Source organism: Pseudomonas sp. JV414 (assembly GCF_032424305.1).
Taxonomy (GTDB): domain Bacteria; phylum Pseudomonadota; class Gammaproteobacteria; order Pseudomonadales; family Pseudomonadaceae; genus Aquipseudomonas; species Aquipseudomonas lini.
Window position 1 is genome coordinate 1 of the sequence record NZ_VYKC01000020.1, and the last position, 57671, is coordinate 57671.

At 59.3% G+C, this 57671-nt stretch carries 52 protein-coding genes and 1 other RNA gene (1 of these 53 running past the window's edge); 35 read left to right on the top strand and 18 right to left on the bottom strand.

Translation table 11 applies throughout. The annotated features are described in order from the left end of the window. A partial coding sequence (locus tag F6R97_RS19730) for a M10 family metallopeptidase (protein ID WP_315866964.1) occupies positions 1-3260 on the bottom strand: 3260 nt, incomplete at its 3' end. A gap of 215 nt (positions 3261-3475) precedes the next feature. On the opposite strand from F6R97_RS19730, the gene F6R97_RS19735 reads away from it, so the two are divergent. Together F6R97_RS19735 and F6R97_RS19740 are read left to right on the top strand one after the other, a co-directional pair. After that, positions 3476-4120 carry an MBL fold metallo-hydrolase gene (locus tag F6R97_RS19735; RefSeq protein ID WP_315866965.1) on the top strand — a complete coding sequence of 215 codons (645 nt, stop codon included), beginning with the start codon at positions 3476-3478 and terminating at the stop codon, positions 4118-4120. A 116-nt stretch (positions 4121-4236) separates the two neighbouring features. Continuing rightward, complete coding sequence (locus tag F6R97_RS19740) at positions 4237-4962, top strand: OmpA family protein (protein WP_038981614.1); 726 nt, start codon at positions 4237-4239, stop codon at positions 4960-4962. 268 nt (positions 4963-5230) lie between these two features. On the opposite strand, the gene F6R97_RS19745 is transcribed toward F6R97_RS19740, so the two are convergent. After that, complete coding sequence (locus F6R97_RS19745; protein WP_038981615.1) at positions 5231-5665, bottom strand: YhcB family protein; 435 nt, start codon at positions 5663-5665, stop codon at positions 5231-5233. A 144-nt stretch (positions 5666-5809) separates the two neighbouring features. Between F6R97_RS19745 and F6R97_RS19750 the strand changes: the two genes are divergently transcribed. The 3 genes from F6R97_RS19750 to zapE all read left to right on the top strand — a co-directional run bounded on the left by F6R97_RS19750 (position 5810) and on the right by zapE (position 9019). Beyond that, positions 5810-6454 carry an alpha/beta hydrolase gene (locus tag F6R97_RS19750; protein ID WP_038981616.1) on the top strand — a complete coding sequence of 215 codons (645 nt, stop codon included), beginning with the start codon at positions 5810-5812 and terminating at the stop codon, positions 6452-6454. Between the two features lie 24 nt (positions 6455-6478). Then, entirely contained in the window at positions 6479-7834 is a 1356-nt protein-coding gene (locus tag F6R97_RS19755; protein WP_315866966.1) for a tryptophan--tRNA ligase, read from the top strand. Positions 7835-7924: 90 nt separating this feature from the next. Next, complete coding sequence (gene zapE / locus F6R97_RS19760) at positions 7925-9019, top strand: cell division protein ZapE (RefSeq protein ID WP_038981618.1); 1095 nt, start codon at positions 7925-7927, stop codon at positions 9017-9019. A gap of 174 nt (positions 9020-9193) precedes the next feature. On the opposite strand, the gene F6R97_RS19765 is transcribed toward zapE, so the two are convergent. Further along, positions 9194-10090 carry a GlxA family transcriptional regulator gene (locus tag F6R97_RS19765; RefSeq protein ID WP_173667540.1) on the bottom strand — a complete coding sequence of 299 codons (897 nt, stop codon included), beginning with the start codon at positions 10088-10090 and terminating at the stop codon, positions 9194-9196. A 244-nt stretch (positions 10091-10334) separates the two neighbouring features. On the opposite strand from F6R97_RS19765, the gene F6R97_RS19770 reads away from it, so the two are divergent. Continuing rightward, positions 10335-11471: an acyl-CoA dehydrogenase family protein gene (locus F6R97_RS19770; RefSeq protein WP_038981619.1), complete on the top strand. Its 1137-nt coding sequence runs from the start codon at positions 10335-10337 to the stop codon at positions 11469-11471. A gap of 103 nt (positions 11472-11574) precedes the next feature. Here F6R97_RS19770 and F6R97_RS19775 read toward each other — a convergent pair whose 3' ends face one another. Then, positions 11575-12615, bottom strand: a complete 1041-nt coding sequence (locus F6R97_RS19775; protein ID WP_315866967.1) for an NADP(H)-dependent aldo-keto reductase — start codon at positions 12613-12615, stop codon at positions 11575-11577. A 245-nt stretch (positions 12616-12860) separates the two neighbouring features. Between F6R97_RS19775 and rplM the strand changes: the two genes are divergently transcribed. The 7 genes from rplM to F6R97_RS19810 all read left to right on the top strand — a co-directional run bounded on the left by rplM (position 12861) and on the right by F6R97_RS19810 (position 17748). Further along, positions 12861-13289, top strand: a complete 429-nt coding sequence (rplM, locus tag F6R97_RS19780) for a 50S ribosomal protein L13 (RefSeq protein WP_007905295.1) — start codon at positions 12861-12863, stop codon at positions 13287-13289. Between the two features lie 14 nt (positions 13290-13303). Then, complete coding sequence (gene rpsI / locus F6R97_RS19785) at positions 13304-13696, top strand: 30S ribosomal protein S9 (protein ID WP_002555064.1); 393 nt, start codon at positions 13304-13306, stop codon at positions 13694-13696. A 267-nt stretch (positions 13697-13963) separates the two neighbouring features. Continuing rightward, positions 13964-14557 carry a ubiquinol-cytochrome c reductase iron-sulfur subunit gene (gene petA, locus F6R97_RS19790; protein WP_038981621.1) on the top strand — a complete coding sequence of 198 codons (594 nt, stop codon included), beginning with the start codon at positions 13964-13966 and terminating at the stop codon, positions 14555-14557. Continuing rightward, on the top strand, positions 14557-15768 hold the full coding sequence (locus tag F6R97_RS19795) for a cytochrome b (RefSeq protein WP_038981622.1): 1212 nt from the start codon (positions 14557-14559) through the stop codon (positions 15766-15768). The genes petA and F6R97_RS19795 overlap by 1 nt, the downstream gene beginning before the upstream one ends. Continuing rightward, positions 15768-16550 carry a cytochrome c1 gene (locus F6R97_RS19800; RefSeq protein WP_038981623.1) on the top strand — a complete coding sequence of 261 codons (783 nt, stop codon included), beginning with the start codon at positions 15768-15770 and terminating at the stop codon, positions 16548-16550. Before F6R97_RS19795 ends, F6R97_RS19800 begins: the two co-directional genes overlap by 1 nt. A gap of 150 nt (positions 16551-16700) precedes the next feature. Next, positions 16701-17318 carry a glutathione S-transferase N-terminal domain-containing protein gene (locus tag F6R97_RS19805; RefSeq protein ID WP_007905304.1) on the top strand — a complete coding sequence of 206 codons (618 nt, stop codon included), beginning with the start codon at positions 16701-16703 and terminating at the stop codon, positions 17316-17318. Positions 17319-17334: 16 nt separating this feature from the next. Then, positions 17335-17748 (top strand): ClpXP protease specificity-enhancing factor, encoded by a 414-nt coding sequence (locus tag F6R97_RS19810; protein WP_008004998.1) that lies wholly within the window; start codon positions 17335-17337, stop codon positions 17746-17748. Positions 17749-17926: 178 nt separating this feature from the next. Here F6R97_RS19810 and F6R97_RS19815 read toward each other — a convergent pair whose 3' ends face one another. The 4 genes from F6R97_RS19815 to F6R97_RS19830 all read right to left on the bottom strand — a co-directional run bounded on the left by F6R97_RS19815 (position 17927) and on the right by F6R97_RS19830 (position 21373). Beyond that, complete coding sequence (locus F6R97_RS19815; RefSeq protein WP_030129808.1) at positions 17927-18505, bottom strand: BON domain-containing protein; 579 nt, start codon at positions 18503-18505, stop codon at positions 17927-17929. Next, the gene (locus F6R97_RS19820) at positions 18502-19095 is read right to left on the bottom strand and encodes a phosphoheptose isomerase (RefSeq protein WP_007904374.1); all 594 of its coding nucleotides are present in this window, start codon (positions 19093-19095) and stop codon (positions 18502-18504) included. Before F6R97_RS19820 ends, F6R97_RS19815 begins: the two co-directional genes overlap by 4 nt. A 104-nt stretch (positions 19096-19199) precedes the next feature. Further along, positions 19200-19562: a YraN family protein gene (locus F6R97_RS19825; protein WP_007904371.1), complete on the bottom strand. Its 363-nt coding sequence runs from the start codon at positions 19560-19562 to the stop codon at positions 19200-19202. After that, on the bottom strand, positions 19562-21373 hold the full coding sequence (locus F6R97_RS19830) for a penicillin-binding protein activator (RefSeq protein ID WP_038981625.1): 1812 nt from the start codon (positions 21371-21373) through the stop codon (positions 19562-19564). The genes F6R97_RS19825 and F6R97_RS19830 overlap by 1 nt, the downstream gene beginning before the upstream one ends. A 177-nt stretch (positions 21374-21550) precedes the next feature. On the opposite strand from F6R97_RS19830, the gene rsmI reads away from it, so the two are divergent. From rsmI to lpxC, 18 genes are all read left to right on the top strand, one after another. Then, on the top strand, positions 21551-22456 hold the full coding sequence (gene rsmI, locus F6R97_RS19835; protein WP_161794736.1) for a 16S rRNA (cytidine(1402)-2'-O)-methyltransferase: 906 nt from the start codon (positions 21551-21553) through the stop codon (positions 22454-22456). 73 nt (positions 22457-22529) lie between these two features. Beyond that, positions 22530-22883: RNase P RNA component class A (gene rnpB / locus F6R97_RS19840), an RNA gene on the top strand. Between the two features lie 353 nt (positions 22884-23236). Continuing rightward, on the top strand, positions 23237-23692 hold the full coding sequence (gene mraZ, locus F6R97_RS19845; protein ID WP_003205355.1) for a division/cell wall cluster transcriptional repressor MraZ: 456 nt from the start codon (positions 23237-23239) through the stop codon (positions 23690-23692). After that, positions 23689-24636, top strand: coding sequence for a 16S rRNA (cytosine(1402)-N(4))-methyltransferase RsmH (gene rsmH, locus F6R97_RS19850; protein ID WP_038981627.1), 948 nt, complete (start codon positions 23689-23691; stop codon positions 24634-24636). The genes mraZ and rsmH overlap by 4 nt, the downstream gene beginning before the upstream one ends. Then, on the top strand, positions 24633-24926 hold the full coding sequence (gene ftsL, locus F6R97_RS19855; protein ID WP_038981628.1) for a cell division protein FtsL: 294 nt from the start codon (positions 24633-24635) through the stop codon (positions 24924-24926). The genes rsmH and ftsL overlap by 4 nt, the downstream gene beginning before the upstream one ends. Next, entirely contained in the window at positions 24926-26665 is a 1740-nt protein-coding gene (locus F6R97_RS19860) for a peptidoglycan D,D-transpeptidase FtsI family protein (protein WP_173667541.1), read from the top strand. Before ftsL ends, F6R97_RS19860 begins: the two co-directional genes overlap by 1 nt. Further along, the gene (locus F6R97_RS19865; protein WP_315866968.1) at positions 26665-28128 is read left to right on the top strand and encodes a UDP-N-acetylmuramoyl-L-alanyl-D-glutamate--2,6-diaminopimelate ligase; all 1464 of its coding nucleotides are present in this window, start codon (positions 26665-26667) and stop codon (positions 28126-28128) included. The genes F6R97_RS19860 and F6R97_RS19865 overlap by 1 nt, the downstream gene beginning before the upstream one ends. Further along, a complete protein-coding gene (gene murF / locus F6R97_RS19870; RefSeq protein WP_315866969.1) occupies positions 28121-29488 on the top strand; it encodes a UDP-N-acetylmuramoyl-tripeptide--D-alanyl-D-alanine ligase in 1368 nt (455 codons plus the stop codon). Before F6R97_RS19865 ends, murF begins: the two co-directional genes overlap by 8 nt. Further along, positions 29488-30570 carry a phospho-N-acetylmuramoyl-pentapeptide-transferase gene (gene mraY, locus F6R97_RS19875; RefSeq protein ID WP_007904350.1) on the top strand — a complete coding sequence of 361 codons (1083 nt, stop codon included), beginning with the start codon at positions 29488-29490 and terminating at the stop codon, positions 30568-30570. The genes murF and mraY overlap by 1 nt, the downstream gene beginning before the upstream one ends. A gap of 5 nt (positions 30571-30575) precedes the next feature. After that, positions 30576-31922 carry a UDP-N-acetylmuramoyl-L-alanine--D-glutamate ligase gene (gene murD / locus F6R97_RS19880; protein WP_315866970.1) on the top strand — a complete coding sequence of 449 codons (1347 nt, stop codon included), beginning with the start codon at positions 30576-30578 and terminating at the stop codon, positions 31920-31922. Continuing rightward, the gene (gene ftsW / locus F6R97_RS19885) at positions 31919-33136 is read left to right on the top strand and encodes a putative lipid II flippase FtsW (protein ID WP_038981633.1); all 1218 of its coding nucleotides are present in this window, start codon (positions 31919-31921) and stop codon (positions 33134-33136) included. The genes murD and ftsW overlap by 4 nt, the downstream gene beginning before the upstream one ends. Beyond that, positions 33126-34196, top strand: a complete 1071-nt coding sequence (gene murG, locus F6R97_RS19890) for an undecaprenyldiphospho-muramoylpentapeptide beta-N-acetylglucosaminyltransferase (RefSeq protein WP_038981634.1) — start codon at positions 33126-33128, stop codon at positions 34194-34196. Before ftsW ends, murG begins: the two co-directional genes overlap by 11 nt. Continuing rightward, positions 34189-35649, top strand: coding sequence for a UDP-N-acetylmuramate--L-alanine ligase (gene murC, locus F6R97_RS19895; protein WP_123719473.1), 1461 nt, complete (start codon positions 34189-34191; stop codon positions 35647-35649). The genes murG and murC overlap by 8 nt, the downstream gene beginning before the upstream one ends. After that, on the top strand, positions 35646-36605 hold the full coding sequence (locus F6R97_RS19900) for a D-alanine--D-alanine ligase (protein WP_038981636.1): 960 nt from the start codon (positions 35646-35648) through the stop codon (positions 36603-36605). Before murC ends, F6R97_RS19900 begins: the two co-directional genes overlap by 4 nt. Positions 36606-36609: 4 nt before the next feature. Then, complete coding sequence (locus F6R97_RS19905; protein ID WP_038981637.1) at positions 36610-37476, top strand: cell division protein FtsQ/DivIB; 867 nt, start codon at positions 36610-36612, stop codon at positions 37474-37476. A 15-nt stretch (positions 37477-37491) separates the two neighbouring features. Further along, positions 37492-38751: a cell division protein FtsA gene (gene ftsA, locus F6R97_RS19910; RefSeq protein WP_007904319.1), complete on the top strand. Its 1260-nt coding sequence runs from the start codon at positions 37492-37494 to the stop codon at positions 38749-38751. Positions 38752-38818: 67 nt separating this feature from the next. Beyond that, on the top strand, positions 38819-40012 hold the full coding sequence (gene ftsZ / locus F6R97_RS19915; protein ID WP_007904318.1) for a cell division protein FtsZ: 1194 nt from the start codon (positions 38819-38821) through the stop codon (positions 40010-40012). 112 nt (positions 40013-40124) lie between these two features. After that, on the top strand, positions 40125-41036 hold the full coding sequence (lpxC, locus tag F6R97_RS19920) for a UDP-3-O-acyl-N-acetylglucosamine deacetylase (RefSeq protein ID WP_007939852.1): 912 nt from the start codon (positions 40125-40127) through the stop codon (positions 41034-41036). A 157-nt stretch (positions 41037-41193) separates the two neighbouring features. Here the strand turns inward: lpxC and F6R97_RS19925 are convergent, their stop codons facing one another. The 5 genes from F6R97_RS19925 to F6R97_RS19945 all read right to left on the bottom strand — a co-directional run bounded on the left by F6R97_RS19925 (position 41194) and on the right by F6R97_RS19945 (position 49294). Beyond that, entirely contained in the window at positions 41194-42690 is a 1497-nt protein-coding gene (locus F6R97_RS19925; protein WP_050681761.1) for a sensor domain-containing diguanylate cyclase, read from the bottom strand. Between the two features lie 298 nt (positions 42691-42988). Then, positions 42989-44353 carry a heavy metal sensor histidine kinase gene (locus F6R97_RS19930; protein WP_038981639.1) on the bottom strand — a complete coding sequence of 455 codons (1365 nt, stop codon included), beginning with the start codon at positions 44351-44353 and terminating at the stop codon, positions 42989-42991. Continuing rightward, complete coding sequence (locus F6R97_RS19935) at positions 44343-45020, bottom strand: heavy metal response regulator transcription factor (protein WP_038981640.1); 678 nt, start codon at positions 45018-45020, stop codon at positions 44343-44345. Before F6R97_RS19935 ends, F6R97_RS19930 begins: the two co-directional genes overlap by 11 nt. A 9-nt stretch (positions 45021-45029) precedes the next feature. Beyond that, on the bottom strand, positions 45030-48137 hold the full coding sequence (locus F6R97_RS19940; RefSeq protein WP_038981641.1) for a multidrug efflux RND transporter permease subunit: 3108 nt from the start codon (positions 48135-48137) through the stop codon (positions 45030-45032). Continuing rightward, complete coding sequence (locus tag F6R97_RS19945; RefSeq protein WP_315866971.1) at positions 48134-49294, bottom strand: efflux RND transporter periplasmic adaptor subunit; 1161 nt, start codon at positions 49292-49294, stop codon at positions 48134-48136. The genes F6R97_RS19940 and F6R97_RS19945 overlap by 4 nt, the downstream gene beginning before the upstream one ends. A gap of 662 nt (positions 49295-49956) precedes the next feature. On the opposite strand from F6R97_RS19945, the gene F6R97_RS19950 reads away from it, so the two are divergent. Both F6R97_RS19950 and F6R97_RS19955 read left to right on the top strand, forming a co-directional pair. Then, positions 49957-50325, top strand: coding sequence for a DUF6124 family protein (locus F6R97_RS19950; RefSeq protein WP_038981643.1), 369 nt, complete (start codon positions 49957-49959; stop codon positions 50323-50325). 366 nt (positions 50326-50691) lie between these two features. Next, the gene (locus F6R97_RS19955; RefSeq protein ID WP_007905458.1) at positions 50692-50949 is read left to right on the top strand and encodes a hypothetical protein; all 258 of its coding nucleotides are present in this window, start codon (positions 50692-50694) and stop codon (positions 50947-50949) included. A gap of 156 nt (positions 50950-51105) precedes the next feature. Here the strand turns inward: F6R97_RS19955 and F6R97_RS19960 are convergent, their stop codons facing one another. The 5 genes from F6R97_RS19960 to norR all read right to left on the bottom strand — a co-directional run bounded on the left by F6R97_RS19960 (position 51106) and on the right by norR (position 55557). Further along, positions 51106-51855 carry a YkgJ family cysteine cluster protein gene (locus F6R97_RS19960; protein WP_315866972.1) on the bottom strand — a complete coding sequence of 250 codons (750 nt, stop codon included), beginning with the start codon at positions 51853-51855 and terminating at the stop codon, positions 51106-51108. Positions 51856-51938: 83 nt separating this feature from the next. Further along, the gene (locus F6R97_RS19965; protein WP_315866973.1) at positions 51939-52265 is read right to left on the bottom strand and encodes a hypothetical protein; all 327 of its coding nucleotides are present in this window, start codon (positions 52263-52265) and stop codon (positions 51939-51941) included. Between the two features lie 147 nt (positions 52266-52412). Further along, positions 52413-52871: a GNAT family N-acetyltransferase gene (locus F6R97_RS19970; protein WP_315866974.1), complete on the bottom strand. Its 459-nt coding sequence runs from the start codon at positions 52869-52871 to the stop codon at positions 52413-52415. Positions 52872-52898: 27 nt separating this feature from the next. Then, positions 52899-53801: a chemotaxis protein CheV gene (locus F6R97_RS19975; RefSeq protein WP_007905472.1), complete on the bottom strand. Its 903-nt coding sequence runs from the start codon at positions 53799-53801 to the stop codon at positions 52899-52901. 202 nt (positions 53802-54003) lie between these two features. After that, positions 54004-55557, bottom strand: a complete 1554-nt coding sequence (norR, locus tag F6R97_RS19980; RefSeq protein ID WP_315866975.1) for a nitric oxide reductase transcriptional regulator NorR — start codon at positions 55555-55557, stop codon at positions 54004-54006. A gap of 147 nt (positions 55558-55704) precedes the next feature. On the opposite strand from norR, the gene hmpA reads away from it, so the two are divergent. Both hmpA and F6R97_RS19990 read left to right on the top strand, forming a co-directional pair. After that, positions 55705-56886, top strand: a complete 1182-nt coding sequence (gene hmpA, locus F6R97_RS19985) for an NO-inducible flavohemoprotein (RefSeq protein ID WP_038981648.1) — start codon at positions 55705-55707, stop codon at positions 56884-56886. Between the two features lie 238 nt (positions 56887-57124). Continuing rightward, positions 57125-57671, top strand: partial view of an ABC transporter substrate-binding protein gene (locus F6R97_RS19990; protein WP_315866976.1) — the 5' portion only. The gene runs 230 nt beyond the window's last position; 547 of the gene's 777 nt are visible here — the first part of the coding sequence; its start codon is at positions 57125-57127; its stop codon lies off the right edge, out of view.

A 57671-nucleotide genomic window follows, 5' to 3' on the forward strand; every position in this document is an offset into this window, starting at 1 on the left:
ATGTTGTTTAGGGCGTTGCCGGTGCCATTGAGGTTGGCGGCGCCCACCATGGTCAGGTTGTCGAGGTTACTGCTCAGGGTGTAGTCGATGGACGAAAGGACGGTGTCGATCTCGCCGGTCAGGGTGCTGGTTTCGCTGATCACATCGCCGATGTTGTCGACGGTGTAGGTGTCATTGCCGGTGCCGCCGATCAGGATGTCCGCACCGAGTCCGCCATCGAGGACGTTGTCGGCAGTGTTGCCGGTGAGGGTGTTGTTGAGGTTGTTGCCCAATGCGGTAAAGGCTCCGGCACCGAGCAACAGCACGTTCTCGACGTTCTGCAGGTTGCTCAGGCTCAGGTCGACGGTGTTGGTTTGCGCCGTGGCGGCGTAAGTGACAAACAGGGTGTCGGTGCCTTCGTTGGCATTTTCCTGGACCAGGGCCAGCTCGCCGGCCTGATCGAGGCCGTAGTCGTCGTTGCCCTTGCCGCCGATCAGGGTATCCAGGCCCGCGCCGCCATTAAGCTGGTTGTTGCCATCGTTGCCGGTGATCACGTTGTTTGAGGCGTTGCCGATGCCATTGAGGTTGGCCGCGCTGGTCAGCGTGAGGTTCTCCAGGTTGGCGCTCAGGGTGTAGGTCACCGAAGAGCGCACGGTGTCGATCTCGCCGGTCAGGGTGCTGGTTTCTCTGATCACATCGCCGATGTTGTCGACGATGTAGGTGTCGTTGCCGGTGCCGCCGATCAGGATGTCCGCACCGAGGCCGCCATCGAGGACGTTGTCGGCAGTATTGCCGGTGAGGGTGTTGTTGAGGTTGTTGCCCAACGCGGTAAAGGCGCCGCTTCCGAGCAGCAGCACGTTCTCGACGTTCTGCAGGTTGCTCAGGTTCAGGTCGATGGTGGTTTGCGCCGTGGCGGCGTAAGTGACAAACAGGGTGTCGGTGCCTTCGTTGGCATTTTCCTGGACCAGGGCCAGCTCGCCGGCCTGATCGAGGCCATAGTCGTCGTTGCCCTTGCCGCCGATCAGGGTATCCAGGCCCGCGCCGCCGTTAAGCTGGTTGTTGCCATCGTTGCCGGTGATCACGTTGTTCAGGGCATTGCCGACGCCATTGATGTTAGCCGTGCCGGTCAGTTCCAGGTTTTCCAGGTTGGCGCTCAGGACGAAGCTCGCCGAGGCGCGCACGGTGTCGATCTCGCCGGCCAAGGTGCTGGTTTCGCTGATCACATCGCCGATGTTGTCGACGATGTAGGTGTCGTTGCCGGTGCCGCCCAGCAGGTAGTCAGTCCCAATGCCGCCGTCCAGAATGTTGTCGCCGGCGTTGCCGGTGATCATGTTGTTCAGGGTGTTGCCGGTGCCGTTGAGGTTGGCGCCGCCCACCAGGGTCAGGTTGTCGAGGTTACTGCCCAGGGTGTAGTCGATGGACGAAAGGACTGTGTCAAATTCGCCGGCCAGGGTGCTGGTTTCGCTGATCACATCGCCGATGTTATCGACGACGTAGGTGTCATTGCCGGCGCCGCCGATCAGGGTGTCGGTACCGAGGCCGCCATCGAGGACGTTGTCGGCAGTGTTGCCGGTGAGGGTGTTGTTGAGGTTGTTGCCCAACGCGGTAAAGGCTCCGGCACCGAGCAACAGCACGTTCTCGACGTTCTGCAGGTTGCTCAGGCTCAGGTCGACGGTGTTGGTTTGCGCCGTGGCGGCGTAAGTGACAAACAGGGTGTCGGTGCCTTCGTTGGCATTTTCCTGGACCAGGGCCAGCTCGCTGGCCTGATCGAGGCCATAGTCGTCGTTGCCCTTGCCACCGATCAGGGTATCCAGGCCCGCGCCGCCATTAAGCTGGTTGTTGCCATCGTTGCCGGTGATCACGTTGTTTGAGGCATTGCCGATGCCGTTGAGGTTGGCCGTGCCGGTCAGTTCCAGGTTTTCCAGGTTGGCGCTCAGGACGAAGCTCGCCGAGGCGCGTACGGTGTCGATCTCGCTAGCCAGGGTGCTGGTTTCGCTGATCACATCGCTGCTGTTGTCGACGATGTAGGTGTCGTTGCCGGTGTCGCCGCTCATGACGTCCGCACCGATACCGCCGTCCAGGAGGTTGTTGCCGAAGTTGCCGGTCAGTACGTTATTCAAGGCGTTGCCGGTGCCGTTGAGGTTGGCCGCGCCCACCAGCATCAGGCTCTCGACGTTACTGCCCAGGGTGTAATCGATGTAGGAGTAGACCGTATCGAGTTCCGTGAGCGATGAGCCACGTTCGATGACCGCATCGCCGATGTTGTCGACGACGTAGGCGTCATTACCGGCACCGCCATCCATGGTGTCCGCGCCAGACATGCCATTGAGCAAGTTACCCAGTGCGTTGCCGATCAGCGAGTCGTCAAACGCCGAGCCATAGGCGTTTTCGATCTTCGCGCCAAAGGCAATCGCCAGCCCTTCATTGAAAGCATCGCCATTCTGGTCGGTGAACGCTTGGCCGATCTGGCTGAACTGACCTTCATTGAGGTTGATGCGCACGGCAGCCAACTGGTTGCTGGCGTCGATGCTATCGTTTCCGCCGGCATCCCAGATGGTTTCGAACACCGACTGGGTGGGCGCCCAGGAATAAACGTTGTTGCCCGTCATCCACAGATTGTTGACGCCATACAGACTCTGGATGGCCAGAATATCGAGCAGCATCGGTGTCGTGGGTTGGTAGGAGTACGAGTTGTTGTAACTCATGACGGTCAATGAGACGTCATCCAGCGCCGGATCGAGCGTGATTGTGTTTGAACCCCCTGGCGAGAACGGGTGCTTGAGGCCTACCGCATGACCGATTTCATGAATAAACGTCATGAAGTCGTAGCTGCCTTTGTCGGGTGTAGCATCGTTGGTATTTGGTCCGATCCAGACGTCGCCACCGTTTGGGTCGTCGGAGGGGAAATACGCCCATGCCGCTGCGGTGTTGTCCATCTGCGTATAACCACCAAAACGCAAATCGCCCACGTTGGTTGCATTGTCGGTGGTCAGTCGGAAGGTAATGTTGGCAACCGCACTCCAGGAGGCGAGCGCGCCGGTAATCGCAGTTTGTTGCGCCGCGGTCAATGCGTACATGTTCTTGTACTCATTGTCGGCACTGTAGTTGGTCGCGAAGTAAGCCATGCCTGGCGTTATGAAACTGTACGTCAGATTGGTCACAGCCCCAGGCATCCACCACTTGGAGCTTTCCCATTGGAAGCCGGAGATTAAGCTGTCGACGGCTTTAAAGCCTGTCAGCGAAGAAGACAAGCTATCGGTATAACCAGTGGGACGTGGCATGTGAAATTCCTGGGGTAGGCTGCGACCCTTCCTGGATGTGGCCGCTACAATCTGCAATTCTGCATGATAAATAGCGCCATTGACATCATATGGCCACTATTTTTTTGAGATGAGACCGACGTATGGCGGCTCCAGTTTTGTATCGGCCACGGCCGTTTAATCCTGAGGGCCTCAACTTATCTGCACAAGACTGCCTTGCTCTTCCAGGACTCTTTATGAACGCTGTAAAACCCGCCCTCATCCGCGAAACCTTCCCCGTCGGCCCGTTGCAGTGCAACTGCACGATCATCGGCGATCCGATCACGAAAAAAGCCATCGTCGTCGACCCGGGCGGTAATCACGAACTGATCCTCGCGCGCCTCGACGCCTTGGGCCTGAAGGTGGTCAGCATCATCCACACCCACGCGCACCTCGATCACTTCCTGGCTTCCGGGCAGCTCAAGGAGAAAACCGGCGCGACGCTGCATTTGCATAAAGAAGATCAATTCCTCTGGGACAACCTGGAGATGCAGTGTCAGATGTTTGGTGTGCCTTATACCCCCGTGCCATCGCCAGATCGCTGGATGGCCGACGATGAAGAGCTGGCTTGCGGGTGTGGCGTGGCGTTGCACACGCCGGGTCATACACCAGGTTCCATGAGTTTTTGGTTTTCAGAGGCTAAGCTGCTGATTGCCGGTGATACGCTGTTCAAGCGTGGGGTAGGGCGCACGGATTTATGGGGAGGCGATCAGGCGACTCTCGTGCGTTCGATCAAACAACGGTTGTATACCCTCGACGAAGAGGCGACGGTGGTGACCGGTCATGGTCCGGATACTCGCCTGGGCGATGAAATGCGCGGTAACCCCTTTGTACGAGCCTGAAGATGCAGTTGTGAAAGGCACGACGGAATTTTTGGCGTTGGCCATGATCCAACGCCCGCAAAGGTTCATTGCTTAAGTCCGCTGCACCACAGAATGCAAAAAAGTAGGAGCTCTCCATGTTCACCTCGCGTCGTTTGATTATTGTCGCTACTGCTGTGGCTTTGTTGTCCGGTTGCGCAACGCAGAACCCTTATGACAATCAGGGTCAGGCTGATAGCGGCTCCACGGGCATGAGCAAAACCGCCAAATACGGTGGCCTCGGCGCCTTGGCCGGTGCACTGGCCGGTGCTGCCATCAGTCACGATAACCGTGGCAAGGGCGCGCTGATTGGCGCCGCCGTGGTGGGGGCTTCTGCCGCCGGTTACGGTTACTACGCCGACCAGCAGGAGAAAAAACTGCGGGCCAGCATGGCCAACACTGGGGTTGAAGTGCAGCGCCAAGGCGATCAGATCAAGCTGATCATGCCGGGCAACATCACATTCGCAACCGATTCGGCGAACATCGCGTCGGGCTTCTACCAGCCGCTGAACAATCTGGCGGGCTCGCTCAAGGAGTTCAACCAGAACCAGATCGAGATCGTCGGCTACACCGACAGCACCGGCAGCCGTCAGCACAACATGGACCTGTCCCAGCGTCGTGCCCAGAGCGTGGCGACTTACCTGACCTCCCAGGGTGTCAGCGGCGCCAACCTGTCGGCGCGTGGTGCCGGGCCGGATAACCCGATTGCCAGCAATGGTGATGTGAATGGCCGTGCTCAGAACCGTCGCGTCGAGGTCAACCTGAAGCCGATTCCTGGTCAGGAATATCAGCAGCAGGGCCAGCCTGTTCAGCAGTATCAGTAACACCTGCCCATAAAAACTGTGGGAGCGGGCTTGCTCGCGAAAGCGGTGTGCCAGGCGACATTAATCTCGACTGACACGGCCTCTTCGCGGGCAAGCCCGCTCCCACAGTGTTCCTCGTCGATCACAAGATAGTGGTCAACCACAAATCCTGTGGGAGCGGGCTTGCCCGCGAAGAGGCCCTGCCAGGCACCCGAGATATCGGATCAGAAACAAAAAAGCCCTCGAACAATCGCTTGTCCGAGGGCTTTTTGTATCGCGCGAAACCTGATTACTTCTTCAGGCCGTAATGCTCATCGAGCATGCCTGGCGCGTTCGGCATTTTTGGGGCGTAGTCGCGAGGTGGTTCCTGATCGCGCGGTGGCGTCAGGCGTTCCCGTGGAGCCTGTGCCGCGTCGGCGTGCAGGGCAGCCAGCAAGCGTTGGCGAGTCTGCTCGTCCAGGGCCAGACGGTTGGCGCCCTCGGCGAGATGATCCTGCACTTCCTGATAGCTCGCAGTCAGTTTCTTGACCAGGGTGGCAGTGCTGTTGAAGTGGGTGACCACTTCGTTCTGATAACTGTCAAAACGTTCCTGAATGTCATCCAGCTGACGTTGCGTGCGGTTAGGCGCGGCATTCGGCACCAGGCGAGCGATCAGGAATCCAATGGCGACACCCACAACCAGGGCAAGAGTCGGCAACAACCAAACTAAGAGCGAGTGTTCCACGAGTCCTTCCTCTATAAACGGCTTTGCTTTACGTTAACGGCTCGAACCTGCGCTGTATACCGCGATTCACTCGCAATAGATTGGCACAGACAATTGGCTAGACGAGTCGACCCGATTCGAGGTCACGGAGTTCCTTCCTTGCTTATGCGCGAAACCCCTGTAGTGATTGATGGCCCGGTCGGCCAACTGGAAGCCCTGTACTTAAATAGCGAGGGGCCGGATAACGAGCAACCCCGCGGCCTGGCGTTGATCTGCCACCCGAACCCGGTGCAGGGCGGCACCATGCTCAACAAAGTCGTCTCGACCTTGCAGCGCACCGCGCGCGACGCCGGTTTGATTACTTTGCGTTTCAACTACCGTGGCGTCGGTGCCAGTGAAGGCACGCACGACATGGGTACTGGCGAAGTCGACGATGCCCAGGCGGCGGCCGAGTGGTTGCGGGCCAAGCATCCTGACTTGCCCCTGACCCTGTTCGGTTTCTCCTTCGGCGGATTTGTTGCAGCAAGTCTCGGCGGACGCCTGGAAGCCAAGGGCGAGCAGCTCAAGCATTTGTTCATGGTCGCGCCCGCCGTCATGCGCTTGGGCGATCAGGATCAACTGCCGCAACAAGGTACATTGACCCTGATCCAGCCGGAAACCGACGAAGTCATCGATCCACAGCTCGTTTACGACTGGTCCGACGCACTCGATCGCCCCCATGAGCTGCTGAAAGTGGCAGAATGCGGACACTTTTTTCATGGCAAGCTGACCGATCTCAAGGATCTGATCCTGCCGCGTCTTTCGAATTGATTGCAGTCTGACAAGCGATTACCCATGACGACTCGTACCCGTATCCTCACCGGCATCACCACCACCGGCACGCCGCACCTGGGCAACTACGCCGGCGCTATCCGCCCGGCGATCGTCGCCAGTCGTGACAGCAATGCCGATTCGTTCTACTTCCTGGCCGACTACCACGCCCTGATCAAATGCGATGACCCGCTGCGCATTCAGCGCTCGCGTCTGGAAATCGCCGCGACCTGGCTGGCCGGTGGCCTGGACGTAGATCGCGTGACGTTCTATCGCCAGTCCGACATCCCGGAAATCCCTGAACTGACCTGGCTGCTGACCTGCGTGGCCGCCAAGGGCCTGCTCAACCGCGCCCATGCCTACAAGGCCTCGGTGGACAAGAACATCGAGACCGGCGAAGACCCGGACGCCGGCATCACCATGGGCTTGTACAGCTATCCGGTGCTGATGGCCGCAGACATTCTGATGTTCAACGCCCACAAGGTGCCGGTCGGTCGTGACCAGATCCAGCACGTGGAAATGGCCCGTGACATCGGTCAGCGCTTCAATCACTTGTTCGGCCAGGGCAAAGAGTTCTTCACCATGCCCGAAGCGCTGATTGAGGAGAGCGTCGCCACCTTGCCGGGCCTCGACGGTCGCAAGATGTCGAAGAGCTACGACAACACCATTCCGTTGTTCAGCAGCGCCAAAGAGATGAAAGACGCGATTTCGCGGATCGTTACCGACTCCCGTGCCCCGGGCGAAGCCAAGGATCCGGACAACTCGCACCTGTTCACCTTGTTCCAGGCCTTCGCTACGCCGGCACAATCCGACGAATTCCGCAGCGAATTGCTCCAGGGCCTGGGTTGGGGCGAGGCGAAGAATCGTCTGTTCCAACTGCTCGACAGCGAATTGGGCGAATCCCGCGAGCGTTATCACCAGCTGATCGAACGCCCGGCGGACCTGGAAGACATGCTGCAGATCGGCGCCAAAAAGGCTCGCTCGGTGGCGACGCCGTTCCTTCACGAACTGCGCGAAGCGGTCGGCCTGCGTTCTTTCGTTGCTCAGACCCAAGTCGCGGCGACCACCAAGAAGAAAGCCGCGAAAGCCGCGCGCTTCGTCAGCTTCCGTGAAGACGACGGCAGTTTCCGCTTCCGTCTGCTGGCGGCCGATGGTGAGCAACTGCTGCTGTCGCGCAACTTCGCCGACGGTAAAACCGCAGGACAAGTGACCAAGCAACTGCAATCCGGTCAAGCCTTGGACGTGCGCAGTGAAGACCTGAGCTTCAGCGTCTGGCTGGAAGGCGAGTGCGTTGCCGACAGCCCGGCCTTCGCCGACAGCACTGCTCGCGACGTCGCCATCGAAGCGTTGCGCGTTACCCTGACACCGGTTCAGGAATAATCAACGGCTCGGTCCGACCAAGGGCCGATTGCCATTCCCACGGGCCGTCGCTACAGTGACGGCCCGTTTTTGTTGCCTTGCTAACGAATTATGACGCCCCTAGAACGATATCAAGCTGATCTGAAACGCCCGGAATTCTTCCACGATGCTGCCCAGGAAACTGCCGTGCGTCATTTGCAGCGCCTGTACGACGATCTGGTCGCGGCCTCGCAGAACAAACCGGGCCTGCTCGGCAAACTGTTTGGCAAAAAAGACCAGGCGCCGGTCAAGGGCCTGTACTTCTGGGGCGGCGTGGGTCGCGGCAAGACTTACCTGGTCGACACCTTCTTCGAAGCGCTGCCGTTCAAGGAAAAGACTCGCACTCACTTCCACCGCTTCATGAAGCGCGTGCATGAAGAGATGAAGACCCTCGGCGGCGAGAAAAACCCGCTGACCATCATCGCCAAGCGCTTCTCCGACGAGTCGCGAGTGATTTGTTTCGATGAGTTTTTCGTCTCCGACATCACCGACGCGATGATTCTTGGCACGTTGATGGAAGAGTTGTTCAAGAACGGCGTGACCCTGGTTGCGACGTCGAACATCGTGCCGGACGGCCTGTACAAGGACGGCTTGCAGCGTGCGCGTTTCCTGCCGGCCATTGCGTTGATCAAGCAGAACACCGAGATCGTCAACGTCGACAGCGGCGTCGATTACCGTCTGCGTCACCTCGAGCAAGCGGAACTGTTCCACTTTCCGCTGGATGACGCTGCCCAGGAAAGCCTGCGCAAAAGCTTCCGGGCCCTGACGCCGGAATGCACGGCAGCCATCGAGAACGACGTACTGGTGATCGAGAACCGTGAAATCCGTGCCGTGCGCACCTGCGATGACGTGGCCTGGTTCGACTTCCGCGAACTCTGCGACGGCCCACGCAGCCAGAACGATTACATCGAACTGGGTAAAATCTTCCACGCCGTGTTGCTCAGCAATGTCGAGCAGATGAGCGTCACCACCGACGACATCGCCCGCCGCTTTATCAACATGGTCGACGAGTTCTACGACCGCAACGTGAAGCTGATCATTTCCGCCGAAGTCGAACTCAAAGACCTCTACACCGGTGGTCGCCTGAACTTCGAGTTCCAGCGCACGCTTAGCCGCCTGCTGGAAATGCAGTCCCACGAGTTTCTGTCCCGGGCGCATAAGCCGTAGGAGTTTTCGGAAAATAAAAAGGGCCTGCATATGCAGGCCCTTTTTTGTTTATCGCAGAACCTGTGGGAGCGGGCTTGCCCGCGATGGCGGTGCATCAGTCACAATAATGTTGGATGTGCCGCCGCTATCGCGGGCAAGCCCGCTCCCACAGTTGATTGGTGTTGTTCTCTAGAGCTACGCCGCTTGCTGAAACTGCTGTCGATACTGGTTCGGCGACAACTCCGTGTGCTGGCGGAACAGTCGGGCGAAGAAGCTCGCATCGTCGTAACCGACTTCATAGCTGATGGTCTTGATGCTCTTGCGACTGCCGGACAACAAGCCCTTGGCCGTCTCGATGCGCAGTCGCTGCAGGTAATGCAGCGGTTTGTCGCCGGTAGCGGTCTGGAAACGACGCATGAAGTTGCGGATGCTCATGCCGTGTTCGCGGGCCACGTCTTCGAAGCGGAACTTGTCGGCGAAGTGTTCTTCGAGCCAATGCTGGATCTGCAGGATGATCACGTCCTGGTGCAGTTTCTGCCCGCCGAAACCGATCCGCCCCGGCGCATAGCTGCGCTGCACTTCGTAAAGAATGTCGCGGGCCACGGCCTGGGCCACGTTGGCGCCGCAAAAACGCTCTATCAGGTAAATGTAGAGGTCGCAGGCTGACGTGGTGCCGCCGGCGCAATACAGGTTGTCGGCGTCGGTCAGGTGTTTGTCCTGATTGAGCTGGACCTGCGGGAAGCGCTCGGCAAACGCATTGAAGAAACGCCAGTAGGTCGTCGCTTCCTTGCCATCGAGCAGCCCGGCCTCGGCCAGCCAGAACACGCCGGTGGCCTCGCCACACAACACGGCGCCGCGTGCATGCTGCTGACGCAGCCACGGCAGGACCTGTGGATAACGTTTGCAGAGGGTGTCGAAATCGTCCCAGAAGGCGGGAAGGATAATGACGTCGGCGTTTTCCAGGCCGCCGTCCACCGGCATGATCACGTCACTGAAGCTATTAACCGGTTTACCGTCGGGGCTGACCAACCGGGTTTCAAACGCCGGTGTCAGGCCGTGGCCCAGTTGTTTGCCATAGCGCAGGCTGGCCAGATGGAAGAAATCCTTGGCTTGCATGAGGGTGGAAGCGAAAACCCGGTCGATAGCCAGGATGCTGACGCGCCGCAAGGGCGTGGAGACTTTGTTAGACATAATTCAACTTTATTCTTATAGGGGAAAGTGGTCACCAGACGGCTGGATCGTCTTATTTTTTGTCGGATGTGTCCAGTGTCCTGTATCGGAAGCGAGGCTTAGTCTCTAAAGGTCAATTCCGCCTAACAATAATCACAGGTGCCGCATGATCCCCAGAACCTTGTTCAGCTCCGAGCACGAACTTTTTCGCGACAGCGTGCGAACGTTCCTCGAAAAAGAGGCCGTGCCGTTCCATGGGCAATGGGAAAAACAAGGTTATATCGACCGCAAACTCTGGAACAAGGCGGGGGAGGCGGGGATGCTCTGTTCGCATCTGCCGGAAGAATATGGCGGGCTGGGGGCGGACTTTCTCTACAGTGCGGTGGTGATCGAGGAGGTCGGCCGCCTGGGTCTGACCGGCATCGGCTTTTCTCTTCATTCGGATATTGTCGCGCCTTACATCCTGCATTACGGCAGTGAAGCGCTGAAACATAAATACCTGCCCAAACTGGTGTCTGGCGAGATGGTCACCGCGATTGCCATGACCGAGCCGGGTGCCGGTTCCGATCTGCAAGGGGTGAAAACCACCGCTGTGCTGGATGGCGACGAATACGTGATCAACGGTTCGAAGACCTTCATCACCAATGGTTTTCTGGCTGACCTGGTGATCGTCGTGGCCAAGACCGATCCAAAGGCAGGAGCGAAGGGCACCAGTCTGTTTCTGGTGGAGGCCAATACGCCGGGCTTCGCCAAGGGCAAGCGTCTGGAAAAGGTCGGTATGAAGGCTCAGGACACCTCGGAGCTGTTCTTCCAGGACGTTCGGGTGCCAAAGGAAAACCTGCTGGGCCAGGCCGGGATGGGCTTCGCTTACCTGATGCAGGAACTGCCGCAGGAGCGTCTGACGGTCGCGGTGGGTGGCTTGGCGTCAGCCGAAGCGGCGTTGCAATGGACGCTGGATTACACCCGTGAGCGCAAGGCTTTCGGCAAGGCCATCGCCGACTTCCAGAACACCCGCTTCAAGCTCGCTGAAATGGCGACCGAAATCCAGATCGGCCGTGTTTTCGTCGATCGCTGCCTGGAACTGCACCTGCAAGGCAAGCTCGACGTGCCGACAGCGGCGATGGCCAAGTACTGGGGCACCGACCTGCAATGCAAGGTGCTCGATGAGTGCGTGCAGTTGCATGGCGGTTACGGGTTCATGTGGGAATACCCGATCGCCCGGGCGTGGGCGGATGCGCGGGTGCAGCGGATCTATGCCGGGACCAATGAGATCATGAAGGAGATTATTGCGCGGTCGCTGTAATTTGCAGTGACTGGGCGGGCGCCATCGCGGGCAAGCCACGCTCCCACAGGTTTGTGATTTCCTGTGGGAGCGTGGCTTGCCCGCGATTGGGCCTATGAATCAATCAAGGTGCAGGATTTGGATGATCCTGGTGAATCGCCTCGATCCCAGCCAACACTTCGTCGGAAAGTTTGAGCTCGAAGCTGGCAATGTTGCTGTCCAGTTGCTCGAGCGTGGTGGCGCCGATGATGTTGCTGGTGACGAACGGTTGCTGTGTGACGAATGCCAGTGCCATCTGCGCCGGATCCAGGCCGTGTTCACGAGCCAATGCCACATAACGGCTGCACGCTGCCTCTGACTGAGGATTGAAGTAGCGGCTGAAGCGGCTGTAGAGGCTCAGGCGACCTTTGGGCGGACGCGCGCCACCTTCGTATTTGCCCGACAGGAAGCCGAACGCCAGTGGTGAATAAGCGAGCAGGCCGCACTGTTCGCGGATGGCGATTTCCGCCAGGCCGATTTCGAAGCTGCGATTGAGCAGGTTGTAGGGATTCTGGATCGATACGGCGCGCGGCCAGCCCCGGGCTTCGGCGAGGGCGAGGAAACGCATGGTGCCCCATGGGGTTTCGTTGGACAGGCCGATGTGGCGGATCTTGCCGGCCTTGACCTGTTCGTCCAGTGCTTCGAGGGTGTCTTCCAGCGGGGTGAGGTTGACTTCGCTCGTGTGCTTGTAGCCCAGTTGCCCGAAGAAATTGGTGCTGCGTTCCGGCCAGTGCAACTGATAGAGGTCGATGTAGTCGGTCTGCAAGCGCTTGAGGCTCGCATCCACGGCCTGGACGATGTGCTCGCGGTTGTGCTTGAGGTTTTTGTCGCGGATGTAGTCGATGGTATTTCCGGGGCCGGCGATCTTGCTTGCCAGGATCCAGTCGGCGCGATCGCCGCGACTTTTGAAGTAGTTACCGATGTAGCGCTCGGTGGTGGCGTAGGTTTCGGCCTTGGGCGGCACCGGGTACATTTCGGCGGTGTCGATGAAATTGATCCCGGCGCTCTTGGCCCGTTCGATCTGGGCGAAGGCTTCAGCCTCGCTGTTTTGCTCGCCCCAGGTCATGGTGCCGAGGCAGATTGCACTCACGTTCAGATCGGTACGGCCTAGCTGGCGATAGTCCATCGGGTGCTCCTTGGGCAAAACAATCATAAAAGCAGGTTGAATTATTTTTCGCAATCTGCATAATTGCGCACCTCTTTCTGCAGTGGAAGTGATGCGCCGCCGCCGAAGAATCTTGCCGTTGAACGGACGCGCCGACCCGAGCCCCCGAAAGCGTCTGTATCCGGCTGCCTTTGACTTGTCAAAGTACGCACTATTCAGTAAGATCCGCCGTCTAATTTACAGGGCGGCCCCTGAGGCTATAAAGAATGAAAACTTTTACTGCTAAACCGGAAACAGTACAGCGCGACTGGTTTGTCGTCGACGCTGCAGGTCAGACCCTGGGTCGTCTGGCCACCGAAATCGCGAGCCGTCTGCGTGGCAAGCATAAAGCTGAGTACACTCCTCACGTTGACACCGGCGATTACATCGTCGTTATCAATGCCGAGCAGATTCGTGTAACCGGTGCTAAAACCACCGACAAAATCTACTACTCCCACTCCGGTTTCCCGGGCGGCATCAAGTCGATCAACTTCGAAAAACTGATCGCTAAAGCCCCTGAGCGCGTGATCGAGACCGCGGTCAAAGGCATGCTGCCTAAGAACCCGCTGGGTCGCGACATGTATCGTAAGCTGAAAGTCTATGCGGGCGCTGTACACCCTCATACTGCTCAGCAGCCCCAAGAACTGAAGTTTTAACGGAATAGTTCATTATGTCGGCGACTCAAAATTACGGCACTGGCCGTCGCAAGACCGCAACCGCACGCGTTTTCCTGCGTCCGGGTACTGGTAACATCTCCATCAACAACCGTTCGCTGGATAATTTCTTCGGCCGCGAAACTGCCCGCATGGTAGTTCGTCAGCCGCTGGAATTGACTGAGACTGTCGAGAAGTTCGACATCTACGTCACCGTGATCGGCGGTGGTGTAAGTGGTCAAGCTGGCGCAATCCGCCACGGTATCACTCGCGCACTGATGCAGTACGACGAAACCCTGCGTGGCGCTCTGCGCAAAGCTGGCTTCGTTACTCGCGATGCTCGTGAAGTTGAACGTAAGAAAGTTGGTCTGCGTAAAGCGCGTAAGCGTCCGCAGTACTCGAAGCGTTAATTCGCTTTCGCGTTCAAAAAGAACGCCCAGTTTCCTCGCGAAGCTGGGCGTTTTTTTATGGGCGCGATTTATCAAGGAATTGCGCTGTGACAACTTGCCACATCCGCAGAGGCCCTATACTGCAAGGCTTGGCAGTGGAGCCCCTCGGTAATTACCTTGTCAGAATTGGGGCTTTTCATTACCATTCGGCAAAATTTTTATAAGTTCAGATTTTTACTTAGTAGACGCCTGATTTAACAGGCCACAAAGCTGATGGGAGAGGACTGAATGAGCAATGACGGCGTGAATGCAGGCCGGCGTCGCTTCTTGGTAGCAGCCACATCCGTGGTGGGTGCTGCAGGAGCGGTGGGGGCTGCGGTCCCGTTCGTGGGGTCATGGTTTCCCAGTGCCAAGGCGAAAGCCGCAGGTGCACCGGTGAAAGTGAATGTCAGCAAAATCGAGCCAGGTCAGCAAATGATTGCTGAGTGGCGCGGCCAGCCGGTGTTCATTGTCCGCCGTACCGAGGAAATCCTGGGGAATCTGAAAAAGATCGAGGGCCAACTGTCTGACCCGACCTCCAAGAACTCGACGCAACCGACCTATGTCGACCCGGAGACGCGTTCGATCAAGCCAGAAGTTCTGCTGCTGATCGGTATTTGCACACACCTGGGTTGCTCACCGACTTTCCGTCCAGAAGTGGCACCTGCAGACCTGGGCAAGGATTGGGTAGGGGGTTATTTCTGCCCTTGCCACGGTTCTCACTACGATTTGGCTGGCCGCGTCTACAAGTCGCAACCTGCGCCTTTGAACCTGCCAGTTCCCCCGCATTCCTATGAGACCGATGACGTCATTGTCATTGGCGTCGATACGGAGAAAGCGTGATGAGCAAGTTCATGGATTGGGTTGATGCGCGCTTTCCCGCGACCAAAATGTGGGAAGACCATCTCAGCAAGTACTATGCCCCGAAGAACTTCAACTTCTTCTATTTCTTTGGCTCGCTGGCGCTGCTCGTTCTGGTCAACCAGATCGTTACCGGTGTCTGGCTGACCATGAGCTACACCCCGTCGGCGGAAGAGGCGTTTGCTTCCGTCGAATACATCATGCGCGACGTCGAGCACGGCTCGATCCTGCGCATGCTGCACGCAGTCGGGGCTTCGATGTTCTTCATCGTCGTTTACCTGCATATGTTCCGTGGCCTGCTTTACGGTTCGTACCAGAAGCCGCGCGAGCTGGTGTGGGTGTTCGGCATGCTGATCTACCTGGCGCTGATGGCTGAGGCCTTCATGGGTTATCTGCTGCCGTGGGGTCAGATGTCCTACTGGGGTGCCCAGGTAATCATCTCGCTGTTCGGTGCGATCCCGGTCATCGGTAACGACCTGACCCAGTGGATTCGTGGTGACTACCTGATTTCCGGTATTACCCTTAACCGCTTCTTCGCCTTGCATGTGGTTGCCCTGCCGATCGTGATCCTCGGTCTGGTGGTGGTGCACATTCTGGCGCTGCACGAAGTCGGTTCGAATAACCCGGATGGCGTCGACATCAAGAAGCACAAAGACGAAAACGGCGTACCGCTGGACGGCATTGCCTTCCACCCGTACTACACCGTGAAAGATATCGTCGGCGTGGTGGTGTTCCTGTTCATCTTCTGCTCGATCGTATTCTTCTTCCCGGAAATGGGCGGCTACTTCCTCGAGAAGCCGAACTTTGAAGTGGCGAACGCCTTCAAGACCCCTGAGCACATCGCTCCAGTCTGGTACTTCACACCGTTCTACGCGATTCTGCGGGCGGTTCCGGACAAGCTCCTCGGCGTAATCGCCATGGGCGCGGCCATCGCTGTGCTGTTCGTCCTGCCATGGCTGGATCGCAGCCCGGTCAAGTCGATGCGCTACAAAGGCTGGCTGAGCAAGATCTGGCTCTGGGTGTTCTGCATCTCGTTCGTGATCCTGGGTGTGTTGGGTGTTCTGGCTCCAACGCCAGGCCGTACGTTGCTGTCGCAGGTATGTACCTTCCTGTACTTCGCCTACTTCATTCTGATGCCGTTCTACACCAGGCTCGAGAAGACCAAACCGGTTCCGGAAAGGGTGACTGGCTGATGAAAAAGCTATTTGCTGTACTGATTCTTGCGGCGATGCCTGTACTGTCTTTCGCATCGACATCGAGTGGTCCGGAGCTGGAAAAGGTCGATATCGACGTTTCTGACAAGGCTGCCATGCAGGACGGCGCACGTACGTTCGCCAACTATTGCATGGGCTGCCACAGCGCCAAGTTCCAGCGCTACGAGCGTGTTGCCGATGACCTGGGCATTCCTCATGAGCTGATGCTTGAGAAGCTGGTGTTCACCGGCGCCAAGATCGGTGACCACATGAACATCGGCATGCAACCGGCTGATGCCAAGGCCTGGTTCGGTGCGGCACCGCCCGACCTGACGCTGGTGGCTCGTGTTCGTGGCACAGACTGGCTCTACGGCTACCTGCGTTCCTTCTATGAAGACCCGTCGCGTCCTTGGGGCGTGAACAACAAGGTGTTCCCGAACGTCGGCATGCCTAACGTTCTGGTCGGCCTGCAGGGTCGTCAGGTGGTAGGCTGTAAACAAGTTCAAATCGTCGAAGACGGCAAGAAGCAATACGATCCGCTGACCGGCACCGCTTTGACCCATGAAGCCTGCGATCAACTGACTGTATTGCCGAAAACCGGCACGCTGAACGAAGAGCAGTTCGACGAGAAGGTCAAGAACCTGGTGACCTTCCTGGCCTACTCGGCCAACCCGGTGAAGCTGCAGCATCAGCGCATCGGTACCTATGTGTTGCTGTACCTGGCGTTCTTCTTCGTATTCGCTTACTTGCTCAAGCGTGAATACTGGAAAGACGTCCATTGATAGAGCTGTAAGCCATTGCTGTTAATCGCGCGCGCCCAGGGGCGTCTCTGAAGGTGTAACGAGTCTGGTGATCCAGGCGTTACGGGAGGCGCCCTCTGGGCGCGCGTGTTTTTCCGTTTCCGATAATTTCAACAAGCGAGGAGGACCGCCATGGGCGTGACCAATCGGTTGGCCTGTTACTCCGACCCCGCCGACCACTATTCCCACCGAGTGCGCATCGTACTTGCAGAGAAGGGTGTCAGCGCCGAGATCATTTACGTGGAAGCTGGTCGCCAGCCGCCTAAACTGATTGAAGTGAACCCTTACGGAAGCCTGCCCACCCTGGTCGATCGTGACCTGGCGTTGTGGGAGTCGACCGTGGTGATGGAATATCTGGATGAGCGTTACCCGCACCCGCCATTGCTGCCGGTTTATCCTGTGGCGCGTGCCAACAGTCGTCTGCTGATTCATCGCATTCAGCGTGACTGGTGTGGTCTGGTGGATCTGATTCTGGATTCGCGGACCAAGGAAGCAGCCCGTGTCGTGGCTCGTAAAGAGCTGCGCGAAAGCCTGACAGGCGTGTCGCCGTTGTTTGCCGACAAGCCGTTTTTCCTCAGTGAGGAACAAAGTCTGGTGGATTGCTGCCTATTGCCAATACTCTGGCGATTGCCGATTCTGGGTATTGAACTGCCGCGGCCTGCCAAGCCGCTGCTTGATTATATGGAGCGCTCGTTTGCGCGTGAGGCTTTCCAGGCGAGTCTGTCTGGTGTCGAACGCGATATGCGCTAAGGCTTAAGGAGCCGCTATGAACTCCAGTCGACCTTATCTGGTCCGCGCGCTCTACGAGTGGATTGTGGACAACGATTGCACCCCGCACATGCTGGTTAATTCCGAGTATCCATCGGTGCAGGTGCCTCAGGGTTTTGCCAGTGACGGACAGATTGTCCTGAACGTTTCCCCGGCAGCCGTGCGTCATCTGCACATGGACAACGAGGCAGTCAGTTTCGAGGGGCGCTTCGGTGGCGTGCCGCATACCCTGTACGTGCCTATCGCATCGATCCTGGGCATTTACGCTCGGGAGAACGGTCAGGGCATGGTGTTCGATATGGAATCGCCTCTGGAAGACGAGGAAGAGATCGAACCGGATGATGATGTTCCGCCACCCGACAGCGAGCCGCCGCGTCCCAGCGGTCGACCGAGTTTGAAGGTGGTGAAGTAATAAAAAAGGCGATCCGAATGGATCGCCTTTTTTATTACTTCACCACCTTCAAACGGGTAGGAGCTGCCGAAGGCTGCGATCTTTTGATTTTGCTTTTCAAGATCAAAAGATCGCAGCCTTCGGCAGCTCCTACAGGGGCGATGGCGATCTCGAGGATGCCATCGCCGGTAAGCAAGTATCAGTCGATGTACTCAAACAACTTCACGATCTTCTGCACGCCGGAAACGCCTTGTACCAGATTGGTCGCCTGTGCCGCTTCCTGCTTGGTCAGCAGACCCAGCAAGTAGACGATGCCGTTTTCGGTCACAACCTTGATACGCGACCCCGGGATGGAGGCGTCGGTGAGCATCTGGGTTTTGATCTTGGTGGTCAGCCAGGTGTCATTCTGGCGCGCCAGCAGCGAGGAGGGCGCCAGTACTTGCAGCTCGTTGTGCACCTTCTTCACCCGCTGAACGGCGGCGGCAACCTGTTCGGCCTTGGCCTTGAGGTCGGCGCGAGGGGTTTGGCCGGCGAGCAGCACCACACCGTTGAAGCTGGTGACGACGATGTGCGAGTTGTTGTCCAGGTCAGGATCGGCCTTGGCGATGTTTACACCGGCCTTGGTTTCGATCAGGGAGTCGTCGATCTTGCTGCCGAAGGTACGAGTGCCACGGTCATCATCGATCGGCGCTTCACGGCTGGCGTTAACCACCGAGGTGCAGCCGCTGATGCCAAGGCACAGGGTCAAGGCCAGAAGGCCTAGGCGATTAGGGGTCATTCTTCACTCCCGAACAGTTGGCTGTCGATCAAATCGCAAAGGCAATGGATCGCCAGCAGGTGGACTTCCTGAATACGTGCGGTGACGTTGGCCGGTACGCGAATCTCGACGTCCTCAGGCAATAGCAGTGACGCCATGCCGCCGCCATCACGACCGGTCAATGCTACGACAATCATTTCGCGATCATGTGCGGCCTGGATCGCTTGAATTATGTTTGCCGAGTTGCCGCTGGTGGAAATCGCCAGCAAAACATCACCCGGCTGGCCGAGGGCACGAATCTGTTTGGAGAAGATTTCGTTGTAGCTGTAATCGTTGGCGATCGAGGTGATCGTCGAGCTGTCGGTGGTCAGCGCGATGGCGGGCAGGCTCGGGCGCTCGCGCTCGAAGCGGTTGAGCAACTCGGACGAGAAGTGCTGTGCGTCACCGGCGGAACCGCCGTTGCCGCACGACAGCATCTTGCCCTCGTTGAGCAGGGCGTTGACCATGACCTGGCTGGCTTGCTCGATGTGCGGTGCAAGTACGTCCATCGCCTGTTGCTTGGTGTCGATACTGGCCTGAAAAAGCTGGCGAATTCGCGATTGCATGTCCATCTGTGTGACCTTAATTAGCGCGGCTACTCGGCACATGAATGTGCAGCCCGCAAAGCAAAGAGCAAAAGTGTTGGGTGAAGGTGTCCGGTTCGGGACGCAAGCGATCAGCTGTCGAAGGCATTCTGCAACCAGTTCAACTGATCAAGGTTGCTGTCGATGGCAACCACGTCGAAGCGGCAGGGGGAATTGGCCCAACGCGACTCGCGCTGAAGAAAATACTGCGCGGCAAAAATCAGTTTCTGCCGTTTGCGCCCATCGATGCTATCGAGAGCGCCACCCCATTGGGTGTTTTTTCTATAGCGGACTTCGACGAATACTACTGTATCGCCATCAAGCATGACCAGATCAAGCTCGCCGCGTTTACACAACCAGTTCTGCGCCAGCAGGCGCAGACCTTGTTGTTGAAGATGCTCGAGCGCATGACGCTCGGCATCTTTACCGCTTTGCTGGCGTGACCTGTCAGGCATCAGCGCGAGGTGTCCGGCAGGCGTTGAATCTGACCGTTGGTGAACTCTGCCCATGGCAACTGACGCTCGACCCGTTGATTCTGAGTCATGCCCAGGCTGCCCGATTGGCCTTGGATGCGGCTGTCCGGCAAGGCCTTGAGTTGCCCCAGGCGCGGTGCCAGGCGATACGCGTCAACGCCCATCGCGTACAGGCGGCCCAGGCTGCCGCCGGCTTGTGGCCATTGTGCAGTGACTTGTTTACGCAGCGGGTCGTTGGCATCCAGCAGCCATGGGGTTTCGCAGAAGCGAATACCGTTCATGTCGTTGTACTGGTTCTGGTCGCCGCTGGCGCTGAATACGTGGGAGGTGGCGTAAACCGGCACGTCACCCGCGTACTGGAAGTTCAGGGTCGGTTTGATCTGTTGAGCCTGTTGCGGCGTCGCGGCCAGGAAGATGAACTCGATGTCCTGACGACGCGAAGGTTGTGCGGCAACCTGCGAGCCAACGGTGCTTTGCAGGCTCTTGGCGCGGCCTTCGCTCTGGCGCAGTTGGAACATGTCGGCAATCTGCTGGGCCAGTTGCACTGGCTGGTCGACGCGTTCGGTGGCGACGATGCTGCCACCGTTGGTTTGCCAATCCTGGCTGAACGCCCTGAGTACGCGGTCGCCCCATTCGCCTTTCGGCACCATGATGGCAGCGCGATGCAGACCGTCGGCGCGTGCACGCCGGGACACTTCGCGGGCTTCGTCTTCAGCGGCAAGACCGAACTGGAACAGTTGGGCCGGACCTTGTTCGCCTTCGCTGTAGTTCAGCGCCAGGGTCGTGATCGGCAGTTGCGGGCGCGCGCTGAGCTGTTTGACCAGCGGCTTCTCCAGCGGGCCGACCACCAGTTGCACGCCATCGGCCTGGGCCTTGCGATAGAACTCGTCGAGGGAGGTCAGGCGCGAGCTGTCATAGAACTCGATGGCTGGCGGCTTCTGCCCGGCTTGTTGCGCCTGGTAGTGAGCGGCCATGAAGCCTTCGCGCAGTGCTTTGCCAACCGAACCCAGCGGGCCGTCTTGCGGCAGCAGCAGGGCGATCTTGCTCAGGGGCTGGCTGGCCAGTTCCTTGAGTTTGGTCAGTGGCAATGGCAACTGGATGGCGGCCGGATGCTTGGGATTTTGTTCGCGCCAGTGGTCGATCGCGGCTTGCTGCTGTTCCAGGGTGCCGGCCGTTTTCACCGCCAGCGCCAGACGGATCCAGCCGCCGAGGTCATCGTCGGTGGTCGGCTGCAATTGATCGGTCGGCAGCGACGCGATCAGGGTCCAGATTGCTTCGTGGTTTTTGCTGGCTGCTTCACCTTCAAGCATCGGGGCAATGAAGATGCGCTCCCGTGCGGCGGCCAGGGTCTGGCCGTCGGCCTCAAGGGCGCGGGCATGAACGGTGCCGGTGCGAACCTGTTGTTCGACGGGCAGTTCGCTCAGGCGTTGCAGGCTCGGATGGCTCAGGGCAGTCAGCGCCGCTTTGGGCTGATTGCGGACCATGGCCAGTTCAGCCGCCAGGGTGTTGGCGAAGACTTGTTGACCAGGCTTGAGTTGTTCCACCGGCACCTGTTGCAGGATTTGCGCGGACTGGCCGGCATTGCCCTGACGATAAGCCAGGTCTGCTGCGCTCAAACGCAATAGAGCGGCTTTTTCCGGATCTTTGCTTTGCGTGGCCTGTTCGAGCAGTTGCTCGATACTGGCGTCCGGGGTCCGTGGAAGTTCGCCAAGGCTGGAAGAGGGCGAGCTGGCGCAAGCCGCCAGCAAGGCAGCGAGGCAGAGGGCAGTGAGCAGCCGCAGGCAAGCGATCATGTAAGTGTTCCTGATACTCGATCAAATTAGCGTGGAATTGTACCCAAGCACTGGCCGGGGCGCGATGTTACTGGCGTGAATCGATCAATTTAGCTCGTGCAAATGTTGCAGCACTGCACAAAAGACTGGAAAACCCGGGGAGGGCGAGACGTATCGCAAGCGTCGCTACGCGCTACAATGTCGCCTTTTACCGATCATGAGGTGTGCGCTTTGACTGCTCCAGGTGCTTTGAATTCCGCTGCTGGCTCGCTTTATGTGGTGGCGACGCCCATCGGCAACCTGGACGACATCAGTGCGCGTGCGCTGAAGATCCTGCGCGAGGTCGCCTTGATCGCGGCCGAAGATACTCGTCATTCCCAGCGATTGATGCAGCATTTCGGCATTCCCACGCCGCTGGCGGCCTGCCATGAACACAACGAGCGGGAGGAGGGTAACCGCTTTATCACCCGTCTGCTGGCGGGCGACGATGTGGCGTTGATTTCCGACGCCGGGACGCCGCTGATTTCCGATCCGGGTTATCACCTGGTGCGTCAGGCCCGTGCCGCGGGAATCAATGTGGTGCCGGTTCCGGGTGCATGTGCCTTGATTGCTGCGTTGTCGGCGGCGGGGCTGCCGTCCGACCGTTTCATCTTCGAAGGTTTTTTGCCGGCCAAGGCTGTCGGCCGACGTGCTCGTCTGGAACTGGTAAAAGAAGAACCGCGTACGCTGATTTTCTATGAAGCACCCCATCGGATCCTTGAATGCCTGCAAGACATGGAGTTGGTATTTGGTGCCGAGCGTCCGGCGTTGCTGGCGCGTGAACTGACCAAGACCTTCGAAACCCTCAAAGGCTTGCCGCTGGCCGAGTTGCGCGAGTTCGTCGAATCGGACAGCAATCAGCAGCGTGGCGAGTGTGTGGTGCTGGTGGCGGGCTGGACTGCCCCTGAGACCGAAGACGCGGTCAGCAGTGAAGCCATGCGTATTCTCGACCTGCTACTCGAAGAGATGCCGCTCAAGCGTGCGGCGGCGTTGGCAGCGCAAATTACCGGCGAACGCAAGAATGTGCTCTATCAGGTCGCGCTGGATAAACAGAAGGGCGAGTAAACCGACATGCAGCGCCGGCCAGAGGCTTTTAGCGCTTGTTCTTCGGCCGCTCTGCCGTTAATCTTCGCGGCGGAGAGTCGATCGGACAGTCGCTGCCCTCTATGAAAATTAGGGGGGGGAGGAAAGTCCGGGCTCCATAGGGCGAAGTGCCAGGTAATGCCTGGGAGGCGTGAGCCTACGGAAAGTGCCACAGAAAATAACCGCCTAAGCGCTTCGGCGCCGGTAAGGGTGAAAAGGTGCGGTAAGAGCGCACCGCACGTCTGGCAACAGTTCGTGGCTAGGTAAACCCCACTTGGAGCAAGACCAAATAGGGTCCCAAGGCGTGGCCCGCGCTGGGACCGGGTAGGTTGCTAAAGATGTCCAGTGATGGCCATCGTAGACGAATGACTGTTCAAGACAGAACCCGGCTTACAGATCGACTCTCCACCTTTTTTCCTCTCTGCCGAGTCATTGGCAGCGATGTGTGTAATGGCAATTTCCCTCCCTGCTGAATCAATAGCAGAAGCGCTTTTGTAATACCGAAAAAATCTTACTCTTAACAAACTACTTTAACTTCTGAACGCAGCCTTCTGTGCTGATTCAAGTTATTGAGCGAATTCATCCGTCAGATTCTCGTTAACCCTCCTTTTGCGCTCCTAAATCTCCGTTCTGTAAGGGTTTTCCTTTAATCCGCGCCTTGACGGTGTGGTGGGCGCATTCCTATAGTGTGCGCAAGTGGCGGAAAGTGGCATGAAGTGGGTTTTTTGAGCGTAAAACGCTAATATTTGGAGAAACGCTGACGTGTTTCGCGGAGCTAACGCTATCAGTCTCGATGCAAAGGGCCGTCTCGCTATGCCGAGCCGGTACCGTGACGAGCTGGTTTCGCGTAGTTCCGGTCAATTAATCGTCACCATCGATGCCGTTGATCCGTGTTTGTGTGTTTATCCCCTCGATGAGTGGGAAATTATCGAAACCAAACTGCGCGCACTGCCTTCGCTTCGCGAAGAGAACCGCCGCCTGCAACGTTTACTGATTGGTAATGCCGTCGACCTCGAGCTCGATGGCAGTGGTCGTTTTCTGGTTCCGCCACGTCTTCGCGAATATGCCAAGTTGGATAAGCGCGCAATGTTGGTAGGCCAACTGAACAAGTTCCAATTGTGGGACGAGGATGCCTGGAATGCGGTTTCTGCCGCTGACCTGGCTGCTATTCAACAACCGGGCGCCATGCCTGATGAACTGCGTGATTTAATCCTGTGACTATTGATAGCGGCTTTAACCACATCACCGTACTGCTTGACGAAGCCGTCGAGGCTCTCGCCGTACGTCCTGATGGCTGCTATCTGGACGGTACGTTCGGACGTGGCGGACACAGTCGGTTGATCCTCAGCCAGCTCGGACCAGATGGCCGGTTGCTCGGATTCGACAAAGATCCTCAAGCGATTGCCACCGGGCAAACGCTAGCGGCCGAAGACGGCCGCTTTGTCGTTGTGCAGCGCAGCTTTGCCGAACTCGGTTCGGAAGTCGCCGAACGCGGTCTGGCCGGCAAGGTCAGCGGTGTTCTGCTCGACCTCGGCGTGTCTTCGCCGCAACTCGACGACCCTGAACGCGGTTTCAGTTTCCTCAATGACGGTCCGCTGGACATGCGCATGGACCCATCCCGTGGAATCAGCGCCGCCGAGTTCGTCAACACCGCGCCGGTGGAAGAAATCGCCCGGGTGTTCAAGCAATACGGCGAAGAGCGTTTCTCCGGTCGCATGGCGCGTGCCGTGGCTGAGCGTCGCGACATCAAGCCGTTCGAACGCACTGGCGATCTGGCTGAAGTGCTGAAAGTCGCCAATCCGGCATGGGAAAAGGGCAAGAACCCGGCCACCCGTGCATTCCAGGGCCTGCGCATTCACGTCAACAACGAACTGGGCGATCTGGAAGCCGGCCTCGAAGCCGCACTGGAATGCCTGGAAGTGGGCGGCCGTCTGGTCGTCATCAGCTTCCATTCGCTGGAAGACCGCATCGTCAAACTGTTCATGCGCAAGCTGGTGAAAGGCGAAGCCGACAACCTGCCGCGCAACCTGCCGGTCCGTCACGTCGCTTTCGAACCGGTAATCAAAATCCATGGCAAAGCGCAGACGGCCTCCGACGCCGAACTCAAAGCCAACCCACGTTCCCGTAGCGCCGTCATGCGTGTCGCGGAGAAGTTGCGGTGAGCAAGCTTTTCGCCAAGCCACTTCCCGGCGGAAGCTTTTTCATGCTGCTGTTGTTTGTCGGCGTGCTCGTGTCGGCCATTGGCGTGTCCTATAGCGCGCACTGGAACCGTCAGCTGCTGAATTCGCTGTACGGCGAACTGAGCGTGCGCGACAAGGCGCAGGCGGAGTGGGGCCGGTTGATTCTCGAACAGAGCACCTGGACCGCCCACAGCCGTATCGAAGTCCTGGCCACCGAGCAACTGAAGATGCGCATTCCTGGCGCCGCTGAAGTGCAGATGGTGGCGCCATGATGAAACTCGAAGGCGCGCTCTTTCCATGGCGGTTCCGTCTGGTGGTCGGGTTGCTCGGCATCATGGTGGCGGCGATTGCCTGGCGCATCATCGATTTGCAAGTGGTCGACCGTGCCTTCCTTAAAGGTCAGGGCGATGCGCGCAGCGTTCGTCATATTCCAATTCCGGCTCACCGTGGTCTGATCACCGACCGTAACGGCGAGCCTTTGGCCGTGAGTACCCCAGTCACCACCCTGTGGGCCAATGCCAAGGAAATGCAAACAGCCAAAGAGAAGTGGCCAGCACTCGCGGCTGCCTTGGGGCAGGACCCGAAAGCCCTGGCCGAGCGTCTCGAAGCCCAGGCCAACAAAGAATTCATTTATCTGGTGCGCGGGCTGACCCCCGAGCAGGGCCAGGCTGTGCTCGATCTGAAAGTGCCGGGCGTTTATGGCATCGAAGAGTTCCGGCGTTTCTATCCGGCCGGCGAAGTCACCGCCCACATGGTCGGCTTTACCGACATCGATGACCACGGGCGCGAAGGCGTCGAGTTGGCCTACGACGAATGGCTCGCCGGCGTGCCCGGCAAGCGACAGGTGATCAAGGACCGGCGCGGCCGGCTGATCAAAGATGTCCAGGTCACCAAAAACGCCAAGGCCGGCAAGCCCTTGGCGTTGTCCATTGACCTGCGTCTGCAATACCTGGCCAACCGTGAACTGCGCAACGCGATCATCGAGAACGGCGCCAAGGCTGGCAGCCTGGTGATCATGGACGTGAAGACCGGCGAGATCCTGGCCATGGTCAACCAGCCGACTTACAACCCGAACAACCGTCGCAACCTGCAGCCGGCGATGATGCGTAACCGCGCGATGATCGATGTGTTCGAGCCGGGCTCGACCATGAAGGCGATCTCGATGAGTGCCGCGATCGAAACCGGGCGCTGGAAGCCGACCGATACCGTCGAGGTATATCCAGGCACTTTGCAGATTGGTAAGTACACCATCAAGGACGTATCCAAGAGTGAAGGTCCGGTACTCGACCTGACCGGTATCCTGATCAATTCCAGTAACGTCGGCATGAGTAAGGTCGCGTTCGATATCGGCGGCGAAACGATTTTCCGCCTGGCGCAGAAAGTCGGCCTCGGCCAGGACACCGGCCTCGGCTTCCCGGGCGAGCGCGTCGGCAACCTGCCGAACTACCGCGAATGGCGCAAGGCTGAAACTGCCACGCTGTCCTATGGCTACGGTATTTCCGTGACTGCGATCCAGTTGGTCCACGCCTTTTCGGCCCTGGCCAACAATGGTCGCCTCGCGCCGCTGACCCTGATCAAAACCGACAAGGCGCCGCAAACCACAGAGGTATTGCCGGAAGCCGTCGCGAAAACCATGCAAACCATGTTGCAACAAGTGATCGAAGCCCCGCGCGGTGTATTCCGTGCGCAGGTGCCGGCGTATCACGTGGGCGGCAAATCGGGTACCGCGCGTAAAACGTCGGTCGGCGTCAAAGGCTACGCAGAGAATTCCTACCGCTCGCTGTTCGCCGGCTTCGGCCCGATGAGCGATCCGCGTTACGCAATCGTGGTGGTGATCGATGAACCGACCAAGGCCGGTTACTTCGGTGGTCTGGTATCGGCGCCAGTGTTCAGCAAAGTGATGTCCGGGACCCTGCGCCTGATGAACGTCACTCCGGACAACCTGCCTGCCACTCAACAAGCGAACGCCGTACCGGTCGTTCCGCTGAAAGCTAATGGAGGGCGCGGCTGATGTCGCTGAGCCTGAACAAGATTTTCGCCCACGCCGGCCGCGATCTGTTGATCCGCGAATTGGCGCTGGACAGCCGCAACGTACGAGCAGGCGATCTGTTTCTCGCGGTTCCTGGTGGCAAGTTCGACGGGCGTGCGCATATCGCCGACGCCTTGCAACGCGGCGCTGCTGCCGTGGCTTATGAAGTCGAAGGCGCGACTGTGCTGCCGATTACCGATGTGCCGTTGATTCCGGTCAAAGGTCTGGCGGCGCAGCTGTCGGACATCGCCGGGCGCTTTTATGGCGACCCGAGCCGTCATTTGAACCTGATCGGCGTGACCGGCACCAACGGTAAAACCAGCGTGACCCAATTGGTCGCCCAGGCGCTCGACCTGCTCGGTCAGCACTGCGGCATCGTCGGCACTCTGGGCTCCGGTTTCTACGGCGCGCTGGAAAGCGGTCTGCACACCACACCGAACCCGATTGCGGTGCAAGCGACCCTCGCCGATCTGAAAAAGGCCGGCGCCAAAGCTGTGGCCATGGAAGTCTCTTCCCACGGCCTGGATCAGGGCCGCGTGACTGCGTTGGCATTCGATGTGGCGGTGATGACCAACCTGTCGCGCGATCATCTGGATTATCACGGCACCATGCAGGCCTATGGCGAAACCAAGGCCAAGTTGTTCGCCTGGAATGATCTGAAATGCCGGGTGGTCAACCTGGATGACGATTTCGGTCGGCAACTGGCTGCCGATAAAGGCGAGTCGCGACTGATCACTTACAGCCTGGAAGATTCCAGCGCCTACCTGTATTGCCGCGAAGCGCAGTTCGACGACGAAGGCGTGCGCGCCACATTGGTCACGCCGCAAGGCGAGCACCATTTGCGCAGTACCTTGCTCGGTCGTTTCAACTTGAGCAACGTCTTGGCCGCGGTCGGCGCCTTGCTCGGGCTGGACTACGCGCTGGACGAAATCCTCAAAGTACTGCCGAAACTCGAAGGCCCGGCCGGTCGCATGCAGCGCCTGGGCGGCGGTACTCAGCCATTGGTGGTGGTCGATTACGCCCACACACCGGATGCGCTGGAAAAAGTCTTGATGGCCCTGCGTCCTCACGCCAAAGGCCGGTTGCTGTGCCTGTTCGGTTGCGGTGGTGATCGCGATCGCGGCAAGCGTCCGCTGATGGCGGAAGTGGTCGAGCGTCTGGCCGATGGCGTACTGGTCACCGATGACAATCCGCGCACCGAAGACCCGACCGTGATTTTCGACGACATTCGCGCCGGTTTCACCGCAGTGGATAAAGTTGCCTTCGTTGCCGGCCGTGGCCAGGCGATTGCCCAATTGATCGCCAGTGCTTCGGCGGATGATGTGGTTGTCCTGGCCGGTAAAGGTCACGAGGACTATCAGGAAATCAATGGCGAGCGTCACGCTTTCTCCGATCTGGTCGAAGCCGATCACGCCCTGACCGCATGGGAGGTGGCCCATGCTTAAAGCCATGAAACTGAGCGAACTGACCGGCGCATTGAATGGCCGTCTGATTGCCAGCGACGCCAGCTTCGACGGCGTTAGCATCGACAGCCGCGCGATCACGCCCGGCCAACTGTTTATTGCTCTGGCCGGCCCGCGTTTCGATGGCCATGACTACCTCAATGACGTCGCCGCCAAAGGCGCCGTGGGTGCTCTGGTCGAGCGTGAAGTTGCCGATAGTGCGCTGCCGCAACTGCTGGTCCAGGACACCCGCCAGGCCCTAGGCCAACTGGGCGCGATGAACCGTGCGGCGTTCACTCAACCGGTTGTGGCCATCACCGGTTCCAGCGGCAAGACCACGGTCAAGGAAATGCTCGCGAGCATCCTGCGCACGCGCGGTCCGGTGTTGGCGACCCGTGGCAACCTGAACAATGACCTGGGCGCTCCGCTGACCCTGCTCGAACTGGCACCGGAACACATCGCTGCCGTGATCGAACTCGGCGCTTCGCGGCTCGGCGAAATCGCTTACACCGTCGGCATGACCAAGCCCCACGTGGCTGTCATCAACAACGCCGGGACCGCCCACGTCGGCGAGTTCGGCGGGCCGGAAAAAATCGTTGAAGCCAAGGGCGAGATTCTCGAAGGGCTGGATGCCGATGGCGTCGCCGTGCTGAATCTTGACGATAAGGCTTTTGAAATCTGGAAAACCCGAGCCGCCGGTCGCAAAGTGCTGACGTTTGCCCTGAGCAATATCAGCGCCGACTTCTACGCCAGCGATCTGGACCGCGATGCCCGCGGTTGCCCGGCGTTCAATCTGCACAGCCCTGAAGGTGTGGAACGGGTTCAACTGAACCTGCTCGGCACCCATAACGTCGCCAATGCCATGGCCGCCGCCGCTGCAGCCCACGCCTTGGGCGTGTCGCTGTTCGGCATCGCCACCGGTCTCGGCGCGGTGCAACCGGTCAAGGGCCGCACCGTCGCGCAACTGGCAACTAACGGTATGTGCGTGATCGATGACACGTACAACGCAAACCCCACCTCTATGTGCGCCGCCGTTGATATACTCGCCGGCTTTTCCGGTCGCACCGTTTTGGTGCTCGGAGATATCGGCGAGTTGGGCGATTGGGCGGAGCAGGGGCACCGCGACGTGGGCGAGTACGCCCGCGGCAAAGTTTCCGCGCTTTACGCGGTCGGGCCAATGATGGCTCACGCCGTGAACGCTTTCGGCGAGCAGGCTTTTCACTTCAGCACTCAGGCTGAGCTGATCAAGGCCCTGGAAGCCGAGCAGGACACAAACACCACCATTTTGATCAAGGGCTCGCGCAGCGCCGCGATGGAAAACATCGTCGCCGCTTTGTGCGGGACCCGTCTGGAGAAACATTAATGCTGCTGCTGCTAGCGGAGTATCTGCAACAGTTCTACAAAGGCTTCGCGGTCTTTCAGTACCTGACCCTGCGCGGGATTCTCGGTGTGCTGACCGCGCTGGTCTTGTCGCTGTGCTATGGCCCGTGGATGATCCGCACCTTGCAGAACCGTCAGATCGGTCAATCCGTTCGCAACGACGGTCCGCAATCGCACCTTTCCAAGTCGGGCACCCCGACCATGGGTGGCGCGCTGATTCTTTCGTCCATCGGTGTCAGCACCTTGCTCTGGGCTGACCTGGCCAACCGTTACGTTTGGGTGGTGTTGTTGGTGACCCTGCTGTTTGGCGCCATCGGCTGGGTCGACGATTACCGCAAAGTCATCGAGAAAAACTCTCGCGGCCTTCCGAGCCGCTGGAAGTATTTCTGGCAGTCGGTGTTCGGCCTGGGCGCGGCGATCTTCCTTTATATGACTGCAGCGACGCCGGTAGAAACCACCCTGATCCTGCCGATGCTCAAGGACTACAGCATTCCGCTGGGCGCGGGTTTCATCGTCCTGACCTATTTCGTGATTGTCGGCTCGAGCAACGCGGTCAACCTGACCGATGGTCTCGACGGTCTGGCGATCATGCCTACCGTAATGGTCGGCGGCGGCTTGGGGATCTTCTGCTACCTGTCGGGTAACGTGAAATTCGCTGAATACCTGCTGATCCCTTATGTACCGGGCGCGGGTGAGTTGATCGTGTTCTGCGGCGCGTTGATCGGCGCGGGCCTGGGGTTCCTCTGGTTCAACACCTATCCGGCCCAGGTGTTCATGGGCGACGTCGGCGCACTGGCGCTGGGCGCGGCCTTGGGCACCATCGCAGTGATCGTCCGTCAGGAAATCGTCCTGTTCATCATGGGCGGCGTGTTCGTGATGGAGACCCTGTCGGTCGTGATTCAGGTTGCCTCCTTTAAGCTGACCGGTCGCCGTGTGTTCCGCATGGCACCGATACACCACCACTTTGAACTCAAGGGCTGGCCCGAGCCGCGTGTGATCGTCCGTTTCTGGATCATCACCGTGATTCTGGTACTGGTCGGCCTTGCCACCCTGAAGCTGAGGTAGAACGAGTGTCTCTGATCGCTTCTGACCACTTCCGCATCGTTGTCGGCCTCGGCAAGAGCGGCATGTCCCTGGTTCGCTTCCTGGCGAACCGGGGCGTGTCGTTTGCTGTCGCCGATACGCGGGAAAATCCACCGGAACTGGCCACGCTCAAGCGTGACTATCCGCACGTGGAAGTGCGTTGTGGCGAGCTGGACGTCGAATTCCTGTGTCGTGCCGACGAGCTCTACGTGAGCCCCGGCCTGGCGCTGGCGACTCCGGCCCTGCAGGCTGCCGCCGCCCGTGGCGTGAAGTTGTCCGGCGACATCGAGCTGTTCGCGCGTAACGCGAAGGCACCGATTGTCGCCATCAGCGGTTCCAATGCGAAAAGCACCGTCACCACGCTGGTGGGCGAGATGGCGGCTGCGGCCGGCAAGCGTGTGGCCGTCGGCGGCAACCTCGGCACGCCGGCGCTGGATTTGCTCAGCGACGACATCGAGTTGTACGTGATGGAGTTATCGAGCTTCCAGCTCGAAACCACCGATCAACTCAACGCCGAAGTGGCGACCGTGCTCAACATCAGCGAAGACCACATGGACCGCTACAGCGGTCTGCCGGCCTATCACTTGGCCAAGCACCGGATCTTCCGGGGCGCGAAGCAGTTTGTGGTTAATCGTCAGGACGCCCTGAGCCGTCCGCTGATGGGCGAAGGTCAGCCGTGCTGGACTTTCGGTTTAAGCAAACCCGATTTCAAGGCCTTTGGTATCCGGGAAGAGGAGGGCGAGAAATACCTGGCCTTCGAATTCCAGAACCTGATGCCAGTACGCGAGTTGAAGATTCGTGGCGCGCATAACCAGTCCAACGCCCTGGCGGCCTTGGCGCTGGGCCACGCCGTGGGGCTGCCGTTCGACGCCATGCTCTCGAGCCTGCGTACCTTCGCCGGCCTCGAGCATCGCTGCCAATGGGTTCGCGACCTCAATGGCGTGAGCTACTACAACGATTCCAAAGCCACCAACGTCGGTGCCGCTCTGGCCGCCATCGAAGGCCTGGGTGCAGATATTGACGGCAAACTCGTGCTGATCGCCGGTGGCGACGGCAAGGGTGCCGAGTTCAAGGATCTGCGTGATCCGGTCGCGGCCAACTGCCGTGCCGTGGTGCTGATGGGCCGGGATTCCGAGTTGATCGCCCAGGCCATCGGCGATGGCGTACAACTGATTCGCGTCAATTCGCTGGACGAAGCTGTCGCGCAATGCCGCGCCATCGCCGAACCGGGCGACGCGGTGCTGCTGTCGCCGGCCTGCGCCAGTTTCGACATGTTCAAGAACTACGAAGATCGCGGTCACCAGTTTGTCCGCGCCGTGGAGGACTTGGCATGAGCCTCCTGAATATCATCAAGCCGTACCCGTCGCCGATCATCACCGGGCGCGGCATCGACCTCGATTTCCCGATGCTCGCCGGTTGCCTGGCGCTGCTGGGTCTTGGGCTGGTGATGATTGCATCGGCATCAACCGAAGTGGCAGCGGTGCAGTCGGGCAGTGCCCTGTATTACATGATTCGCCACCTTATCTACGTGGCGCTGGGCCTTGGTGCCTGCATCGTCACCATGATGATTCCGATTGCTACCTGGCAACGCCTGGGCTGGCTGATGCTGATTGGTGCGTTCGGTTTGCTGGTAATGGTGATCATCCCCGGGATCGGCCGTGAAGTGAACGGTTCGATGCGCTGGATCGGCTTCAGTTTCTTCAACGTTCAGCCTTCCGAGATCGCCAAGGTGTTCGTGGTGATCTACCTCGCCGGTTATCTGGTGCGTCGCCAGAAAGAAGTGCGTGAAAGCTGGATGGGCTTCTTCAAACCGTTCATCGTGCTGCTGCCGATGGCGGGCCTGTTGCTGATGGAACCGGACTTCGGTGCCACCGTCGTGATGATGGGGGCTGCTGCGGCGATGCTGTTCCTCGGCGGCGTCGGGCTGTTCCGTTTTTCCTTGATGGTTGTCCTGGCTGTCGGTGCGGTGGTGTTGTTGATTCAAATGCAGCCCTATCGAATGGCGCGTCTGACCAACTTTGCGGACCCGTGGGCCGACCAGTTCGGTGCTGGCTATCAGTTGTCTCAAGCGTTGATCGCTTTCGGTCGTGGCGAATGGCTGGGCGTTGGCCTGGGCAACAGCGTGCAGAAACAGTTCTACCTGCCGGAAGCCCACACCGACTTCGTGTTCTCGGTCCTGGCCGAAGAACTGGGTGCTGTGGGTTCGTTGTGCACATTGGCGCTGTTCGTCTTTGTCTGTATTCGTGGCATGTACATCGGTTATTGGGCCGAGAAGGCCAAACAGTTTTTCGCCGCCTATATCGCGTACGGCTTGTCGTTCCTGTGGATCGGTCAGTTCCTGATCAACATCGGGGTGAACGTCGGCTTGCTGCCGACCAAAGGTCTGACCCTGCCATTCCTCAGTTATGGCGGCAGTTCGTTGGTGATCTGCTGTGCCTGTCTTGGTTTGTTGCTGCGCATCGAGTGGGAGAGTCGAACCCACTTGGGCAGTGAAGAAATGGAGTTCCATGAGAGCGACTTCGCCGAGGAGCCGAACCATGGGCGCTAACGTATTGATCATGGCTGGCGGCACCGGGGGGCACGTGTTCCCGGCGTTGGCCTGCGCTCGAGAGTTCCAGGCCCGCGGTTACACCGTGCACTGGCTGGGCACGCCGCGCGGGATCGAAAACGATCTGGTGCCGGCGGCCGGTCTTGAATTGCATCGGATCAACGCCAGCGGTTTGCGCGGCAAGGGCAAATTGTCCCTGCTCAAGGCACCGTTCATGTTGCTCAAGTCGATCTGGCAGGCGCGGGCGATTATTCGTCAGTTGCGGCCGGTGTGTGTGGTCGGCTTCGGTGGTTACGTGACCGGCCCCGGCGGCGTTGCAGCCAAACTGGCCGGCGTGCCAGTGATTGTTCATGAGCAGAACGCTGTGGCAGGTACCGCCAATCGGTTGCTGGTGCCGTTGGCCGCCCGAGTCTGTGAAGCGTTCCCCGACACCTTTACCCTGTCGAGCAGCCGTCGCACCACCGGTAACCCGGTGCGCACCGAGCTGTTCCTCGAAACACCGCGACCTGCCCTGGCCGGTCGCAAGGCGCGTTTGCTGATCCTGGGCGGAAGCCTGGGCGCAGAGCCGTTGAACAAGTTGCTGCCTGAAGCCCTGTCGCAAGTCGCCCCCGACCTGCGTCCGGACGTGTTTCATCAGGCCGGCAAAAACCACGATGAAGTGACTGCAGAGCGCTATCGCGCGGCTGGCGTCGAGGCGCAAGTGCAGCCTTTCATCAAAGACATGGCCCAAGCCTATGGCTGGGCCGACCTGGTGGTGTGCCGCGCAGGCGCGCTGACCATCAGTGAACTGGCGGCTGCCGGTCTGCCCTCGATGCTGGTGCCCTTGCCCCACGCGATCGACGATCACCAGACCCGCAACGCCGATTATTTGGCCCGTGAAGGCGCTGCCCTCCTGATGCCGCAAAGAACGACTGGCGCAGCGGATCTTGCCGCTCGCCTGACAGAGGTCTTGATGCAACCGCAACGACTCAACGACATGGCCACCGCGGCACGCCGCCTGGCCAAACCCGATGCCACTCGTAACGTGGTCGATACCTGCCTGGAGGTGGCCCATGGTTGAGAACAAGAAAGCCATGCCGCACCCGGAAATGCGCCGCATCCGTCGCATCCACTTCGTCGGTATCGGCGGCGTGGGCATGTGCGGCATCGCCGAAGTGTTGCTGAACCTGGGCTATGAAGTGTCCGGTTCCGACCTGAAAGCATCGCCGGTGACCGAGCGCCTGGAATCCTTCGGTGCCCACATCTATATCGGCCACCGTGCCGAGAACACCGCGAACGCCGATGTGCTGGTCACCTCCAGCGCCGTGAACACTTCCAACCCGGAAGTCGCCACCGCCCTGGAACGCCGGATTCCGGTGGTGCCGCGCGCCGAGATGCTGGCCGAACTGATGCGCTACCGCCACGGCATCGCCGTCGCCGGTACCCACGGCAAAACCACCACCACCAGCCTGATCGCTTCGGTGTTCGCCGCCGGTGGCCTGGACCCGACATTCGTGATCGGTGGTCGTCTGAACGCCGCGGGCACCAATGCCCAGCTCGGCACCAGCCGTTACCTGATTGCCGAAGCTGACGAAAGCGATGCCAGCTTCCTGCACTTGCAGCCGCTGGTGGCCGTGGTCACCAACATCGACGCCGACCACATGGCGACCTACGACGGCGACTTCAACAAACTGAAGAAAACCTTCGTCGAGTTCCTGCACAACCTGCCGTTCTACGGTCTGGCGGTGGTGTGCCTGGACGATCCGGTGGTGCGTGAAATCCTCCCGCAGGTGAAACGTCCGACGGTCACTTATGGCTTTGGCGACGATGCCGACGTGCGTGCCATCAATGTGCGTCAGCAGGGCATGCAGACTTTCTTCACCGTATTGCGCCCTGACCGCGAGCCACTGGATGTGTCGGTGAACATGCCGGGCAACCACAACGTGCTGAACGCGCTGGCGACCATTTGCATCGCTACCGACGAAGGCGTCAGCGATGAAGCCATCGTCCAGGGCCTGTCCGGGTTCCAGGGTGTCGGTCGCCGCTTCCAGGTGTACGGCGAGCTGCCGGTTGAAGGCGGCAACGTGATGCTGGTGGACGACTACGGTCACCACCCGACTGAAGTCGCGGCCGTGATCAAAGCCGTGCGCGGTGGCTGGCCGGAGCGCCGTCTGGTGATGGTTTACCAGCCGCACCGTTACAGCCGCACCCGCGATCTGTACGACGATTTCGTCAATGTGCTGGCCGACGCCAACGTGCTGCTGCTGATGGAAGTCTACCCGGCCGGCGAAGAGCCGATCCCGGGCGCTGATAGCCGCAAGCTGTGCAACAGCATTCGCCAGCGTGGTCAGCTCGACCCGATCTACATCGAGCGCGGTATCGACCTCGCGCCAATCGTCAAGCCGCTGCTGCGTGCCGGCGACATTCTGTTGTGCCAGGGCGCCGGTGATATCGGCGGTCTCGCACCGAAACTGTTGAATAGTCCGTTGTTCGCTGGTGCGGTTGCCGCGCCAAGCGTGGGGAAGTTGAAATGACTGCTGCTTATGCCAACCTCGTCTCCACTATCGCGCCGAAAGACTTCGGCCGTGTCGCCGTGCTGTTCGGCGGTAAAAGTGCCGAGCGTGAGGTCTCCCTGAAGTCGGGTAACGCAGTACTCGAAGCACTGCAAAGCGCCGGTGTGGACGCCTTCGGTCTTGATGTGGGCGATGACCTGCTGCAGCGTCTGATGAGCGAAAAAATCGATCGCGCCTTCATCATCCTCCACGGTCGTGGCGGTGAAGACGGCAGCATGCAGGGCCTGCTCGAATGCCTGGGCATTCCGTACACCGGCAGCGGCATTCTGGCCTCGGCACTGGCCATGGACAAACTGCGCACCAAGCAGGTCTGGCACAGTCTTGGTATTCCGACGCCACGCCATGCGGTACTGAGCTCTGAGGCCGATTGTATTTCGGCGGCCACGGAACTGGGCTTCCCTTTGATCGTCAAACCGGCCCATGAAGGTTCCAGTATCGGGATGGCCAAAGTGACTTCCGCGTCCGAATTGATCGACGCTTGGAAAGCGGCCAGTACCTACGATTCGCAAGTGTTGGTCGAGCAATGGATTCAAGGTCCGGAGTTCACCATCGCCACCCTGCGTGACCAGGTGTTGCCACCGATTGCCTTGGGCACGCCACACACTTTCTACGACTACGACGCCAAGTACGTGGCTTCCGATACCCAGTACCGGATTCCGTGTGGCCTGGACAGCAACAAAGAAAAAGAACTCATGGACCTCACGGCCAAAGCCTGTGAGGCGTTGGGTATCGCCGGTTGGGGCAGGGCAGACGTGATGCAGGACGCCGACGGGCAGTTCTGGTTCCTGGAAGTCAACACCGCACCGGGCATGACCGATCACAGTCTGGTTCCGATGGCGGCCCGTGCCGCTGGCCTGGATTTCCAGCAACTGGTTCTGGCGATTCTGGCCGCCAGTGTTGAAGAACCTAGAGGTTAAGACGATGCAAGGCGCACAGCTTAGACATCAGCCTTCCGCACCCGGCCGCAAGCCGGTGCCGCGGGGTGCCAGCCGAATGGTTGCCAAAGAGCCGATGTCCGCGCGCCTGCCGAAAGCCAACTTTGGTTTTCTGAAAAGCCTGTTCTGGCCCGTGCTGCTGGTTGCGCTGGGGTTCGGCACTTATGAAGGCGCACAGCGTTTGCTGCCGTACGCCGACCGGCCGATCACCAAGATCGCGGTGCAGGGCGACTTGAGTTACATCAGTCAGCAAGCGGTGCAGCAGCGGATCGCCCCATTCGTGGCGTCGAGCTTCTTCACCATCGACCTGGCGGGCATGCGCACCGAGCTTGAACAGATGCCATGGATTGCCCACGCCGAAGTGCGCAGGGTATGGCCGGATCAGGTAGTGATTCGCCTGGAAGAACAACTGCCGGTGGCCCGTTGGGGCGATGAATCGCTGTTGAACAACCAGGGACAGGCGTTCACCCCGCGCGAGCTGGCGAACTACGAACACTTGCCACAGCTGTTCGGCCCGCAGCGGGCCCAGCAGCAAGTGATGCAGCAATACCAGGTACTGAGCCAGATGCTCAGGCCATTAGGCTTCTCGATTGCACGCCTGGAGTTGCGTGAACGAGGCAGTTGGTTCCTGACCACCGGCGCCGGCAGCGCGGGCCCGGGAATCGAACTGCTGCTGGGACGCGGCAAGCTGGTGGAAAAGATGCGCCGCTTCATTGCCATCTATGACAAGACGCTCAAAGAGCAGATTACGAACATTGCGCGCATCGATCTGCGCTATGCCAACGGCCTCGCTGTTGGCTGGCGGGAACCTGTAGCGCCCACGACAGCCCAACCCGCTGTCGCGAAGAATTAAGAAGAGGCAGGACCCATGGCAAACGTGCAAAGCGGCAAAATGATCGTCGGTCTCGATATCGGCACCTCCAAGGTGGTGGCGCTGGTAGGCGAGGTCTCGGACGACGGCACGCTCGAAATCGTCGGGATCGGTACTCATCCGTCCCGCGGCCTGAAAAAAGGCGTAGTGGTGAACATCGAGTCCACCGTCCAGTCGATCCAGCGCGCGATTGAAGAAGCGCAGCTGATGGCCGGTTGCCGGATCCACTCGGCGTTTGTCGGCGTGGCCGGCAATCACATCCGCAGCCTGAATTCCCACGGCATCGTGGCGATTCGTGATCGCGAAGTCAGTTCCGCCGACCTTGAGCGCGTTCTCGACGCCGCCCAGGCTGTGGCGATCCCGGCTGACCAGCGTGTGCTGCACACCCTGCCGCAGGATTACGTGATCGATAACCAGGAAGGCGTTCGCGAGCCGCTGGGCATGTCCGGCGTACGTCTGGAAGCCAAGGTTCACGTGGTCACCTGCGCCGTCAACGCCGCACAGAACATTGAAAAATGCGTGCGCCGCTGCGGCCTGGAAATCGACGACATCATTCTCGAGCAGTTGGCCTCGGCCTACTCGGTCCTGACCGACGACGAGAAAGAGCTGGGCGTGTGCCTGGTGGACATCGGCGGCGGCACCACCGACATCGCGATCTTCACCGAAGGCGCGATCCGTCACACCGCGGTGATCCCGATTGCGGGCGATCAGGTGACCAACGACATTGCCATGGCGTTGCGCACCCCGACCCAGTACGCCGAAGAAATCAAGATTCGCTACGCCTGCGCCCTGGCCAAACTGGCCGGTGCCGGTGAAACCATCAAGGTGCCGAGCGTCGGCGATCGTCCACCCCGCGAGCTGTCCCGTCAGGCCCTGGCCGAAGTGGTCGAGCCGCGTTACGACGAGCTGTTCACCCTGATCCAGGCTGAGCTGCGTCGCAGTGGCTACGAAGACCTGATCCCGGCCGGCATCGTGCTGACCGGCGGTACGTCGAAGATGGAAGGCGCGGTCGAACTGGCCGAAGAGATCTTCCACATGCCGGTTCGCCTGGGCGTGCCGCATGGCGTCAAGGGCCTGGACGACGTGGTCCGCAACCCGATTTATTCCACCGGCGTTGGCCTGTTGATGTACGGCCTGCAGAAGCAGTCCGACGGGATTTCGTTCTCGGGCATCGGCAGCCGCGACAGCTACAGCAATGACGAACCGAAAGTCGCCTTGCTCGATCGCTTCAAGAGCTGGGTACAAGGCAATTTCTAAAGCTTTACCGCAACACCGCTTCAAACAGCAGTAGGCGAAAAAACTAGAGAATGTAAGGAGAGGGAAAATGTTCGAACTCGTAGACAACATCCCCGCAAGCCCGGTAATTAAAGTTATCGGTGTTGGCGGTGGCGGCGGCAACGCTGTCAATCACATGGTCAAGAGCAACATTGAAGGCGTTGAATTCATCTGCGCCAACACTGATGCCCAAGCGCTGAAAAGCATCGGCGCGCGGACCATCCTGCAACTGGGTACCGGCGTGACCAAAGGTCTGGGCGCTGGCGCCAACCCTGAAGTAGGTCGTCAGGCCGCTCTCGAAGACCGTGAGCGCATTGCCGAAGTCCTGCAGGGCACCAATATGGTGTTCATCACTACCGGCATGGGCGGTGGTACCGGTACCGGTGCTGCGCCGATCATTGCCGAAGTGGCCAAGGAAATGGGGATCCTCACCGTTGCGGTGGTGACTCGTCCGTTCCCGTTCGAAGGTCGCAAGCGTATGCAGATCGCCGACGAAGGTATTCGTCTGCTGTCTGAAAGCGTCGACTCGTTGATCACCATTCCCAACGAGAAGCTGCTGACCATCCTCGGTAAAGACGCAAGCCTGCTGTCGGCTTTCGCCAAGGCCGACGATGTACTGGCCGGCGCCGTTCGCGGTATCTCCGACATCATCAAGCGTCCGGGCATGATCAACGTCGACTTTGCCGACGTGCGTACCGTGATGAGCGAAATGGGCATGGCGATGATGGGCACTGGCTGCGCCAGCGGTCCGAACCGTGCACGTGAGGCCACCGAAGCGGCCATTCGCAACCCGTTGCTCGAAGACGTGAACCTGCAAGGCGCACGCGGCATCCTGGTGAACATCACCGCCGGTCCTGACCTGTCCCTGGGCGAGTACTCCGACGTGGGTAGCATCATCGAAGCCTTCGCTTCCGAGCACGCAATGGTCAAGGTCGGTACCGTTATCGATCCGGATATGCGCGACGAGCTACACGTGACTGTTGTTGCCACTGGTTTAGGCGCTAAAATCGAGAAGCCTGTGAAGGTCATCGACAATACCGTTCACACCTCGATGGCTTCCCAGCCACAACAACAAGCCCCTGTTCGTCAAGAACAGCCTGCGGTGAACTACCGTGACCTGGATCGTCCGACCGTCATGCGCAACCAGGCTCAGGCCGGTGCTGCGACTGCCGCGAAGATGAACCCGCAAGATGACCTGGACTACCTGGACATCCCGGCTTTCCTGCGTCGTCAGGCCGATTGATGAAATGTATCAGGGGTATTAGGGTGATTGGTGTTCAGCAAAGGTCTGGTCTGCTATCATCGCCAGCCTTTGTTGATACCAGTTCGCAATTTGCGCTGAAGCGGCCCATGCCATGATAAAACAACGCACCCTGAAGAATATTATCCGTGCCACAGGTGTCGGCCTGCACTCCGGGGAGAAGGTCTACCTGACCCTCAAGCCAGCGCCCGTCGACACCGGCATTGTGTTTTGTCGTGCTGACCTCGACCCTGTGGTGCAGATTCCTGCCCGCGCGGAAAACGTTGGCGAAACCACTATGTCGACCACGCTTGTTAACGGTGACGTCAAGGTGGACACGGTGGAGCACCTGCTCTCGGCCATGGCTGGCCTGGGCATCGATAACGCCTACGTCGAGCTCTCCGCGTCCGAAGTCCCGATCATGGATGGTAGCGCTGGACCCTTCGTATTCCTGATTCAATCGGCCGGCCTGGAAGAACAGGACGCCGCCAAGAAGTTCATCCGGATCCTGCGGGAAGTGACAGTGGAAGACGGCGACAAGCGCGCCACTTTCGTCCCTTTCGAAGGTTTCAAAGTGAGCTTCGAGATCGATTTCGATCACCCGGTTTTCCGTGACCGCACACAAAGTGCAAGCGTGGATTTTTCCAGTACTTCGTTCGTAAAAGAAGTCAGCCGCGCCCGTACCTTTGGTTTCATGAGTGATATCGAGTACCTGCGCAAGCACAACCTCGCACTCGGCGGCAGCGTTGAAAACGCTATTGTGGTCGACGCGGATGGTGTACTGAACGAAGACGGCCTTCGCTATGAAGACGAATTCGTGAAGCACAAGATCCTCGATGCAATTGGTGACCTCTACCTGCTGGGCAATAGCCTGATTGGTGAGTTCAAGGGCTTCAAGTCCGGACATGCATTGAACAACCAGCTGCTGCGCAAGTTGATTGAGCAGACAGATGCTTGGGAAGTCGTGACTTTCGAAGACGCCAGCACTGCACCGATCTCTTACATGCGTCCTGTTGCGGCCGTGTAAGCAAAAAAACCTCTCTAGTTTTTAAAGGCTACCTTCGGGTGGCCTTTTTTTATGGCTGGATCCAGTATCAAAAGATCGCAGCCTTCGGCAGCTCCTACAGGGAAACGCGTTCCAAATGTAGGAGCTGCCAAAGGCTGCGATCTTTTGATTCTGGCTTCTAATCCGCGCAAACCACCCGATTCCGCCCACTTTCCTTGGCCTGATACAGCGCCTTGTCCGCCGCAAACAACAACTGCTCCAGGCTGATGTCGGACGCTGTCGTCCAGGTGCTGATACCGATACTGACAGTAATCGGCGACTGATCACTCCCCACCAACGGCAACTGCTCCACCGCTGCGCGGACGTTGTCGGCAATCTGTTGGGCGCCGGCGCTGTCGGTTTCAGCCAGGATCACCGAAAACTCCTCGCCACCGTAACGGGCGACCAGATCCGCGGGCCGTCGAACATGAGTGCTGATCACCTTGGCCACCCAGCGCAAGGCATCGTCGCCGCCCTGGTGACCATGACGATCGTTGAACGCCTTGAAGTGATCGACATCAATCATCAACAACGACAGTGGCAGACCGGAACGTTGGGCGCGAAACCATTCATGGCGCAGGGCCTGATCCAGGGTTCGGCGATTGGCCAGACCGGTCAAGGGGTCGGTGGCGGCCAGTTGTGCCAGTTCCTGTTCGGCACTTTGGCGCCGACGCAATTCCCGGCAGAGCAACCAGGTCAGCCACAGCAGGCTCACGCACAGGGCGACAGTCGCAAAGCTGACCACCACCGCAGTGCGCTTCCAGGCCGCAAAGACTTCATCACTGGACAGCGCAACGATGACGATCAACGGCAAGTTCCCGACCTTGGAGAAGGTGTACAGGCGCTTGTCCTTGTATCGATCGGACATGCTGGTGAAGCTGCCGTTGCCTTCTTTGACGATGCGCTGGAAGTTGGGGCGGTTACTGAAGTTCTTGCCGATCAGCTCTTCGGCCAGGTGTGGTTGCTGAGCCAGAAGCGTCCCGTCCTTGCTGATCAGATTGACCGTGCTGTCACGGCCGATGCTCAAACTGTTGAACAACTGATCGAAGTAACTCAAGCGCATGGCGGCTTCGGCCACGCCCAGAAACTCACCCTGGGAGCCGTTCACCCGCCGGCTGAAGCTGATCCGCCAATCCTGTTCGGGCGACCTGGCTCTGAAGGGGGGACTGATGAACATGCCCGGGTCCGGGTTATTCACGTGGGATTGGAAGTATTCGCGATCGGCATAGTTGCCCTGCCTGGGCTCCACCGAGGCCGAGTCGGCGATCACGTCGCCCTTGTTGTCGAGCAACAAAATGTTGCCCTTGTACGGCGCGGCAGTGGCGCGATCGAAATAGGCCAGATGGCGAATGGCTGGAGAAACGCTCTTGAGGTCTTCTCGCTGGGAGGCAGCGATCAAACCCAGCAGCGACACGTCATAGAGTTCGACATTGCGCAGCACGTCGGCGTCGATCAATTGCACGATATTGTTGGCGGCGCGAGCAGCGGACAATTCGGCATTGGCGCGTTCACGGATCAGCAGAAAAGTCACGATGCTGAGTATTGCAATCACCAACAACGAACTGCCGAGAACCAGAAGCTGCTCCGATCGTGTCGAACGGATCGGATGTTGAGATTTCGCACTGCTCACACTCATGGTTCTGACTTCTGCAAATAAGGCGTTATGAAAGTTCTTTTACAAGAATCGGGCAGAGTCCCAGAAACCGGTCGCGTCCAGAGCGCCTATATAAGTGCCAGATAAAAAAAAGGCCAGCAAAACATGCTGGCCTTTTGCTAATTGAAGCTTAGAAGACATTCAGCGGGTAGTCGATAATTACCCGGTACCCAGTGCATCGTAGCGAGGGAAAAGGCAAAGATCGCAGCCTTCGGCAGCTCCTACGTTGGAATGCGTTCCCCTGTAGGAGCTGCCGAAGGCTGCGATCTTTTGAGGTCTGTCAGACCGGAAGGTGGATGCCGAACGTATTCATCCCATGATCACTGCGCACAAACACATCCCCGCCATGCATCAGCGCAATCGCCTTGACGATTGCCAGTCCCAGACCGTGATTGTTGCCACTGTTACTGCGCGATGCATCGACCCGGTAGAAGCGCTCGAACAATCGTGGCAGATGCTCATTGGCAATCGGCGATCCCGGGTTGGCGACGCCGATGCTGACCTGATGCTCTTCGACTTCGATCCGTACCTGAATCACTTGCCCGGGCTCGGTGTGCTGCACCGCGTTGCTCAGCAAGTTGATCAACGCCCGACGCAAATGGGCGATCTCGATTCGTACCTGCGCATCGCCACTGACCTCGACCTGAACCTGCGCATCCTCAAGAATCAAATCCAGATATTCCAACGTGGTCGCCACTTCGTCGGCCAATGAGGTGGACGTCAGTTTAGTGGCCTTGCTGCCCTGGTCCGCGCTGGCGAGGAACAGCATGTCGTTGATGATCGAGCGCAGCCGTTCGAGCTCTTCGAGGTTCGATTGCAGCACTTCAAAATAATGTTCGGCCGAACGCCCACGGGTCAGTGCAACCTGGGTCTGGCCGATCAGGTTGGTCAGCGGCGAGCGCAGTTCATGGGCCACGTCGGCGTTGAACGATTCCAGTCGCGAGTAGGCCTGTTCGACCCGCTCCAGAGTCGCGTTGAACGAGCTGACAAACTGATTCAGTTCAGGTGGCAATGGCGACAGTTGCAGGCGCCCGGACAACCTCGGCGGCGCCAGTCGCTGGGCTTCCTGTGACAACTTGATCAGCGGCTTGAGGCCGATCCGCGCCACCCAGTAACCGAGTGCCGAGGCCAGCAATACACCCACGATCGCCAGGCTGATCAGGGCGATCAGCAAGTGGTGCTGCGTCTCGTAAAAGGTTTCGGTGTCGATGCCGATCATGAAGCGCAGCGGCGGGCGCTGATCCTTGGCTGGCAGCTCAGTGACCAGCACTTTCAGCGGGTACGGATGGTCGGGCAATTGCATGTCGCGCATGCCCAATGGGCCCTGGGCGAAAGCGCGGATCGGCGCATCGGGTTGGCCGTATTCATAACCGGGATTGCCACTGACTACCCAAAAGCGGATGCGCTTGTCTTCTTCGCTCAGCAGCTTGAGCTTGGCGTTGATCTTCACCCAATGCTCGGGCGTGCCGTAACGGTTGAGCGCTGATTCAAGCACGCTGTAACGCGCATCCAGCTCGGCTTCGGGCAGCAGGCCCAAACCCTTGTCGACCTGTTGATACAGCGCACCACCGATCAACAGAAACACCAGCAGCGCCACCAGCGTGAACATCCCGCTCAGGCGTAGCGCGATCGAATTACTGGACACTACGGCTCTCCAGCACATAACCCATGCCGCGAATGGTGTGCAGCAATTTCTCTTCGAACGGCCCGTCGAGTTTAGCCCGCAGGCGTTTGATCGCGACTTCGACCACGTTGGCGTCGCTGTCGAAATTGATGTCCCAGACCATCTCGGCGATGGCGGTTTTCGAAAGGATTTCCCCTTGCCGCCGCGCCAGCACGCTGAGCAGCGAAAACTCCTTGGCGGTCAGGTCCAGGCGAGTGCCGGCGCGGGTGGCCTTGCGGCTGATCAAATCTATCCACAGGTCGGCGATGCTCACCTGCACCGGTTCGTGGCCACCGCTGCGACGGGTCAGCGCTTGCAGACGCGCCACCAGTTCGAGGAAGGAAAACGGTTTGCCGAGGTAATCGTCAGCGCCATCGCGCAGGCCCTTGATGCGGTCTTCCACCCGCTCGCGGGCGGTGAGCATGATCACCGGCGTTTGCTTGCGTGCCCGCAACGCACGCAATACGCCGAAGCCGTCGAGGCTTGGCAGCATGACGTCGAGGACAATTACTGCGTAATCGCTTTCCAGCGCCAGGTGCAGGCCTTCGACACCATCGCCAGCCACGTCCACGGTGTAACCCTGTTCCGTCAGGCCGCGATGCAGATAGTCCGCGGTTTTTTCTTCGTCTTCGATAATCAGAACGCGCATGACCCCGCCTCAGTCTGTGGTCGCCTGCACCGGCAGTGGTGCTGGGGCTGGTTTAGGTCGATGGAATAGCCGCTCGAGCCACAAGTATATGACCGGCGTGGTGAACAGCGTCAGCGCCTGGCTCACCAGCAAGCCGCCGACCACCGCGATCCCCAGCGGCTGGCGCAATTCGGCGCCGGTGCCGTAGCCGAGCATCAGCGGCAGGGCGCCGAGCAGGGCGGCGAGGGTGGTCATGATGATGGGCCGGAACCGCGTCATACAGGCCTCATAGATCGCCTCTTCTGGCGGCAAGCCACGGTTGCGCTGGGCGTCCAGTGCGAAGTCGATCATCAGAATGCCGTTCTTCTTGACGATGCCGATCAGCAACACCAGCCCGATCAGCGCCATGATCGAAAAGTCCTGGCCGCAGATCCACAACATGATCACCGCCCCGAGCCCCGCCGAGGGCAGGGTCGAGATGATCGTCAGCGGGTGCACGAAGCTTTCGTACAGAACGCCAAGAATGATGTACACCGCCACCAGCGCCGCCAGAATCAGCCACGGCTGGCTGGCCAGCGAACTCTGGAAGGCCTGGGCCGCGCCTTGGAAATTTCCGCTGATGGCTACCGGCATGCCGATGTCGGTCTTGGCCTGATTGAGCATGATCACCGCATCGCCCAGCGCGACGCCGGGCGCCAGGTTGAACGACAGGTTGGCCGCCGGGAACATCCCGTCGTGAGCGATGGACAACGGGCCGATAGTCGGCGCATCGAATTTCGCCAGGGCCGACAGCGGCACCATTTCCCCGCTCAGCGGTGAGCGCAAGTAGAAATAGTTGAGGCTTTCGGCCTTGCCGCGCTGTTTGGTGTCCAGCTCCAGAATCACGTTGTACTGGTTGGTCTGGGTCTGGAACTCGTTGATCTGCCGCTGGCCGAAGGCGTCGTACAGCGCTTCGTCGACATCACTGGCGGTCAGGCCGAAACGCGCCGCCGCACTGCGGTCGATGCTGATGTGGGTGATGCTGCCACCCAGTTGCAGGTCGTTGGAAATGTCGCGGAACGCCGGGTTGCTGCGCAGTTTTTCCGTCAGGCGTTGGGTCCAGGTGCTCAGGAGTGCACCGTCGTTGCTCTTGAGCACGTATTGGTATTGCGCGCGGCTCGGGCCGGAGCTGAGGTTGATGTCTTGCCCGGCGCGCAGGTACAACACGATGCCTGGGACTTTCATCAGCTGTGGGCGAATCCGGTCGATGAACTGGCTCGCGGACACGTCACGGTCGCCGCGTTTTTTCAACGAAATCCAGAACCGTCCGTTGGCGATGGTTTGGTTGCTGCCCGAAACGCCGACTGAGTGGGAGAACGTCTCGACGGCAGGATCGGCGGCGACGATTTCGGCCATCGCCAGGTGTTTTTTCACCATGTCGCCGTAGGAAATGTCCGCCGCCGCTTCGGTGGTACCGAGGACGAAACCGGTGTCCTGCACCGGGAAGAAACCCTTCGGAATAAAAATGTACCCGGCGACCGCCAGGCCGAGGGACAGGCCGAACACACCGATCATCAATTTCTGATGGGCGAGGGCGCGGCGCAGGCCTTTCTCGTACAGCGCCAGCAAGCGTTCGCCAAAACCCGGTTTGTCGTGGGCGTGATGCACCGGCGCGCGCATGAACAGCGCGGCCAGGGTCGGCGCCAGCGTCAGGGACACCACCACGGAAATCATGATGGTCGAGGTGGCGGTCAGGGCGAATTCCTTGAACAACCGCCCGACCACGCCACCCATGAACAGCAGCGGAATGAACGCCGCCACCAGCGAGAAGCTGATCGAAACCACGGTAAAACCGATCTCGCCGGCACCCTTGATCGCCGCCTCGCGCATACCGTCGCCGGCCTCCAGGTGACGGTGAATGTTTTCCACCACCACAATTGCATCATCCACCACAAACCCGACGGACACCACGATCGCCACCAGCGTCAGGTTATTCAGGCTGAAGCCCATGATGTACATCAGGGCAAAACTGGCGATCAACGACACACCGAGCACCGACGCCACGATCAGGGTCGCCGACAACTGCCGCAGGAACAGCGCCATCACCGCCACCACCAGCAGGATCGCGATCAGCAGGGTGACTTCCACTTCATGCAACGACGCGCGGATGGTCTGGGTGCGATCGACCAACACCTTGACCTGCACCGAGGCCGGCAGCATGGCCGTCAGCGTGGGCAGGGCCGCCTGGATACGATCGACGGTCGCGACGATGTTGGCTCCCGGTTGCCGGAAAATCACCAGGTTCACCCCCGGCTGACCATCCGCCCAGGCCTGGATGTAGGCGTCTTCCGAACCGTTGACGACTTTGGCTACATCCTTGAGATGAACCGGTGCGCCGTCCTTGTAGGAAACAATCAGCTGACCGTATTCCTGCGGGTGGAACAATTGGTCGTTGGTGGACAAGGTCGAAATGCTTGACTCGCCGTACAACGCACCTTTGGCCAGGTTGAGGCTGGTTTGCTGGATCGCCAGGCGAATGTCCGCCAGGGTCAGGCCAATGGCGGCGAGTTTATCCGCCGACGCCTGCACGCGGATTGCCGGACGTTGCTGACCGGTGATGTTGATATTGCCTACGCCATCGATCTGGCTGATCTGACGGGCGAGCAGGGTTTCCACCAGGTCACTGACTTCGGTGCCGGGCATTTGCGGTGAGTTGATGCTGAGGATCAGCACCGGGCTGTCGGCCGGGTTGACCTTCCGCCAGTTCGGCAGGTTCGGCATGTCTTTGGGCAGTTTGCCGGCGGCGGTGTTGATCGCGGCCTGGACTTCCTGCGCGGCGGTGTCGATGCTTTTGTCGAGGGTGAATTGCAGGGTCAGAATGGTCGAGCCCAGGGCGCTGCTCGAGGTCATCTGGGTCACGCCGGGGATGGCGCTGAATTGCACTTCAAGCGGCGTGGCCACCGACGAGGCCATGGTTTCGGGGTTAGCGCCGGGCAGTTGCGCAGCCACCTGGATGGTCGGGAATTCCGCTTCTGGCAATGGCGCAATCGGCAGTCGCGGGAAGGCGATGACACCGAGCAGCACCAAGGCAAAAGTCAGCAGGACCGTTGCCACCGGATGATCGATGCACCACGCGGAAACCGAGCCATGGCCCTTCATGGTTTCGGCTCCGATTGCACCACTTGTGGTGGGTCGGTCACTACCTGCACGGTCGAACCAGGTTTGAGCCGCGACTGGCCGTCGCTGACCAGCACATCGCCCGGTTTAACGCCTTTGATGATGTCCTGGCCGCTACCTTGATAAACCATCTGCACCTGAACGGCTTCGACCTTGTCGCCATTGACCCGGTAGACGAAATGTTGATCGAGGCCACGTTGTACGACGGTGGGCGGCACCACCAGCGCATTTTTATCCAGCGCTGTCTGAATCTTTACCGTTACCAGTAGGCCCGGCCAGAGTTTCTGTGCAGGGTTGGCGAATTCGGCCTTGGCGCGGATGGTCCCGGTGTTGGCGTTGATCTGGTTGTCGATCAGGGTCAGGTGGCCTTCGCCCAGCAGGTTGCCGGTTTCGCCGTCGGTGTCGGCGCCGATGTAAGCCTTGACCGGCGTTTGCTGTGGATCGTTGATCAGGCCTTGCAGGGTCGGCAGCATTTGTTGCGGCAGGGAAAACTCCACGGCAATCGGGTCGATCTGGGTCACTGTGAACAAGCCTTGGGTGTCAGTCATGCGCAGGAAGTTGCCTTCATCCACTGTGCGAATACCGACGCGACCGGTGACCGGGGAGCGAATCTGTGTGTAGGAAAGCTGCACCAGAGCGGCGTCGATCGATGCCTGATTGCCTTGGGCGGTGGCTTTGAGTTGGTTGACCAGCGCTTGTTGCTGGTCATAGGTCTGCTTGGACACGCCGTCATCGACGCTCAGCAGTTTGTAGCGCTTGAGGTTGACCTGTGCCACTTGCAGTTGCGCCTGGCTTTCGCCCAGTTGCGCCCGGGCCTGATCGAGGCTGGCGCGGATCGAGCGGTCGTCGATGGTGGCCAGCAAATCACCTTTGTTCACAAGTTGGCCTTCCTTGACCAGCAGCTTGGTGAGGATGCCGTCGATCTGCGGACGTACGACCACGCTGTGCAACGACAGCACCGAGCCGATGCCGCTGATGTAGCGGGGCACGTCTTTTTCGGCGACGCTGACCACTCGCACGGGGATGGCGGTGGAGGTGGCCAGTTTGGTCGTGGCGGGTTTGGCGGCGTACCACACGCCCAGCGCTGCCAGGACGATCAGAAGGGCGGCGAACAGGGCGGTTTTTTTCTGAATTCGCATGCGAGTGGGGCGCCGGGCAGAGTGGTCGGAGTTTTGTCAGGTTTATACCTTCCTTTATAAACCTGTTCGCCCGTCAGGAGAGTGACTGGTAACTGACGGCGCTGTCAGTTTTGGCCGGAATCTTGATCTTGGCGGCCTTATAGCCGACCAGGTTCTTGTTGATTGAGTACATATCCATTTCTGCGGTAAGGGGCGGGTGTACGCCGCTCTACTGTGGGAGCGGGCTTGCTCGCGAAGGCGGCCTGACAGCCGACCAATCTATCGCGGGTGTACGCAACCCCCCGTAGGAGCTGCCGAAGGCTGCGATCTTTTGACGTTGATTTTCAAGATCAAAAGATCGCAGCCTCGTTTCACTCGACAGCTCCTACAGTCATCCGTGTCAGACGAGAATTCGGTGTCAGACGCGGGATTGATCGTTCCCACGCTCCAGCGTGGGAATGCCGCCAGGGACGCTCCGCGTTACGCTTTTGAATGTTTAACGGATGTGTCGAAACATGGAACTTTCCCACGCATTTTTCAGGTTGTCCGTCGGAAGCAGGCTCTCTAGTCTTTGGCTGTCGCTGCACATTCAGCGACCGGGCGTGAGATCCCCGAAACGAGTAGGCGAAAGCCTCACGACCATAACGGCAAGTGATGGCTCCAATTGAGATTAGGAGCTACAAATGGAAAACGATAATTCTGATTCGAAGTTCAACAAAACCAACCCAAACGCCGAAGCCTCGCGCACCGAAGAATTACTCAAAGACCGCGAAGCCATAAAACGCGCCCTCGACTACTACCTCGATCCCCCGGCGCAATACACCGAAAAACCCCGTCGCCCCAGCACCATGTTCATGGTCGCCCCGGGTGCAGGCACCGAAAGCCTGCTGGCCCACGCCTACGAATCGTTGGCCTCAGCGAGTGTCCTGGCCACCGATTTCGCCAACAATCTGATCGGCCCGCAGCGTCATACGGCGTTGGCAATTCAGCAGGTCATCATGCTGGCAGAGCTGGCGGTGAACCGGGCGCTGGATAACGTCGATCCGGCGTAGGCCGCGTTATCGTTCATCGCGAGCAGGCTCGCTCCCACAGGATTTGTGTCGTACGCAGATTTTGTATATGACCGCTCCACTTGTGGGAGCGGGCTTGCCCGCGATGACGGCGGCACATCCAACGTCCCTGTGACTGACACACCGCTATCGCGGGCAAGCCTCGCTCCCACAGGGATTATTGTTGTTCACGGATTCAGTGCACGACACAATGCGCCTGTAGGAGCGAGGCTTGCCCGCGAAAGCGGTTGGTCAGTCAACCAAAACCCGACTGACCAACTGCAGCTTGCGGCTCCCGACACAGGTATACTGCCGCCTTTCGCGGCTCGCCTACCGGGCCCGACTCTTTGAGCATCACCCGGAGCTTTCATGACTTCCCCGACACAACCGCCGGTTGCCGACGCTTTGAGCGACGACCAGGCAGACCTGCCAGACAGCGTCGACTCCAGCGCAGACAGCGAAACCAAAGCGGCGATTCCAGCGTTCAAGTTTCCGTTCAAGCCGGGTGAATTGGCCGCGGCGAAGAATGCCAGCCAGCCTTGGTACAAGAACGGCGCCAAGAATGGTCACACCAAGACCCCGGGTGCAGCGCCTCCTGGCACTCGTCGTTCGATGGGTAAGCGCTGAGTCTTTACCTCTGCGGTGCCTGATCTGCCGTCTTCGCGAGCAAGCCCGCTCCCACAGTAGTTCATCGTCGTTCACAGATTCGGTGTACGACACAAATCCACTGTGGGAGCGGGCTTGCTCGCGAAAGGGCCAGCACAAACACCACAGATCTTGGGCTCAGGCCGCCCGCAACGAAATAAACGCATAGTTCAGCGGCGCTTCAGTCGCCACTTGCGCCCCGGCTGCCAGCACTTGCCCGACGATATCATCGCCCGACACATGAAAGACCCATTCACCGCCTGACCCCGCCAACGGCTGTTGCGCCACCTGATCAATGACCACGGCAAACGCCGTCATGTCCGGCAGATAAGCGGTAAAGCCATCCCCCTTCAGCGCAGTCGTCCGAATCCCCAATAACGCGCAAATCGCTTCCTTGGCCTGAATCTCATCGCGATCCGCCTGACGCGAGCGCTGGATCAATCCTGCCAGTTCCTGATCCACCAGCTCACCCCCGATGATCAAATCCGGCCCTGTTTCCCAGGACTCGGGTGGGCATTCTTTGATCGCCGGGTTGAGCGGGATGTGCGGATTGATTTCCATCGGGTAGATGCGGCACACCAGCGGTCGGCGTTGGTAGATGCGGCAGAGGTTGTCTTCGTCAAGATTCCGGCAGGGACCGACGTTGTACGCGGCAAAGGTGATCGCCACATGCGCCTCGCAGGCGCCGCTTCGAACCACCACCGAACGGCGTTCGGCATGTTCGCGTTGCTGCATGGGCAGGCCCAGGCCATTGGCGAGGAAGGCCTCCACCAGCACGATCACCTGACCGCCATCGGCCGCCCACATCCGGGCTTCGGCCAGTGTCAGGGGCACGTGGTGGTCGTTGCAGCATTTGCCACAACCTACGCAGGAAAACGTTGTATTCATCTAACGGCCAGTCACCTGTGGGGGCATGAAATGGCGACAAAAAGCCACCGCAAAGGCCTGTGCCGAAGCAAGTTATGCGCCATTCACTGCGCTTTTGCTGTTGGGCGGATGGAGTCCCACTCGGTCACGTAGGCGGTTTTGCTTTTCTTGTTGTAGAGGCACAGCTCGATGCCTTGCTGGCCTTTCATGTGTTTTTGCGGGTACTGGCCTTGCAGCAGGAGCGCGGTGTAACCGACCCGGTCATCGAACTGCGCGGCGTTGCCGACGGGTTTGACGTTTTTCAGGCCGCTGGTTTTGGTGCAACTGGCGAGCACGGCTTTGTCGTAGGCGGCCCAGGCGTCGGGGCTGGAGGCATGGGCTTGGGTGGCGAGGGCGGTGAGGCAGAGGAAGGTCAGGGTGATGGCTTTCATGGTTTGGGCATCCTTGGCGTGTAGTGGCCGAGGTCGGAGTATGCCTGATGGTTTTGGGTGGTTGTGCGGGCCTCTTCGCGGGCAAGCCACGCTCCCACAGGGATCACCTAAATCCTGTGGGAGCGTGGCTTGCCCGCGAAGGTGGTGTCAGGTTGGAACCGGCTCCCGGCGGACCACATACATCCCGGCACTTTCATACAAACGCTGAGCCCGAAGGTTGTTTTCCAGCACCTTCAAATCCACAAAACCTTCGCGGCGTTGCTGAAACACGTTGAATGCATTCAGCAGCAGCGCACGGCCAAGTCCGAGGCCTTGAGCGCGCGGATGCACCACCAGGCTCTTGATGTAGGCACTGGTCCAGCACTGAGCGACGCCGACGATGCCTTCGGCGTCGAACGCGATGAAGCACAGGGACGGATCGTATTCAGGATCGGTTTCGAAGCGCCGTTGCCAGACTTCCAGCGCCGGTACGCGACCGCTACCTTCCAGATAGCCCAGCATCATCAAGTGATGAACGTCTTCGGCAAGTTCAGGGCGGTAGTCGGTCAACTCAATGCCATTTGGCCAAGTAAAAGGCGGCACATCCTCAGCGAGGTTGCGCCGCATCAGAAAACAAAAAACCTCAGCCACAACTCAGTGACCTTGTTCGGCGACGGCCCTGGCCGCCGCGATCAGGCATTTGGTCAGTTCCGGCGAAGAGAATTTGGTCAGCACCGCGTTAGCCCCGGCCAGTCGCGCTTTCTCGCTGTTCATGGCGCTGTCCAGCGAGGTGTGCAGCAATACATAGAGGTGTGAGAAGTCCGGCGTTTCGCGCAATGTGCGGGTGAGGGCATAGCCGTCCATTTCCGACATTTCGATGTCCGAGACGATCAGGTTGATCTGCTGGGCAGTGCCTTGCAGGTCCAGCAGGCAGTCGATGGCTTCCTTGGCGCTGCGTGCGGTGTGGCATTGCAGGCCGAGGTTGCGCAGGGTGTGTACCGATTGTTGCAGGGCGACCTGGCTGTCATCGACCACCAGGATTCGCGCATTGCCGAGTACTTCGGCGTCTTCCATGCTCAGTTCGGTCGGGGCTGTTTCGATCTGCGCCGGAGCGATGCCGTGGATGACCTTTTCGATGTCCAGCACTTGCACCAGCGTGCCGTCGACCGAGGTCACGCCGGTGATGTACGAGCGCACGCCGCCGGAGCCGAAGGGTGGTGGACGGATGTCGGTGGTCAGGCAATGGACGATCTTGCTCACCGCCTGAACGTGCAGGCCCTGCTTGGAACGGCTGACGTCGGTGACGATCAGGCAGCCACCGTTCGGGTCTTCCAGCGGTCGCTCACCGATGGCGCGGCTCAGGTCGATCACGGACAACGATGCACCGCGCAGGGTGGCGATGCCTTTGACGTGGGGGTGCGACTCCGGCAGCTTGGTCAGCGGCGGGCACGGGATGATTTCGCTGACTTTCAGCAGGTTGATCGCCATCAGCTTGCCGCTGCGCAAGGTAAACAGCAGAAGCGAAAGTGAATCTGCGCGGGCTTTGTTGGAAGACATAAAAACCTTCTGTGGAGAAAGGTGATGGGCGATTGTGAAGATCGCCAACAGCTATCGATGCCGGGTTATCGACTTGTTGGGGGCAGGCTTTAGTGCCAATGAATGTTGGGTAGATCAAAAGATCGCAGCCTCGCTTCGCTCGACAGCTCCTACAAGGGATTGGCGTAAACCTGTAGGAGCTGCCGAAGGCTGCGATCTTGGCTTATTTCATGCCAAGCCGCTTGGCCATCCGTCCAAGGTTCGCCCGATCCAGACCCAGCTCCCGCGCCGCGCCGGCCCAGTTGTTCTGGTGCCGTTCCAGGCAAGCGCTGATCAGTTGGCGCTGATAATGTTCGGTGGCTTCACGCAAATCCCCTGAAACCAACACCGCCGCCGGCGCAGCATCCACCGGTTCTGGCGCGGGTTCAACACTGCCATTGGGCAAGTCGAGATCTGCCGCGCTCAAGCTGAGAATCTTCGGCCGTTGTTTGCAGTTGCCCAAGGCCTTCAGCGCACTACGACCAATCAAATGCTCCAGCTCCCGCACGTTCCCCGGCCAGTCATACGCCAACAATGCCGCTTGCGCATCGCTGGTCAGGCGCAGGCTGTTGAGGCCCATGCGTGAGCGGTTTTGTTCCAGGAAGTAGCCACTGAGCAACAGCACATCTCGCCCGCGATCGCGCAGTGCGGGCACCAGCAACGGGTAAACGCTCAGGCGATGATAGAAGTCGGCACGGTAGCGACCGCTGCGCACTTCTTCGGCCAGGTCGCGGTTGGTCGCTGCGATCAATCGCACGTCGACCTGATGCTCCTTGTCTGAGCCCAAGCGTTGCAGTTGACCACTCTGCAGCACCCTCAATAATTTGGCTTGCACCGTCAGCGACAGTTCGCCCACTTCATCGAGAAACAACGTGCCGCCATTGGCCAGTTCGAACTTGCCGCGCCGATCATTCGTCGCGCCGGTGAAAGCACCGCGCACATGGCCGAACAATTCGCTCTCCACCAGTGTGTCTGGCAGAGCGGCGCAATTGAGGCTGATGATCGGTTTGTCGGCCCGTGGGGATGCCGCGTGGATGGCTTGGGCCACCAGCTCTTTACCGACTCCGGTTTCGCCGGTGATCAGCACCGTCAGGTCGCTGCCGCCCACCAGGCTGATCTCTTCCACCAGTCGTTTGTAAGTCTTGCTCTGGCCGATCATTTCGCGGTTCTGCTGGCCGCTGGCCTGACGGTAAACCTCGGCGCGCTGATGTTCGTCCTCGACGCGATTGGCCAGCCGCTCGATGCGCTCGGCGGCGTTGACCGTGGCCGCGGCGAGGCTGGCGAAGGCTTGCAGGGCGTCCAGTTCGATCGGTTCGAAACGTTCCGGGTCGAGCGCATCGAGGGTCAGCAAACCCCACGGACGCTCGTCGATAAACAGTGGGCAGCCCATGCAGTCGTGGACTTCCAGGTGATCGTGAAGACCATCGACCAGACCGTCATAAGGGTCGGGCAAATCGCTGTCGGCGGCGAAGCGAGTCGGGCCGGGACTGCTGAGCAGTGCTTCGAAGCGTGGGTGTTCGCTGACCTTGAAACGTCGGCCGAGGGTGTCGGTGCTCAACCCGTTCACGGCCAGCGGCACCAGCCATTCGCCATCGAGTCGCAGCAGGGCCGCGGCGTCGCAAGGGAGCAGGGCGCGCATGGCTTCGAGCAGGCGTCGGTAGCGCTCGCCTTCGGGCAATTCGCGGGACAGGTCGGAGACCAGGGGCAGCAGGGTCGTGAGCAATAATTTTGCAGTCATAATGACTCCGTATAGTCGGTATGACTATAAAGCCTTGTGTGTCGATATGACTACTGTGTTTTTAATTTACTGATTTATAAGGATTTAATTGTTGGCATGGAAACTGATACGTAAAGGTTATTCATATAAAGCCCAGGGGTTGCTCTTATGCTTAGCGTTCAAGACCGTGCCATCGTCAAGTCCACCGTGCCGTTGCTGGAAAGCGGCGGCGAAGCGTTGATCACTCACTTCTACCGCATGATGCTCTCCGAATATCCGGAAGTGCGCCCGTTGTTCAACCAGGCCCACCAGGCCAGCGGCGATCAGCCTCGCGCCTTGGCCAACGGTGTATTGATGTATGCGCGGCACATCGACCAGCTCGATCAGTTGGGCGACCTGGTGGCCAAGATCATCAACAAGCATGTGGCGCTGCAAATTCTTCCGGAACACTACCCCATTGTCGGCAGCTGCCTGTTGCGCGCGATCTCCGAAGTACTGGGCGAAGAGATTGCCACGCCTGAAGTGATGAGTGCCTGGGGCGCGGCCTACGGTCAATTGGCCGAGATCCTGATCGGCGCCGAAGCCAGCATCTACGACCAAAAAGCGCAGGCGCCGGGCGGCTGGCGTGGCGCGCGGGAATTCATCGTGGCGGCCAAGGTCGAGGAGAGCGCGGAAATCACCTCGTTCTACTTCGAACCGGCGGACAAGGGGCCGATTCTCGCGGCAGAGCCTGGCCAGTACATCGGCATGAAACTGATCCTCGATGGCGAAGAAATTCGACGTAACTATTCGCTGTCGGCGCTGGCTAACAAGGGCCAATACCGCATCAGCGTCAAGCGTGAAACCGGCGGCCGCGCTTCCAACCATTTGCACGATCAACTGCACGTCGGCGCGAGCATCCTGCTGTTCCCGCCAGCGGGCGATTTCACCCTGACCGCCAGCGACAAACCGCTGGTGCTGATCAGTGGCGGCGTCGGCATCACCCCGACGCTGGCGATGCTCGAAGCGGCGCTGGCGACCGAGCGGCCGGTGCACTTTATTCACTGCGCGCGCAACGGTAGCGTGCATGCTTTCCGTGACTGGATCGATGGCCTGGCCGAGCGTCATCCGCAGCTCAAGCGTTTTTATTGCTATGCCGAAGACGATGGCGTCAGCCCGGCGGCGGACAAGGTTGGCCTGTTGAGCCAGGCGCAACTTGGCGAGTGGTTGCCGGAACAGCGCGATGTGGATGCGTACTTCCTGGGGCCTAAAGGCTTCATGGCCGCGATCAAGCGTCACCTCAAGGCCTTGGGTGTGCCAGAGAAGCAGAGCCGTTACGAGTTCTTCGGGCCGGCTGCGGCGCTCGAATAACTGTTTGCGGTAATTCCTGAGGGCCGGGTTGGTGTTTCGCTTGTTAGCGAAGCACCGACCCGGCCTTTTTTACATTTGGCTAGCACCCGACCAGAGGCCGGGTATGAGGCTGCCTACCTGATTGACGGAAAATACATAAAAGTCCAGTATGGAATTCCAAGTACAAAAAAGGCATTTCCCCCGTTTCAGTTTTTTCTTCTGTCTTGCCAAACCAACAACAACCCGCGAGAGAACGAATATGAAGAAATTCCCCCTCATCACCGGTCTGGCCTTGAGCCTGTTGGCGTGCAGTAGCGTGTTCGCCGCCGAGAAAAACCTGCGCATCGGCATCGAAGCGGCCTATCCGCCGTTCGCGTCCAAAACCCAGGAAGGCAAAATAGTCGGTTTCGACTACGACATCGGCAATGCCCTGTGCGCGCAGATGAAGGTCAAGTGTGAGTGGGTCGAAGGCGAGTTCGACGGTCTGATTCCTTCCCTGAAGGTGAAGAAAATCGACATGGCGCTATCGTCCATGACGATCAACGAAGACCGTAAGAAATCGGTGGATTTCACTCATAAGTATTACTTCACCTCATCGCGTCTGGTGATGAAGGATGGCGCCGTAGTGGATGACCAGTACGCCAGCCTCAAGGGCAAGAATATCGGCGTGCAGCGCGCAACCACCACCGACCGTTACGCCACCGAGGTTTTCGAACCCAAGGGCATCAACGTCAAGCGCTACGGCAACAACGAAGAAATCTACATGGATCTGGCAGCCGGTCGTCTCGATGCGATTTTTGCCGATA

Bases quoted from the DNA above. Each gene is read 5' to 3' on its own strand.
- F6R97_RS19735 (WP_315866965.1), top strand. From the start codon at position 3,476: ATGAACGCTGTAAAACCCGCCCTCATCCGCGAAACCTTCCCCGTCGGC.
- F6R97_RS19740 (WP_038981614.1), top strand. From the start codon at position 4,237: ATGTTCACCTCGCGTCGTTTGATTATTGTCGCTACTGCTGTGGCTTTG.
- F6R97_RS19750 (WP_038981616.1), top strand. From the start codon at position 5,810: ATGCGCGAAACCCCTGTAGTGATTGATGGCCCGGTCGGCCAACTGGAA.
- F6R97_RS19755 (WP_315866966.1), top strand. From the start codon at position 6,479: ATGACGACTCGTACCCGTATCCTCACCGGCATCACCACCACCGGCACG.
- zapE (WP_038981618.1), top strand. From the start codon at position 7,925: ATGACGCCCCTAGAACGATATCAAGCTGATCTGAAACGCCCGGAATTC.
- F6R97_RS19770 (WP_038981619.1), top strand. From the start codon at position 10,335: ATGATCCCCAGAACCTTGTTCAGCTCCGAGCACGAACTTTTTCGCGAC.
- F6R97_RS19775 (WP_315866967.1), bottom strand. From the start codon at position 12,615: ATGGACTATCGCCAGCTAGGCCGTACCGATCTGAACGTGAGTGCAATC.
- rplM (WP_007905295.1), top strand. From the start codon at position 12,861: ATGAAAACTTTTACTGCTAAACCGGAAACAGTACAGCGCGACTGGTTT.
- rpsI (WP_002555064.1), top strand. From the start codon at position 13,304: ATGTCGGCGACTCAAAATTACGGCACTGGCCGTCGCAAGACCGCAACC.
- petA (WP_038981621.1), top strand. From the start codon at position 13,964: ATGAGCAATGACGGCGTGAATGCAGGCCGGCGTCGCTTCTTGGTAGCA.
- F6R97_RS19795 (WP_038981622.1), top strand. From the start codon at position 14,557: ATGAGCAAGTTCATGGATTGGGTTGATGCGCGCTTTCCCGCGACCAAA.
- F6R97_RS19800 (WP_038981623.1), top strand. From the start codon at position 15,768: ATGAAAAAGCTATTTGCTGTACTGATTCTTGCGGCGATGCCTGTACTG.
- F6R97_RS19805 (WP_007905304.1), top strand. From the start codon at position 16,701: ATGGGCGTGACCAATCGGTTGGCCTGTTACTCCGACCCCGCCGACCAC.
- F6R97_RS19810 (WP_008004998.1), top strand. From the start codon at position 17,335: ATGAACTCCAGTCGACCTTATCTGGTCCGCGCGCTCTACGAGTGGATT.
- F6R97_RS19815 (WP_030129808.1), bottom strand. From the start codon at position 18,505: ATGACCCCTAATCGCCTAGGCCTTCTGGCCTTGACCCTGTGCCTTGGC.
- F6R97_RS19820 (WP_007904374.1), bottom strand. From the start codon at position 19,095: ATGGACATGCAATCGCGAATTCGCCAGCTTTTTCAGGCCAGTATCGAC.
- F6R97_RS19825 (WP_007904371.1), bottom strand. From the start codon at position 19,562: ATGCCTGACAGGTCACGCCAGCAAAGCGGTAAAGATGCCGAGCGTCAT.
- F6R97_RS19830 (WP_038981625.1), bottom strand. From the start codon at position 21,373: ATGATCGCTTGCCTGCGGCTGCTCACTGCCCTCTGCCTCGCTGCCTTG.
- rsmI (WP_161794736.1), top strand. From the start codon at position 21,551: ATGTCGCCTTTTACCGATCATGAGGTGTGCGCTTTGACTGCTCCAGGT.
- F6R97_RS19860 (WP_173667541.1), top strand. From the start codon at position 24,926: ATGAAACTCGAAGGCGCGCTCTTTCCATGGCGGTTCCGTCTGGTGGTC.
- F6R97_RS19865 (WP_315866968.1), top strand. From the start codon at position 26,665: ATGTCGCTGAGCCTGAACAAGATTTTCGCCCACGCCGGCCGCGATCTG.
- murF (WP_315866969.1), top strand. From the start codon at position 28,121: ATGCTTAAAGCCATGAAACTGAGCGAACTGACCGGCGCATTGAATGGC.
- mraY (WP_007904350.1), top strand. From the start codon at position 29,488: ATGCTGCTGCTGCTAGCGGAGTATCTGCAACAGTTCTACAAAGGCTTC.
- ftsW (WP_038981633.1), top strand. From the start codon at position 31,919: ATGAGCCTCCTGAATATCATCAAGCCGTACCCGTCGCCGATCATCACC.
- murG (WP_038981634.1), top strand. From the start codon at position 33,126: ATGGGCGCTAACGTATTGATCATGGCTGGCGGCACCGGGGGGCACGTG.
- murC (WP_123719473.1), top strand. From the start codon at position 34,189: ATGGTTGAGAACAAGAAAGCCATGCCGCACCCGGAAATGCGCCGCATC.
- F6R97_RS19900 (WP_038981636.1), top strand. From the start codon at position 35,646: ATGACTGCTGCTTATGCCAACCTCGTCTCCACTATCGCGCCGAAAGAC.
- F6R97_RS19905 (WP_038981637.1), top strand. From the start codon at position 36,610: ATGCAAGGCGCACAGCTTAGACATCAGCCTTCCGCACCCGGCCGCAAG.
- ftsA (WP_007904319.1), top strand. From the start codon at position 37,492: ATGGCAAACGTGCAAAGCGGCAAAATGATCGTCGGTCTCGATATCGGC.
- ftsZ (WP_007904318.1), top strand. From the start codon at position 38,819: ATGTTCGAACTCGTAGACAACATCCCCGCAAGCCCGGTAATTAAAGTT.
- lpxC (WP_007939852.1), top strand. From the start codon at position 40,125: ATGATAAAACAACGCACCCTGAAGAATATTATCCGTGCCACAGGTGTC.
- F6R97_RS19925 (WP_050681761.1), bottom strand. From the start codon at position 42,690: ATGAGTGTGAGCAGTGCGAAATCTCAACATCCGATCCGTTCGACACGA.
- F6R97_RS19935 (WP_038981640.1), bottom strand. From the start codon at position 45,020: ATGCGCGTTCTGATTATCGAAGACGAAGAAAAAACCGCGGACTATCTG.
- F6R97_RS19940 (WP_038981641.1), bottom strand. From the start codon at position 48,137: ATGAAGGGCCATGGCTCGGTTTCCGCGTGGTGCATCGATCATCCGGTG.
- F6R97_RS19945 (WP_315866971.1), bottom strand. From the start codon at position 49,294: ATGCGAATTCAGAAAAAAACCGCCCTGTTCGCCGCCCTTCTGATCGTC.
- F6R97_RS19950 (WP_038981643.1), top strand. From the start codon at position 49,957: ATGGAAAACGATAATTCTGATTCGAAGTTCAACAAAACCAACCCAAAC.
- F6R97_RS19955 (WP_007905458.1), top strand. From the start codon at position 50,692: ATGACTTCCCCGACACAACCGCCGGTTGCCGACGCTTTGAGCGACGAC.
- F6R97_RS19960 (WP_315866972.1), bottom strand. From the start codon at position 51,855: ATGAATACAACGTTTTCCTGCGTAGGTTGTGGCAAATGCTGCAACGAC.
- F6R97_RS19965 (WP_315866973.1), bottom strand. From the start codon at position 52,265: ATGAAAGCCATCACCCTGACCTTCCTCTGCCTCACCGCCCTCGCCACC.
- F6R97_RS19970 (WP_315866974.1), bottom strand. From the start codon at position 52,871: ATGCGGCGCAACCTCGCTGAGGATGTGCCGCCTTTTACTTGGCCAAAT.
- F6R97_RS19975 (WP_007905472.1), bottom strand. From the start codon at position 53,801: ATGTCTTCCAACAAAGCCCGCGCAGATTCACTTTCGCTTCTGCTGTTT.
- norR (WP_315866975.1), bottom strand. From the start codon at position 55,557: ATGACTGCAAAATTATTGCTCACGACCCTGCTGCCCCTGGTCTCCGAC.
- hmpA (WP_038981648.1), top strand. From the start codon at position 55,705: ATGCTTAGCGTTCAAGACCGTGCCATCGTCAAGTCCACCGTGCCGTTG.